General features: G+C 67.1%; 59 protein-coding genes and 1 pseudogene. 52 read left to right on the top strand and 8 right to left on the bottom strand.

From position 1 onward, the window contains the following. Nucleotides 1-212: pseudogene (locus CFP71_RS36625) on the top strand (prolipoprotein diacylglyceryl transferase); the annotation flags it as partial. Nucleotides 213-349: 137 nt separating this feature from the next. On the opposite strand, the gene CFP71_RS36620 reads toward CFP71_RS36625, so the two are convergent. Then, complete coding sequence (locus CFP71_RS36620) at nt 350-1,576, bottom strand: hypothetical protein (protein WP_093938494.1); 1,227 nt, start codon at nt 1,574-1,576, stop codon at nt 350-352. Nucleotides 1,577-2,203: 627 nt separating this feature from the next. Between CFP71_RS36620 and rpoB the strand changes: the two genes are divergently transcribed. The 11 genes from rpoB to CFP71_RS36565 all read left to right on the top strand — a co-directional run bounded on the left by rpoB (nt 2,204) and on the right by CFP71_RS36565 (nt 21,146). Continuing rightward, a complete protein-coding gene (rpoB, locus tag CFP71_RS36615; protein WP_093938493.1) occupies nt 2,204-5,704 on the top strand; it encodes a DNA-directed RNA polymerase subunit beta in 3,501 nt (1,166 codons plus the stop codon). Nucleotides 5,705-5,788: 84 nt separating this feature from the next. Beyond that, nucleotides 5,789-9,700: a DNA-directed RNA polymerase subunit beta' gene (locus tag CFP71_RS36610; RefSeq protein WP_093938492.1), complete on the top strand. Its 3,912-nt coding sequence runs from the start codon at nt 5,789-5,791 to the stop codon at nt 9,698-9,700. Between the two features lie 188 nt (nt 9,701-9,888). Next, nucleotides 9,889-11,652, top strand: a complete 1,764-nt coding sequence (locus CFP71_RS36605; RefSeq protein ID WP_244199971.1) for an SdrD B-like domain-containing protein — start codon at nt 9,889-9,891, stop codon at nt 11,650-11,652. A 168-nt stretch (nt 11,653-11,820) separates the two neighbouring features. Then, nucleotides 11,821-13,587 carry a CARDB domain-containing protein gene (locus tag CFP71_RS36600; RefSeq protein ID WP_244199970.1) on the top strand — a complete coding sequence of 589 codons (1,767 nt, stop codon included), beginning with the start codon at nt 11,821-11,823 and terminating at the stop codon, nt 13,585-13,587. Between the two features lie 292 nt (nt 13,588-13,879). Beyond that, nucleotides 13,880-15,004 (top strand): serine hydrolase domain-containing protein, encoded by a 1,125-nt coding sequence (locus CFP71_RS36595; protein ID WP_244199969.1) that lies wholly within the window; start codon nt 13,880-13,882, stop codon nt 15,002-15,004. Between the two features lie 732 nt (nt 15,005-15,736). Continuing rightward, the gene (locus CFP71_RS36590; RefSeq protein ID WP_093938488.1) at nt 15,737-17,536 is read left to right on the top strand and encodes a hypothetical protein; all 1,800 of its coding nucleotides are present in this window, start codon (nt 15,737-15,739) and stop codon (nt 17,534-17,536) included. Between the two features lie 81 nt (nt 17,537-17,617). Then, a complete protein-coding gene (locus CFP71_RS36585; RefSeq protein ID WP_093938487.1) occupies nt 17,618-19,369 on the top strand; it encodes a hypothetical protein in 1,752 nt (583 codons plus the stop codon). 45 nt (nt 19,370-19,414) lie between these two features. Beyond that, complete coding sequence (locus CFP71_RS36580; protein WP_005166754.1) at nt 19,415-19,648, top strand: hypothetical protein; 234 nt, start codon at nt 19,415-19,417, stop codon at nt 19,646-19,648. Nucleotides 19,649-19,674: 26 nt separating this feature from the next. Further along, nucleotides 19,675-19,908 (top strand): hypothetical protein, encoded by a 234-nt coding sequence (locus CFP71_RS36575; protein WP_093938486.1) that lies wholly within the window; start codon nt 19,675-19,677, stop codon nt 19,906-19,908. Nucleotides 19,909-19,977: 69 nt separating this feature from the next. Then, complete coding sequence (locus CFP71_RS36570; RefSeq protein ID WP_093938485.1) at nt 19,978-20,469, top strand: hypothetical protein; 492 nt, start codon at nt 19,978-19,980, stop codon at nt 20,467-20,469. Nucleotides 20,470-20,645: 176 nt separating this feature from the next. Beyond that, a complete protein-coding gene (locus CFP71_RS36565) occupies nt 20,646-21,146 on the top strand; it encodes a GNAT family N-acetyltransferase (protein WP_093938484.1) in 501 nt (166 codons plus the stop codon). Between the two features lie 4 nt (nt 21,147-21,150). On the opposite strand, the gene CFP71_RS36560 is transcribed toward CFP71_RS36565, so the two are convergent. From CFP71_RS36560 to CFP71_RS36545, 4 genes are read right to left on the bottom strand one after another with little or no spacing between them, the layout of a single operon-like run. Beyond that, entirely contained in the window at nt 21,151-22,581 is a 1,431-nt protein-coding gene (locus CFP71_RS36560; protein ID WP_093938483.1) for a hypothetical protein, read from the bottom strand. Nucleotides 22,582-22,590: 9 nt separating this feature from the next. Then, nucleotides 22,591-23,754, bottom strand: a complete 1,164-nt coding sequence (locus tag CFP71_RS36555) for a hypothetical protein (protein WP_093938482.1) — start codon at nt 23,752-23,754, stop codon at nt 22,591-22,593. 13 nt (nt 23,755-23,767) lie between these two features. After that, complete coding sequence (locus CFP71_RS36550) at nt 23,768-24,106, bottom strand: hypothetical protein (protein ID WP_093938481.1); 339 nt, start codon at nt 24,104-24,106, stop codon at nt 23,768-23,770. After that, a complete protein-coding gene (locus tag CFP71_RS36545; RefSeq protein WP_093938480.1) occupies nt 24,106-24,681 on the bottom strand; it encodes a YbaB/EbfC family nucleoid-associated protein in 576 nt (191 codons plus the stop codon). Before CFP71_RS36545 ends, CFP71_RS36550 begins: the two co-directional genes overlap by 1 nt. Nucleotides 24,682-24,861: 180 nt before the next feature. Here CFP71_RS36545 and CFP71_RS36540 point away from each other — a divergent pair, with 180 nt between their 5' ends. The 40 genes from CFP71_RS36540 to truA all read left to right on the top strand — a co-directional run bounded on the left by CFP71_RS36540 (nt 24,862) and on the right by truA (nt 49,998). Beyond that, entirely contained in the window at nt 24,862-25,008 is a 147-nt protein-coding gene (locus CFP71_RS36540) for a hypothetical protein (protein ID WP_093938479.1), read from the top strand. 368 nt (nt 25,009-25,376) lie between these two features. After that, complete coding sequence (gene rpsL / locus CFP71_RS36535; protein ID WP_003102113.1) at nt 25,377-25,751, top strand: 30S ribosomal protein S12; 375 nt, start codon at nt 25,377-25,379, stop codon at nt 25,749-25,751. Further along, the gene (rpsG, locus tag CFP71_RS36530) at nt 25,751-26,221 is read left to right on the top strand and encodes a 30S ribosomal protein S7 (RefSeq protein ID WP_005166770.1); all 471 of its coding nucleotides are present in this window, start codon (nt 25,751-25,753) and stop codon (nt 26,219-26,221) included. Before rpsL ends, rpsG begins: the two co-directional genes overlap by 1 nt. Nucleotides 26,222-26,296: 75 nt before the next feature. Next, nucleotides 26,297-28,396, top strand: a complete 2,100-nt coding sequence (gene fusA, locus CFP71_RS36525; RefSeq protein WP_093938478.1) for an elongation factor G — start codon at nt 26,297-26,299, stop codon at nt 28,394-28,396. Between the two features lie 123 nt (nt 28,397-28,519). After that, nucleotides 28,520-29,713 (top strand): elongation factor Tu, encoded by a 1,194-nt coding sequence (gene tuf, locus CFP71_RS36520; RefSeq protein WP_093938477.1) that lies wholly within the window; start codon nt 28,520-28,522, stop codon nt 29,711-29,713. 410 nt (nt 29,714-30,123) lie between these two features. Then, nucleotides 30,124-30,429, top strand: a complete 306-nt coding sequence (rpsJ, locus tag CFP71_RS36515) for a 30S ribosomal protein S10 (RefSeq protein ID WP_003102098.1) — start codon at nt 30,124-30,126, stop codon at nt 30,427-30,429. A gap of 34 nt (nt 30,430-30,463) precedes the next feature. Further along, nucleotides 30,464-31,114, top strand: a complete 651-nt coding sequence (rplC, locus tag CFP71_RS36510; RefSeq protein WP_020633317.1) for a 50S ribosomal protein L3 — start codon at nt 30,464-30,466, stop codon at nt 31,112-31,114. Between the two features lie 2 nt (nt 31,115-31,116). Next, nucleotides 31,117-31,803 (top strand): 50S ribosomal protein L4, encoded by a 687-nt coding sequence (gene rplD, locus CFP71_RS36505; RefSeq protein WP_005166776.1) that lies wholly within the window; start codon nt 31,117-31,119, stop codon nt 31,801-31,803. Beyond that, nucleotides 31,800-32,111, top strand: coding sequence for a 50S ribosomal protein L23 (rplW, locus tag CFP71_RS36500; protein WP_005166778.1), 312 nt, complete (start codon nt 31,800-31,802; stop codon nt 32,109-32,111). The genes rplD and rplW overlap by 4 nt, the downstream gene beginning before the upstream one ends. Nucleotides 32,112-32,127: 16 nt before the next feature. Next, a complete protein-coding gene (rplB, locus tag CFP71_RS36495; RefSeq protein WP_005166779.1) occupies nt 32,128-32,961 on the top strand; it encodes a 50S ribosomal protein L2 in 834 nt (277 codons plus the stop codon). An 18-nt stretch (nt 32,962-32,979) separates the two neighbouring features. Next, on the top strand, nt 32,980-33,261 hold the full coding sequence (rpsS, locus tag CFP71_RS36490; protein ID WP_026468892.1) for a 30S ribosomal protein S19: 282 nt from the start codon (nt 32,980-32,982) through the stop codon (nt 33,259-33,261). A gap of 28 nt (nt 33,262-33,289) precedes the next feature. Beyond that, nucleotides 33,290-33,706, top strand: coding sequence for a 50S ribosomal protein L22 (gene rplV / locus CFP71_RS36485; protein ID WP_005166780.1), 417 nt, complete (start codon nt 33,290-33,292; stop codon nt 33,704-33,706). Continuing rightward, on the top strand, nt 33,706-34,557 hold the full coding sequence (rpsC, locus tag CFP71_RS36480) for a 30S ribosomal protein S3 (RefSeq protein WP_005166781.1): 852 nt from the start codon (nt 33,706-33,708) through the stop codon (nt 34,555-34,557). The genes rplV and rpsC overlap by 1 nt, the downstream gene beginning before the upstream one ends. 3 nt (nt 34,558-34,560) lie before the next feature. Then, a complete protein-coding gene (gene rplP / locus CFP71_RS36475) occupies nt 34,561-34,980 on the top strand; it encodes a 50S ribosomal protein L16 (protein WP_004558864.1) in 420 nt (139 codons plus the stop codon). Further along, nucleotides 34,980-35,228: a 50S ribosomal protein L29 gene (rpmC, locus tag CFP71_RS36470; protein WP_005166783.1), complete on the top strand. Its 249-nt coding sequence runs from the start codon at nt 34,980-34,982 to the stop codon at nt 35,226-35,228. Before rplP ends, rpmC begins: the two co-directional genes overlap by 1 nt. Continuing rightward, a complete protein-coding gene (rpsQ, locus tag CFP71_RS36465; protein ID WP_005166784.1) occupies nt 35,225-35,503 on the top strand; it encodes a 30S ribosomal protein S17 in 279 nt (92 codons plus the stop codon). The genes rpmC and rpsQ overlap by 4 nt, the downstream gene beginning before the upstream one ends. Nucleotides 35,504-35,582: 79 nt before the next feature. Beyond that, nucleotides 35,583-35,951 (top strand): 50S ribosomal protein L14, encoded by a 369-nt coding sequence (gene rplN, locus CFP71_RS36460; RefSeq protein WP_005166785.1) that lies wholly within the window; start codon nt 35,583-35,585, stop codon nt 35,949-35,951. Between the two features lie 3 nt (nt 35,952-35,954). After that, complete coding sequence (rplX, locus tag CFP71_RS36455) at nt 35,955-36,269, top strand: 50S ribosomal protein L24 (protein ID WP_005166786.1); 315 nt, start codon at nt 35,955-35,957, stop codon at nt 36,267-36,269. Between the two features lie 2 nt (nt 36,270-36,271). Further along, nucleotides 36,272-36,835: a 50S ribosomal protein L5 gene (rplE, locus tag CFP71_RS36450; protein ID WP_093938476.1), complete on the top strand. Its 564-nt coding sequence runs from the start codon at nt 36,272-36,274 to the stop codon at nt 36,833-36,835. Nucleotides 36,836-36,839: 4 nt separating this feature from the next. Further along, nucleotides 36,840-37,025, top strand: a complete 186-nt coding sequence (locus CFP71_RS36445) for a type Z 30S ribosomal protein S14 (protein ID WP_005166789.1) — start codon at nt 36,840-36,842, stop codon at nt 37,023-37,025. Nucleotides 37,026-37,105: 80 nt separating this feature from the next. After that, entirely contained in the window at nt 37,106-37,504 is a 399-nt protein-coding gene (gene rpsH, locus CFP71_RS36440) for a 30S ribosomal protein S8 (RefSeq protein ID WP_005166791.1), read from the top strand. Nucleotides 37,505-37,520: 16 nt separating this feature from the next. Next, on the top strand, nt 37,521-38,060 hold the full coding sequence (gene rplF, locus CFP71_RS36435) for a 50S ribosomal protein L6 (RefSeq protein ID WP_093938475.1): 540 nt from the start codon (nt 37,521-37,523) through the stop codon (nt 38,058-38,060). Between the two features lie 2 nt (nt 38,061-38,062). After that, nucleotides 38,063-38,461, top strand: coding sequence for a 50S ribosomal protein L18 (rplR, locus tag CFP71_RS36430; RefSeq protein ID WP_076163415.1), 399 nt, complete (start codon nt 38,063-38,065; stop codon nt 38,459-38,461). Between the two features lie 31 nt (nt 38,462-38,492). Then, nucleotides 38,493-39,137 carry a 30S ribosomal protein S5 gene (gene rpsE / locus CFP71_RS36425; protein WP_005166795.1) on the top strand — a complete coding sequence of 215 codons (645 nt, stop codon included), beginning with the start codon at nt 38,493-38,495 and terminating at the stop codon, nt 39,135-39,137. A 1-nt stretch (nt 39,138) separates the two neighbouring features. Then, complete coding sequence (gene rpmD, locus CFP71_RS36420) at nt 39,139-39,324, top strand: 50S ribosomal protein L30 (protein ID WP_005166796.1); 186 nt, start codon at nt 39,139-39,141, stop codon at nt 39,322-39,324. Then, nucleotides 39,321-39,767: a 50S ribosomal protein L15 gene (gene rplO / locus CFP71_RS36415; protein ID WP_005166797.1), complete on the top strand. Its 447-nt coding sequence runs from the start codon at nt 39,321-39,323 to the stop codon at nt 39,765-39,767. Before rpmD ends, rplO begins: the two co-directional genes overlap by 4 nt. Nucleotides 39,768-40,078: 311 nt before the next feature. Further along, the gene (locus tag CFP71_RS36410; RefSeq protein WP_244199968.1) at nt 40,079-40,849 is read left to right on the top strand and encodes a hypothetical protein; all 771 of its coding nucleotides are present in this window, start codon (nt 40,079-40,081) and stop codon (nt 40,847-40,849) included. Between the two features lie 46 nt (nt 40,850-40,895). Beyond that, nucleotides 40,896-41,528 (top strand): LysE family translocator, encoded by a 633-nt coding sequence (locus tag CFP71_RS36405; protein WP_093938474.1) that lies wholly within the window; start codon nt 40,896-40,898, stop codon nt 41,526-41,528. A gap of 309 nt (nt 41,529-41,837) precedes the next feature. Next, a complete protein-coding gene (secY, locus tag CFP71_RS36400) occupies nt 41,838-43,145 on the top strand; it encodes a preprotein translocase subunit SecY (protein ID WP_093938496.1) in 1,308 nt (435 codons plus the stop codon). Continuing rightward, nucleotides 43,142-43,696, top strand: a complete 555-nt coding sequence (locus CFP71_RS36395; protein WP_005166801.1) for an adenylate kinase — start codon at nt 43,142-43,144, stop codon at nt 43,694-43,696. The genes secY and CFP71_RS36395 overlap by 4 nt, the downstream gene beginning before the upstream one ends. Before the next feature lie 44 nt (nt 43,697-43,740). Then, nucleotides 43,741-44,517, top strand: coding sequence for a type I methionyl aminopeptidase (map, locus tag CFP71_RS36390; protein WP_093938473.1), 777 nt, complete (start codon nt 43,741-43,743; stop codon nt 44,515-44,517). 539 nt (nt 44,518-45,056) lie between these two features. Continuing rightward, on the top strand, nt 45,057-45,278 hold the full coding sequence (infA, locus tag CFP71_RS36385; RefSeq protein ID WP_005166804.1) for a translation initiation factor IF-1: 222 nt from the start codon (nt 45,057-45,059) through the stop codon (nt 45,276-45,278). Nucleotides 45,279-45,314: 36 nt separating this feature from the next. Further along, nucleotides 45,315-45,428: a 50S ribosomal protein L36 gene (gene rpmJ, locus CFP71_RS36380; protein WP_004558882.1), complete on the top strand. Its 114-nt coding sequence runs from the start codon at nt 45,315-45,317 to the stop codon at nt 45,426-45,428. Nucleotides 45,429-45,633: 205 nt separating this feature from the next. Beyond that, entirely contained in the window at nt 45,634-46,014 is a 381-nt protein-coding gene (gene rpsM / locus CFP71_RS36375) for a 30S ribosomal protein S13 (protein ID WP_005166805.1), read from the top strand. Continuing rightward, entirely contained in the window at nt 46,011-46,196 is a 186-nt protein-coding gene (locus CFP71_RS36370) for a hypothetical protein (RefSeq protein WP_005166807.1), read from the top strand. The genes rpsM and CFP71_RS36370 overlap by 4 nt, the downstream gene beginning before the upstream one ends. Nucleotides 46,197-46,214: 18 nt before the next feature. Beyond that, the gene (gene rpsK, locus CFP71_RS36365) at nt 46,215-46,622 is read left to right on the top strand and encodes a 30S ribosomal protein S11 (RefSeq protein WP_004558885.1); all 408 of its coding nucleotides are present in this window, start codon (nt 46,215-46,217) and stop codon (nt 46,620-46,622) included. Between the two features lie 23 nt (nt 46,623-46,645). Continuing rightward, nucleotides 46,646-47,251: a 30S ribosomal protein S4 gene (rpsD, locus tag CFP71_RS36360; protein ID WP_005166810.1), complete on the top strand. Its 606-nt coding sequence runs from the start codon at nt 46,646-46,648 to the stop codon at nt 47,249-47,251. 127 nt (nt 47,252-47,378) lie between these two features. Then, entirely contained in the window at nt 47,379-48,452 is a 1,074-nt protein-coding gene (locus CFP71_RS36355; RefSeq protein WP_005166811.1) for a DNA-directed RNA polymerase subunit alpha, read from the top strand. 75 nt (nt 48,453-48,527) lie between these two features. Beyond that, nucleotides 48,528-49,091, top strand: coding sequence for a 50S ribosomal protein L17 (gene rplQ / locus CFP71_RS36350; RefSeq protein ID WP_044855725.1), 564 nt, complete (start codon nt 48,528-48,530; stop codon nt 49,089-49,091). A 73-nt stretch (nt 49,092-49,164) separates the two neighbouring features. After that, a complete protein-coding gene (gene truA, locus CFP71_RS36345) occupies nt 49,165-49,998 on the top strand; it encodes a tRNA pseudouridine(38-40) synthase TruA (protein WP_093938495.1) in 834 nt (277 codons plus the stop codon). On the opposite strand, the gene CFP71_RS36340 is transcribed toward truA, so the two are convergent. The 3 genes from CFP71_RS36340 to eccE all read right to left on the bottom strand — a co-directional run bounded on the left by CFP71_RS36340 (nt 49,968) and on the right by eccE (nt 53,084). Next, nucleotides 49,968-50,927 carry an endonuclease domain-containing protein gene (locus tag CFP71_RS36340; RefSeq protein ID WP_093938472.1) on the bottom strand — a complete coding sequence of 320 codons (960 nt, stop codon included), beginning with the start codon at nt 50,925-50,927 and terminating at the stop codon, nt 49,968-49,970. The two genes, truA and CFP71_RS36340, sit on opposite strands and share 31 nt — an antisense overlap. 256 nt (nt 50,928-51,183) lie before the next feature. Then, nucleotides 51,184-51,906: a hypothetical protein gene (locus tag CFP71_RS36335; protein WP_093938471.1), complete on the bottom strand. Its 723-nt coding sequence runs from the start codon at nt 51,904-51,906 to the stop codon at nt 51,184-51,186. Continuing rightward, nucleotides 51,903-53,084 (bottom strand): type VII secretion protein EccE, encoded by a 1,182-nt coding sequence (gene eccE, locus CFP71_RS36330; protein ID WP_167406395.1) that lies wholly within the window; start codon nt 53,082-53,084, stop codon nt 51,903-51,905. The genes CFP71_RS36335 and eccE overlap by 4 nt, the downstream gene beginning before the upstream one ends. Nucleotides 53,085-53,241 lie beyond the last annotated feature (157 nt).

The raw sequence follows: 53,241 nt of genomic DNA, 5'->3' as shown, positions 1-53,241 counted from the left end.
AAGCGCCGGAAACGCTGTGGAGCAAGGGCGTCCCCCGGGAAGGCGAGCCCGGGGAATCCGGCGAGTCCGCCGATGGCGAGGCGAAGGCCGCGGCCGACGGCGAGACGCCCAAGGAAGAGGCGCACGCGGAAGTCGCGGCGGCTCCGGACACCGTCCGGGACTCGGCCGCGGACAAGGCGACCGAGGACCCGAAGCCCGACGCCGAAAAGTAGCGCTTTCTAGCAGCGCAAGTCCGTGAAGGCCTCCTTGAGGGACCCAGAGTCCCTCAAGGAGGCCTTCACGGCTTCCCGCCCCGCCGACCTGCGTTTAGCGGGCTAAACGCGAAGTGCCGGGGGCCCTGGCCAGGAGCTCAGCGGCCGCTCGAACGGAGCTTGAAGCTCGCGGTCCGTGCCTTCTTGGCCATCGCCCGGTCCGGATGCTTCGCGCCGACCACGTCCAGGAGTTCGCGGGTGGCCGGGTGACCGGAGGACGTCAGCAGATCGACCACGTCGAAGCCGTCCTCCAGGTCGGCGAGCTGATGGACGAACGAGCCGAGCACGTGCATGGCCGCGAAGTGGTCGGTCATGCCGATGGCGACTTCGTCGCGGGTGATCGTTTCGCGCCGGACCGCTCCCTGCTCGGACAGCCACATCGCGGCGACCGCGCCGGGCACGCCGCCCTCGGCGCGGACTTCGGCTGCGGCTTCGACACCGGGCTCGCCGGTGGCCCCGAGCACGACCAGGGCGAACAGCCGCCCCTCGGGACGCTTCGTGGTCCGGAGGAACTCACTCGCTTCCTCGATCGTGGCGGAGGGCGATCGGCGCCGGGCCCAGGCCTTCAGTTCGGCGTCCATGATCGCCGCCGCGCTGCCGACGAGGCCCGAACACAGGCTGTCGAGACTCTCATCCGCGGATTCACCGACGACCGGCGCGTTCACTCCGGCCGCGCGGAGTTCCCGGTTGATCGCCCACACGGCGATCGGGGTGAGCCAGATCATCGCCGGCGACGGGCTGGGATCGCCCGTGACCTTGGTGACCGACGCGAGTTCGGCCGGATCCGCGACGCCCTGATGGAGGGCGCCGAGCCGTTCCAGGAGGTCCAGCGTGACCGCCACCGCGTGACGCGTCGACTCGCTGCGCTCGAGGCCGAGCATCGCCGTCAAGACCTCGGGGAGGAGGTCGACGGGAACCGGGGTCGGACCCGATCCGTAGAGCGTGAAAGCGATCGTCGAGACCAGCCGGGGAAGCATCAGGTCGAAACCAGGAGGCACGTCGTCGTCCTCGACGGCGAAGACATGACCGGTTTCGCCGATCGTCAGATACGCCCGCTCCCAGAGCTCGACAGGGCTGTCGAGGAGGTTCGCGTTCTCCTCGACGGCTACGTGCGCTCCGTCGACGACACGGACCAGCCCGCAAGCCTCGGCCCAGCGGGGGATCAGCGCGTTGTCCGGTTCGTCAGGCTTGCCCAAAGCGGCGACGTAGCGGCGGAGGTCCTTCAGGACGGTGCTCTGCTCCGCGGCGACCCGCAGCTCGGCCTCGGTGGGCAGAACAGCCGCGGGCATCGGCGGCGCGTCGGACTCGGGCCCCTGCTCGTTCATGCCTCCAGTCTCGCAGCGGCGGCCGGATCGACTTTAGCCCCCTAATCGCGATCTGAGGGCCTCCCTGTGCGCCACCCCAGCCGACCCACCGGTCACAGCCGCCACAAGCCCCGAACCACCCCGAACGCCCCCGCCCCGACCCGGTGACTCTCCAGGGCGCCCCGCCGTCCGGATCGCGTTTAGCCCGCTAAACGCAGGTCGGCGCCTCGGTGCCGTCACCTGCGGGTACCGGGCGGTAACCAGGATGATCGTCCTGTGAAGCACCCTGTGCGGACCTACTTCGACGCTGCGCCAACCGGCGGGACCACCGCGCGGCATCTTGACTCAGAGCCCCTGTGGGGTCACGCTTACTGGCAACGGTGAGAACCGGCGGTGCCCTTGCGGGAGGGACGGCCCGGGGAAGCCAGGAGAGGCATACCTGAAGACGTTGCGATGCAGGCTGGGCCCCATCGGGAGCGCCCCCTGGACAGACCGCGACGTTCGGGCTAGACTGCTTCTTTGCGCTGCCCTCTTTCAGGCTGCCCGGAGCCGGTAGTTAGGATAGTGGGCACACGGCACCCTTGACAGTCCGCTTCAGCTGTTGCTGACGCGGCTGCTCACCGCTCATTGTCCCCGGAAGGACGCATCTTGGCAGTCTCTCCCGCGAACCAGGCCACTGCTGCGACCACCTCGGCTGTATCTCGCTCGGAGTCCACGGGAATCCCGGGAGCCCCCAAACGGGTCTCCTTCGCAAAGATTCGCGAGCCGCTCAGCACCCCGAACCTGCTCGACGTGCAGATCAGGTCATTCGAATGGTTCACCGGCGACGAGGCGTGGTTCGAACGCCGCGTCGAAGAAGGTGAAGAAAACCCGGTCGGCGGCCTGGAAGAGGTCCTCAACGAGATCTCGCCGATCGAAGACTTCTCCGGATCCATGTCGCTGTCCTTCTCCGACCCGCGCTTCGACGAGGTCAAGGCCTCCGTCGAGGAGTGCAAGGACAAGGACATGACGTACGCGGCCCCGCTGTTCGTGACCGCCGAGTTCGTGAACAACAACACCGGCGAGATCAAGAGCCAGACGGTCTTCATGGGCGACTTCCCGGTGATGACCGACAAGGGCACCTTCGTCATCAACGGCACCGAGCGTGTCGTCGTGTCCCAGCTGGTCCGTTCGCCTGGTGTGTACTTCGACACCAGCGTCGACAAGACCACGGACAAGGACGTCTTCAACGTCCGCGTCATCCCGAGCCGGGGTGCCTGGCTCGAGTTCGACGTCGACAAGCGCGACACCGTCGGCGTCCGCATCGACCGCAAGCGCCGCCAGCCGGTCACCGTGCTGCTGAAGGCGCTCGGCTGGACCACCGAGGCGATCCGCGAGCGCTTCTCCTTCTCCGAGACGCTGCTCGCCACCCTCGAGAAGGACCACACCGCCGGCACCGACGAGGCGCTGCTCGACATCTACCGCAAGCTGCGCCCGGGCGAACCGCCCACCAAGGAGAGCGCGCAGACGCTGCTGGAGAACCTGTTCTTCAAGCCGAAGCGCTACGACCTGGCCAAGGTCGGCCGGTACAAGCTGAACAAGAAGCTCGGCCTGACCACGCCGTACGACACCGGGACGCTGACCGAAGAGGACATCGTCTCGACGATCGAGTACCTGGTCCGCCTGCACGCGGGCGAGGACAAGGCGACCGTCGGCGACCAGACCATCCCGGTCGAGACCGACGACATCGACCACTTCGGCAACCGTCGTCTCCGCACCGTCGGCGAGCTCATCCAGAACCAGATCCGCGTGGGTCTGTCCCGGATGGAGCGCGTCGTCCGCGAGCGGATGACCACCCAGGACGTCGAGGCGATCACGCCGCAGACCCTGATCAACATCCGTCCCGTCGTGGCGGCGATCAAGGAGTTCTTCGGTACTTCGCAGCTGTCGCAGTTCATGGACCAGAACAACCCGCTGTCGGGGCTGACGCACAAGCGTCGTCTGTCCGCCCTCGGCCCGGGTGGTCTGTCGCGTGAGCGCGCCGGCATGGAGGTCCGTGACGTCCACCCGTCGCACTACGGCCGCATGTGCCCGATCGAGACGCCGGAAGGCCCGAACATCGGCCTGATCGGTTCGCTCTGCTCGTACGCGCGGGTCAACCCGTTCGGTTTCATCGAGACCCCGTACCGCAAGGTCGTCGAGGGTCGCGTCACCGACCAGGTCGACTACCTCACCGCGGACGAGGAAGACCGTTACGTGAAGGCGCAGGCGAACGCGCCGATCTCGGACGACGGCACCTTCGTCGAAGACCGCGTCCTGGTCCGCAAGAAGGGCGGCGAGGTCGAGCTGATCGACCCGCTCGACGTGGACTACATGGACGTCTCGCCGCGACAGATGGTCTCGGTCGCGACGGCGATGATCCCGTTCCTCGAGCACGACGACGCGAACCGCGCGCTCATGGGCGCGAACATGCAGCGTCAGGCCGTTCCGCTGCTGCGCAACTCGGCCCCGCTGGTCGGTACCGGCGTGGAGCTGCGTGCCGCGGTGGACGCCGGTGACGTGCTCGTCGCCGAGCAGGCCGGCGTGGTCGAGGAGCTCTCGGCCGACCTGATCACGATCATGCACGACGACGGCACGCGGAAGAGCTACGGACTGTACAAGTTCCGCCGCTCGAACCACGGCACCTGCTTCAACCACCGCCCGATCGTCAACGAGGGTGACCGGGTCGAGCAGGGTCAGGTCATCGCCGACGGCCCGTCCACCGAGAACGGTGAGATGGCGCTCGGCAAGAACCTGCTCGTCGCGGTCATGCCGTGGGAGGGCCACAACTACGAGGACGCGATCATCCTCTCCGAGCGCCTGGTGCAGGACGACGTGCTCACGTCGATCCACATCGAGGAGCACGAGATCGACGCCCGCGACACCAAGCTGGGCGCCGAGGAGATCACCCGGGACATCCCGAACGTCTCCGAGGAGGTCCTCGCCGACCTCGACGAGCGCGGCATCATCCGCATCGGTGCCGAGGTCCGCGACGGCGACATCCTGGTCGGCAAGGTCACGCCCAAGGGCGAGACCGAGCTGACCCCGGAAGAGCGCCTGCTCCGCGCGATCTTCGGCGAGAAGGCCCGTGAGGTCCGCGACACCTCGCTGAAGGTGCCGCACGGCGAGACCGGCAAGGTCATCGGCATCCGCGTGTTCTCGCGCGAGGACGACGACGAGCTGCCCCCGGGCGTCAACGAACTGGTCCGCGTCTACGTGGCCCAGAAGAGGAAGATCCAGCCGGGCGACAAGCTCGCCGGCCGCCACGGGAACAAGGGTGTCATCGGCAAGATCCTCCCCGCCGAGGACATGCCGTTCATGGAGGACGGCACGCCCGTCGACATCATCCTGAACACCCACGGTGTCCCGCGTCGTATGAACATCGGCCAGGTCCTGGAGCTTCACCTGGGCTGGCTGGCGTCGCAGGGGTGGAAGATCGAGGGCAACCCGGAGTGGGCGAAGAACCTCAACGAGGAGCTCTACGACGTCGACCCCGGCACGAACACCGCCACCCCGGTGTTCGACGGCGCCAAGGAAGAGGAGCTCACCGGGCTGCTCGCGGCGACCAAGCCGAACCGCGACGGCGAGCGCATGGTCAAGCAGAACGGCAAGGCCACGCTGCTCGACGGCCGCTCCGGCGAGCCGTACCCGTACCCGGTCTCGGTCGGCTACATGTACATCCTGAAGCTGCACCACCTTGTCGACGACAAGATCCACGCCCGGTCCACCGGCCCGTACTCGATGATCACGCAGCAGCCGCTGGGTGGTAAGGCGCAGTTCGGTGGCCAGCGGTTCGGCGAGATGGAGTGCTGGGCGATGCAGGCGTACGGCGCCGCATACACCCTGCAGGAGCTCCTGACGATCAAGTCGGACGACGTGGTCGGCCGCGTCAAGGTGTACGAGGCCATCGTCAAGGGGGAGAACATCCCCGAGCCGGGTATCCCCGAGTCGTTCAAGGTGCTCCTGAAGGAGCTCCAGTCGCTCTGCCTCAACGTCGAGGTGCTGTCCAGCGACGGCGCCGCGATCGAGATGCGCGACTCCGACGACGAGGACCTCGAGCGTGCCGCGGCGAACCTCGGCATCAACCTGTCCCGCAACGAGTCGCCCTCGGTGGACGACGTCGTGCACTGACCGCGATGAGGCGGGAGTCCGTCGGGCTCCCGCCTCCACTCGCCAACTCCTCTAGTCGCATCAACCCCAAGGGGATGTAAAGACGTGCTGGACGTCAACTTCTTCGATGAGCTCCGCATCGGCCTCGCCACCGCCGACGACATTCGTCAGTGGTCCTTCGGCGAGGTGAAGAAGCCGGAGACCATCAACTACCGGACGCTCAAGCCCGAGAAGGACGGCCTCTTCTGCGAGAAGATCTTCGGCCCGACCCGGGACTGGGAGTGCTACTGCGGTAAGTACAAGCGGGTCCGCTTCAAGGGCATCATCTGCGAGCGCTGTGGCGTCGAGGTCACCCGCGCCAAGGTGCGCCGTGAGCGGATGGGCCACATCGAGCTGGCCGCCCCCGTCACCCACATCTGGTACTTCAAGGGTGTTCCCTCCCGCCTGGGCTACCTGCTCGACCTGGCGCCGAAGGACCTCGAGAAGATCATCTACTTCGCGGCCTACGTGATCACCGGTGTGAACACCGAGCTGCGGCACAACGACCTGCCGACCCTCGAGAACGAGATCGGCGTCGAGCGCAAGAACCTCGAGACCAAGCGTGACGCGGACATCGAGGCACGGGCGCAGAAGCTGGAAGCCGACCTGGCCGAGCTGGAGGCGGAGGGCGCCAAGTCCGACGTCCGCCGCAAGGTCAAGGAAGGCGGCGAGCGCGAGATGCGTCAGCTGCGTGACCGCGCCGGTCGCGAGCTGGACCGTCTCGAGGAGGTCTGGACGACCTTCACCAAGCTCGACGTGCGTCAGCTGATCGCCGACGAGCTGCTCTACCGCGAGCTCATCGACCGGTACGGCGAGTACTTCACCGGCGGCATGGGCGCGGAGGCCATCCAGAAGCTGGCCACCGAGTTCGACGTCGCGGCCGAGGCCGACAACCTGCGCGACACCATCCGCAACGGCAAGGGGCAGAAGAAGCTCCGCGCGCTGAAGCGGCTCAAGGTCGTCGCGGCCTTCCAGGCCACCGGCAACGACCCGCGCGGCATGGTGCTCGACGCCGTCCCGGTGATCCCGCCGGACCTGCGCCCGATGGTCCAGCTCGACGGTGGCCGGTTCGCCACCTCCGACCTGAACGACCTCTACCGCCGGGTCATCAACCGGAACAACCGGTTGAAGCGGCTGATCGACCTCGGCGCGCCCGAGATCATCGTCAACAACGAGAAGCGGATGCTGCAGGAGGCCGTCGACGCGCTGTTCGACAACGGCCGCCGCGGCCGCCCGGTCACCGGTCCCGGTAACCGCCCGCTGAAGTCGCTGTCCGACCTGCTCAAGGGCAAGCAGGGCCGGTTCCGTCAGAACCTGCTCGGCAAGCGTGTCGACTACTCCGGCCGTTCGGTCATCATCGTCGGCCCGCAGCTGAAGCTGCACCAGTGCGGTCTGCCGAAGGACATGGCGCTCGAGCTGTTCAAGCCGTTCGTCATGAAGCGGCTGGTCGACCTGAACCACGCGCAGAACATCAAGTCCGCCAAGCGGATGGTGGAACGCTCGCGGCCGCAGGTGTGGGACGTGCTCGAAGAGGTCATCACCGGCCACCCGGTGATGCTGAACCGTGCGCCGACCCTGCACCGCCTCGGTATCCAGGCCTTCGAGCCGCAGCTGGTCGAAGGCAAGGCCATCCAGCTGCACCCGCTGGTCTGTGAAGCGTTCAACGCGGACTTCGACGGTGACCAGATGGCCGTGCACCTCCCGCTGTCCGCGGAGGCGCAGGCCGAGGCCCGCATCCTGATGCTGTCGGCGAACAACATCCTTTCGCCGGCGTCGGGCCGCCCGCTCGCCATGCCGCGTCTGGACATGGTGACCGGTCTGTTCCACCTGACCCGCCTGAACGAGAAGGCCGACGGAGCGGGCTTCGCCTACTCCTCGCCGGCCGAGGCGATCATGGCGTTCGACCGCAAGGCGCTGAGCCTGCACGCCCCGATCAAGATCCGCATCACCGACCGTCAGCCCGCCAAGGCCGACGAAGCGGCGCTCGCGGAGAAGGGCTGGGAGCCGGGCAAGGCTTGGCTGGCCGAGACCACCCTGGGCCGCGTGCTGTTCAACGAGCTGCTGCCGGCGGACTACCCGTTCATCAACGAGCCGATGCCGAAGAAGCGTCAGGCCCTGATCGTGAACGACCTCGCCGAGCGCTACTCGATGACCCAGGTCGCGCAGACCCTGGACCGCCTGAAGGACGCCGGTTTCTACTGGGCGACCCGCTCGGGTGTCACGGTCGCGATCTCCGACGTGCTCGTCCCGGCAGGCAAGAAGGCCATTCTGGACGAGTACGAAGGCAAGGCCGACCAGGTCGAGAAGCGGTACCAGCGTGGTCAGCTGTCGCACACCGAGCGCAACAACGAGCTCGTCAAGGTGTGGACGCAGGCCACCGAAGAGGTCCACAAGATCATGGAGACGGCGCTACCGGACGACAACCCGATCGCGATGATCGTGAAGTCGGGCGCGGCGGGCAACATGACGCAGGTCCGGTCGCTGGCCGGTATGCGTGGCCTGGTGTCGAACCCGAAGGGTGAGTACATCCCGCGTCCGATCAAGGCCAACTTCCGTGAAGGCCTGTCGGTGGCGGAGTACTTCATCGCGACGCACGGTGCCCGTAAGGGTCTGGCGGACACGGCGCTCCGTACCGCCGACTCGGGTTACCTGACCCGTCGTCTGGTGGACGTGTCGCAGGACGTCATCGTCCGCGAGATCGACTGTGGCACCACCCGCGGTATCAACATGCCGATCGGGCAGGACGTCGGCGACGGCAAGGTCCTGCGCGACCAGCACGTCGAGACGGCCGTGTACGCGCGGAACCTGGCGACCGACGCGGTCGACGCCAAGGGCAACGTCGTGCTCAACGCCGGCGACGACATCGGCGACCCGGCCCTGGACAAGCTCATCTCGAGCGGGATCTCCAAGGTCAAGGTCCGTTCGGTCCTCACCTGTGAGTCGGCCGTCGGTATCTGCGCCACCTGCTACGGCCGGTCCATGGCGACCGGTCAGCTCGTCGACGTCGGCGAGGCCGTGGGTATCGTCGCGGCCCAGTCGATCGGTGAGCCGGGTACGCAGCTGACGATGCGTACGTTCCACCAGGGTGGTGTCGCCGGTGACGACATCACGACCGGTCTGCCCCGTGTCCAGGAGCTGTTCGAAGCCCGGGTCCCGAAGGGCAAGGCGCCGATCGCCGACGTCGATGGCCGTGTGCGCATCGAGGAGAGCGAGCGGTTCTGGAAGATCACGCTGATCCCGGACGACGGCAGCGAAGAGATCGTCTTCGACAAGCTGTCCAAGCGTCAGCGGCTCGCGAACACCCCGAACGGCCCGCTGGGCGACGGTGACCGTGTCGCCGTCGGTCAGCAGCTGCTCGAAGGCACGCCGGACCCGCACGAGGTCCTGCGGGTCATGGGGCCGCGCGAGGCGCAGATGCACCTGGTGGACGAGGTCCAGAAGGTGTACCGGGCGCAGGGTGTGTCGATCCACGACAAGCACATCGAGGTCATCGTGCGGCAGATGCTGCGCCGCGTGACGATCATCGACTCCGGTGCCACGGACTTCCTCCCGGGCGAGCTGCCCGAGCGGACCAAGTTCGAGGCGAAGAACCGCGCGTCGGTCGCCGAAGGTGGCGAGCCCGCCTCGGGTCGCCCGGTGCTGATGGGGATCACGAAGGCCTCGCTGACCACGGACTCGTGGCTGTCGGCGGCCTCGTTCCAGGAGACCACGCGTGTCCTGACCGACGCGGCCATCAACGGCCGTTCGGACAAGCTCGTGGGCCTCAAGGAGAACGTGATCATCGGTAAGCTGATCCCGGCCGGTACCGGGATCAACAAGTACCGCAACATCCAGGTGCAGCCGACCGAGGAGGCGCGGGTCGCCGCTTACGCGATCCCGTCCTACGACGACGGCTACTACACCCCGGATGTCTTCGGCTCCACCCCTGGTGCCGCGGTGCCGCTGGACGACTACGACTTCGGCCGCGACTTCCGCTGACCGAAGCGATAACGACGAGAAGGGCCCCCGCCGATCCGGCGGGGGCCTTTCCCGTTTCCCTGAATGTTCCGATTCGACCCCGGTAACCGAAATAGGTGTGGGTCCCTCGCGAATCCGGTTAAGGTGATCGGGTTCCACGCGGTTCGGGGGCTGTGCGCATTCCAATGGGTTATCTGGGGAGACTCTGCGTGAGCAAAAGACCTGGCGCGAGATCGATCGCGCGTACCGGGGTTGTCTATTTCGCCGCCATGGCGGCATTGACCGGCGTTTTCGCCACACCGGCCTTAGCGGATCCGGAGCCTTCGGCTCCTGTTTCCACCGCACCGGCGACGTCCGAAGCACCGGAGAGTTCCACGGCTCCCTCGCCCAGCGTTCCGCCTGCGGAAAGCTCGGCTCCCGCGGCGCCGAAACCGCAGGCCGAGCGAGCGAACATCGAGGCGTCGGTCGTCTTCGACAAGCCGTCGTATCGGACCGACGAGGACGTCCGATTCACTTTCAAGATCAAGAATGTCGGCACCGTCGACTCGACCGGAATCTGGGTTTCCCAGTCGTTCAGTGAGCCGACCGATTTGGTGGTCCCCTACGAACCGGGCTGGGGACCGCTCGTGCTCGGCCGGGAGAAAAAGAACCTCAAGCCGGGCGAGAGCTTCGAGCTCCCGGTCACCGGGAAGGTCAAAGACCTCGAGAACGCCTCCGCCGTCGTTCAGGGAATCATCTTCGACGACAGCAGCTTCATGGTCGGTCGGTTCTCCGGTACCACGAAGATCACCAAAGAGACCGGCCGCGTGACGGGTGTCGTCTACGGCGACAAGAACGGCAGCGGCACGCTCGACGACGGGGAAAAGCTGGACGGCGTAACCCTCACGCTGCACTACAACAATGGCCCCACCAAATTCACCGCCACGAGCGACGCGGACGGCCGAATCGAGTTCGGTGACGTCCCCGCGGCCGAGTATCGCTTCGGCGGTGAGGTGATCAAGGGCTGGTTGTTCCCCGCCAAGCTCGTCAAGATCGAGCCCGGTGAGAAGAACTTGCTTCTTCGCGGTTCGCCGCCGTTGAACGGCGCGTTGAAAGCGTCGCTGGCCTTCGCCAAGGACACCTATCAGCCTGGTGAGACCGCGCATGTCACCGTGACGCTGACTAACTCCGGAACGATCCCGCTCACCGGCATCGTGGCCGCGTGCAATCGCGCGGGTGCCGACCACGCCTTCAACGGCAGGTCCGGGTGGGGAGAACTCGACTCCGACACGGACGGCGCCACCATCGCTCCGGGACAGACGCGGACGTTCGATGTGTCGGAGAAGGTGCCGGACGCTTCGCTCAACGTCGGCTACGTCGGGGTGGAGTGTGACTTCGGGTATGGCGAGGTCGACATCGACAACCACGCCACGGCCCATGCCAGGGCGGCGGTGCCGGGTGGTGTCGCCTCCGTCATCGGGGACGTCGTGCACAACGCCGGCCCGGACAAGCCCCGAGAGGGCCTTTCCGGCGTCAAGGTCATACTCGTCTCCAAGGGTGACTGCCCTGTAGCGGGTGAGACGACGACCGATGAGAAAGGACACTTCGAGTTCCGCAAGGTAGCGCCTGGGCCGGACTACAGCTTGTACTTCCTGCCCCCTCAGGGCTGGCGGATCAAGTACGACAATCCGACGTCGATTCTGGTCGTGGGCCCGGAGGACAACGCCGGTCGGACGTTCGTCGAAGCGGAGAAGGGTGAGGCTCCGCTCCCCGCCGTGCCCGCCCAGCCTTCGACCTGTGGCAAGCCCGGAACCACCACTCCGGTACCCGGCGCGCCGGGCGGAGAGCAGGGTTCCGGCGGCGGACAGGGCGGATCGGGGCTGGCCAGCACCGGAGCCGACGTGCTCTGGCTCGGTGCGCTGGCGCTGGCCGCGCTGGGCCTCGGAGGGGCACTGATGTTCGGTGCCCGCCGCCGTCGCAGGCCTGTCGAGTAAGCAGCGACCATGAAAGAGAAAGCCCCCGGTTCCACGCCGGGGGCTTTCTCTTTGCCGATACCACTCGAAATAGGTTCTGGCTTTTCACGAATCCCGATAGGGTGATCCGGTTCTACGCGGTTCGGGGGCTATGCGCATTTCCATCTGGGTAATCAGGGGTGACTCTGCGTGAACAAATCACCAAGCGGTAGATCGAGCTTTCGCACTGGGGCGGTCTATCTCGCGACCTTCGCCGCGGCCGCGGCATTGACGGGCGCGTTCGCCGCGCCCGCCGGAGCGGATCCGGCACCTTCGTCACCGGCATCGAGTGCGCCGGCGACGTCCGAGGCTCCGGCGAGTTCCGCGGCCCCGCCGTCCAGCGCGCCACCGGTCGAGAGTTCGACGCCCGCGGCGCCGAAGCCGCAGGCCGAGCGGCCGCAGCTCGTATCGTCGGTCGTCTTCGACAAGAGCGAATTCCGGACCGACGAGAACGTCACCTTCACCTTCAAGGTCAAGAACACCGGCACCACCGCCGCGAACGGCCTGAAGGTCTTCCAGTTCATCAGCGATCCGTCCGACCTGTCGGTCTCGTTCGATCCCGGGTGGGGAGAACTGGAACGCACCAAGTCAGGCAAGAAGCTCGAGGCCGGAGAGACCTACGAGGTCAAGGTCTCCGGGCAGATTCAAGACCTCACCTCGGGCAAAGCGGTCGTCCGCGGCTACGTGCAGGACGAGACCGGTGCCGGCAGCGGGGAATTCCAGGAGTCCGTCGCCATCGTCAAGGTCTCCGGGCACGCGGCGGGCGTCGTGTTCGGCGACAAGAACGGCAACGGCCGCGCCGACGACGGCGAACAGCTGTCCGGCATCGCCCTCACCCTGAAGTACGCCAACGGATCCGCCAAGTTCGAGGCCACGAGCGACACGGCCGGGAAGATCGACTTCGGCGACGTCCCGGCAGCCAGGTACTACCTCGGCGGCGAGGAAATCAAGGGCTGGCATTTCCCGTTCGAGTTCGTGCGGATCGGGCCGGATTCGAAGGACCTGCTCGTCCGAGGAGCGCCGCCGCTGAACGGGGCGCTGAAAGCGTCGATGGCCTTCACCCAGGACAGCTACAAGCCTGGCGATCTCGCCCACGTCGCCGTGACCCTGACCAACTCGGGTCCGCTCCCGCTCACGGGCATCGTCTCCGGTTGTGACCGCTTCGGAGCCGACTACGCGCTGAAAGGCGGGGCTGGTTGGGGCGAACTCGGCTACCTGGCGAACGGGGTGACGATCGCGCCCGGCGAGACGCGCGCGATCGACGTGTCCGAGAAGGTGCCGGATGCCACCGCCAACCGCGGCCTGGTCACGGTGAGCTGCGACTTCGGCTATCGCGATGTCGACCTCGACGGTCACGCGTACGCCCATGGTCAGGCGGCCGTGCCGGGTGCTCTCGCCACCGTCGCCGGTGACGTGGTCCAGCCGGCCGGTCAGGGTGAGCCGAAGGGCGTCAGCGGGGTCAAGGTCGTGCTCGTCTCCGATGGGGACTGTCCCGTCATCGGCGAGCGGACGACCGACGCCGAAGGACGTTTCGAGTTCCGCAAGGTGGCGCCGGGGCCGGAGTACCGGCTGTATCTGCTGACGCCTCAGGGATGGCGGATCAAGGACGAGAACCCGAGGCCGATCCATGTCGTCGGGCCGGAGGACAAGCCCTGGCCGGTACGGTTCGAGGCCGAGCCCGGCGAGGCGCCCGCGCCCACCGTGCCCACGCAGCCCGCGAACTGCGGTGAGCCGGGAACTCCGGCTCCGACGACCGGCGCTCCCGCCGGGCAGGGCAGCGGTGGCGGCCAAGGTGGCTCGGGGCTGGCCAGCACCGGTGCCGACGTGATCTGGCTCGGCGCGCTCGCGCTCGCCGCGCTGGGCCTCGGCGGGGCACTGATCTTCGGCGCCCGCCGCCGTCGCCAACCGTCCGAATAACAACCACCCCACCTCAAGAAAGCCCCCGGTCCTTCCCGGACCGGGGGCTTTTTCCCTGCCCGTCACCTCTCCCCGCCGACCTGCGTTTAGCCCGCTAATCGCGATCCGGCGCCGACCTGCGTTTAGCCCGCTAATCGCGATCTGGCGCGGACCTGCGTTTAGCGGGCTAAACGCGATCTGGGGCCGGCGGCGGGGGAGGCCGACGATCGGTGCGGTATCCGCCTGGATGCGCGACGGATGGCGGGCGATCCCGAGGTCGGCGGTCGAAAAGATGGTCGATATGGAATCACTGGTGACAGAAGAGAACTCGGCCATGAAGAGCCTGCGGTCCGCCTTGGACGGTGTCCACGGGGCGGGGGTGCCGGGTGTGTTCGCCGAGGTGCGCGCGGGTGAGCTGGTCTGGCGCGGGGCCGCCGGGGTCGCCGACCTCGAAACCGGTCGCCCCGTCGAGATCGGTATGCGGCAGCGCGTCGGCAGCATCACCAAGACCTTCGTCTCGGCCGCGGTTCTGCGGCAGGTCGAGGCGGGGCGGCTCGATCTCGACGCGCCGATCGGCGACCACCTGCCGCGGCTTGTCCCCGGTGAACGGGGCCGGGCGATCACGATCCGCATGTTGCTCAACCACACCAGCGGCCTCGCCGAGTACCTGCCTTACGCGTTCCCGTCGCTCAAGGAGCTCGCTCCCGGGAGCCTCGACGACAACCGGTTCCGGCGGTCCCGCCCCACCGAGCTGATCGCGATGGGCGTCGACGCGCCCGCCACCGGGGAGCCGGGAAGCACTCCCGGGATCTACTCCAACACGAACTACCTGCTCTTGGGCGAGCTCCTGGAACACCTGACCGGCACACCAGCGGAAGAGCACATCTCCCGTACCATCATCGAGCCCGCGGGCCTCGCGAACACCGGTTTTCCCGCCGGCCCGCCAATCGTCGGAGCGCACTCGCGGATGTACGAAGCGCTGTTCGGCGCGATCGATCCGCCGCGCGACTACAGCGTCTACAACATGTCCTGGGTGATGACCGGCGCCGGCCTGGTCTCGACCGTCGAGGACCTGAACCGCTTCTACCGCAAGCTGCTCGACGGGGAGATCATCAGCCCGTCGGCGCTGGCGGAGATGCAGCGTCTGGTCCCGGTCATCGCGCAGGACGGGCGGCTGATCGACTACGGGCTCGGTCTGTACAAGACCGAAATCCCGGGTCACGGCGTCTTCTGGGGGCACGACGGGACGGTTTGGGGCGCCCTGACGATGGCCTGGGCCAGTGCCGACAGCGGACGGCAGTTCTCCGCCGCGATGAACCTCGTGCGCTGGCGCAAGCCGGACGCCGAAGGAACCTCCCACCCCATCGACGACGCCCTGGCGACCCTCAAGCGCCAGGCCCTCTGCGACCCCGCCTCCGACCTGCGTTTAGCCCCCTAATCGCGATCCGGCGCCGACTTGCGTTTAGCCCGCTAATCGCGATCTGGGGCGGGGAAGCGCAGGTCGGCGCGGGGAGGCGCAGGGTGAGGACCAGCGCGACGAGCGCAGGTGGAAGCCGTCTCCGACGGCTCCCCACGACCCAGGTCGGCACCAGAGTTCCCGGGATTGAGTAACGAACTCGTAACGCTGCCGTGAGCGCGGGGAGCAGGTTACTGGTCCGTTGTGACGTGCGGTAGTGCCGCCAGGTGGCCTAATTCCCAGTACTCGGAAAATCGCCACCCGTTCGGCCTAATGGCGCATCCGCATCGTGGGAAATTCACCCTGTCGTGTCATGTCCCATTCTTTGATCACGAGATTGACACTCCGACGGCTTCGCACGAGTATTTCGCCCATGCAATCCCCAGTCGCCTTGGTGTGGCGCCGGCACGTTGACTTGCGGCAGCAAGCAAGCGCGCTGTGTATGGATTCCTGACCTATTCCGGGCTGGTCGCGTTCCGCTGAATCCGCGTATTCGAATCGGATGCGCCGATTCTCCGTGCGCTGACACTTTCCGCTGTGCCGCAACGGTTTCCTGTGCGAACCGGCGGCTGATGGCTTTCCCTTTAATTCGTGCCGGTGACACCTGTGCGAATCGGGGAGAGGTGTGCCGATTGTCTGGCGCTTCGGTAGCGAAAACAGGGAGAAAGAATGCTATCCAACTCGCCCAAGTGGCGAAAAGTGGCGATAGGCGCCATGGCGGTGGCGCTCGCCGTGGGCACGGTGACCTATACCGGTTCCGCGACGAGTGCCTACGCCGACGTCCAGGTCGTCAAGGACGCGAAGAAGGCGGCCGACGGCAAGGAGTACTGGGTCCAGAACCACCTGGTGTCCAAGGACGTCGCGGCGTCCCGGAGCGCCGACGGCAAGCGCAAGAAGTGGCTGCTGGTCTGGGCCGGTGACGAGAACATCGCCGACACCCTGGTCAAGGACGTCAAGAACCTGCCGGGTTCGCTCGGCGGGGGCCTGAACAAGATCAAGAACGCGTTGCCCGGTCCGGACTTCCTCGCCGTGATCGACGCGACGCAGGGTTCGCCGACCTACGGCAAGGTCGTCAACACCGCCACCGTCGGGCCGCTCGTCGAGAACGAGCCGCACCACATGCAGTACGTCTGGCACAAGGGCGACACGATCTACGCCGGCGCGCTGTTCGCCGCCGCGACGTACGCCTTCGACGTTTCCGCGTTGCCGCAACTGAAACTCAAGGGCGTCAGCCTGCCGACCCAGACCCTCGGCGGTTCCGTGCCGGACGCGTACTGGGTCCTCAAGGACGGCACCGCGTACGGCACGTACATGGGCGGCCCGGTCGTGCCCGGCCCGCACACCTACGCCAACGGTTCCACCGTGGTGGGCAACGGTTTCGCCGGCAGTCCCGGCGAAGTCGTCCGCTTCGACCAGAACGCACAGGTGCTCTCCGAGTCCCCGGCGGCCACACCGCAGGGCGACAACAAGAAGCTGTGCGACAACCTCCCGCAACTGGACAAGCCGACCTGTGCCAACCCGCACGGCATCCAGGCGCGCGAGGACCTCAACACCCTGGTCACCAGCGACTACGCCGAGCCTCGCAACATCATTCTCGACCCGGTGAAGCAGCCGTCGCCGTATCTGCGGCGGCCGACCGTCCGCACGTGGGACATCTCCGACCGCAACAAGCCGAAGCTCAAGGCGGTCTCGTACCTGCCGGACGGCCCGCGCGCCGATCCCGCGGACCCGCTGCACGCCGAAAGCCGCGCGGTCATGGAGACCACGGTGACCAACCTGCCGGGCCACAAGGGCGCGTTCGCCCAGACCATGCAGGGCGGCGCGGTGTTCTACACGCCGGACATCACCGCCAAGGAGCCGCACTGGATCCAGGTGTTCGACGACGGCGCCGCGAACAAGGCGATCCACCCGAACAACGACTCCAACGGTGGCGGCTCGAACGGCGGCTGGATCCAGACCAGCCCCGACGACAAGTACCTCTACCGCGCGATCACCGGCCGGTCCAAGGGCGCGCTCGGCCCGGACGACCCCGGCACCACCGGTGGCGTGTACGTCCTCGACATCCAGAAGCTGCTTGCCGCGGGTGACAAGGTCGAGAACATCGACGGCCGGATCGACACGAAGGAAAAGTCCCAGCAGGGCGGTGGCGGCGACCTGCCGACCGTCGTCGGCGCGGCACCGATCAACCCGGGCACCCCGGGTGGTGGCCCGCACTGGGGCGCGTACGACAACTTCGTGCTCGATGGCGACGGCTACTACCGCGAGACCGACAAGCCGCAGCACCTCGCGGTGTCGAACTACTTCGTCGCACGGTCCGGTTTGGACGGTGACCACAAGGTCAACCTGCTGAACCTCGGTGAGGACGGGAAGATCGCGGTCGACCAGAACTTCCGGGACGAGTTCACCGGACAGGTCGGGATCAACTTCAACCGGAAGACCTGGCCGCACGGGTCCTTCGGCAACGCCAAGCCGCACTCCGAACTGTTCGTCGTGGCTGACGCGGATCTCAAGTAACCCTGCTCGGCGCGGAAGGTCGTGGGTGGCGGGCACACTCCGCCACCCACGACCCCGCCGATCTACCCGGAGAAGGTCCCCATGGATCACCACGTCATACCGGCGAGCTCGGGTTCGGCCGGAGTCGGCATCGCCCTGGTCCTGCTTCGGCTAGGCCTCCTTCTGGCGACCGCTTTCCTGGCCGGCACGGGAATCCTTCGTCCGCTGGTGGGCGAGCTGCCCCGGCGTCTGCGACTCACCATCGCCGTCCTCGGCGGGGTTTCCGCCGCGCTCGCCGCGGTTTCCGCCTTCGCGACCGACGTCAACGTCATCGCGCTGATCGTGCATCTCGTGCTCGCGCTGGCCATTCCCGTCCTGATCCGGTGGCCGTCGGCCGGTCGCTGGGCGTCCCTCGCGCTCGCCGCTCTCGTCGTGCTCGAAACCTCACTCGGGCGGACGGGCGTCGAGTTCGCCATCGACACCGTCTACGTCGCGGCCGCGGCTTTGTGGTTCGGCGTCACCGTTCTTTCCGTCTGGGTGCCCGCGGAGCGATGGCGCCAGACGAACTTCCGGCTCGGCCCGCTTTCCCTGACCCTGGGCGGACTTCTGGTCGTCGCGGGCGCGGTTCAGCTGCTCTCTTCCGGCCTGGGATTCGACCGCAGGATCTACGGCTCACTCTTCGGCGTGACGTTGCTGGTGATCGCCGCGCTGCCTGTCATCGCCACCGTTGTCGCCGGATTCTTCTTCGCGGGCAAGGATTCCACGCGTGCTTATCGGCTCGGCGCGGCCGCGGTGACCGTCGGTTTCGTTGCCTGGAGCGCCCTCGCCGCCATCCCCAAGCCGCCCGAACCGCCGATTCCCGGCGTCGCGCTGCTCTCCGAGGCCTCCATCGGTGACCAGCGGTTCCCGGTACTGGTGAGCCCGCAGCGGCCCGGCAAGAACCTCGTCCACTTCCCCGCGAGCGCGGGCGACGAACTTTCCGCCGGAATCGAAGGCGGCCTGATCGGCAAGGCCATCGTGCGACCCGGTGCCGAGGGCACCTGGGCCGAGGTCGACCTGCCGAACGGCCGGAGCGATCTGATCATCAGCCGCGGCGAGGAGAAGACGTCGATCGAGGTCGACGCGGGTGACGGGCAAGGCCACGCCATCGCGGACACGGACGCGCCCGAGTGCGCTTCGGCCGCGCTGGGCGGCCTGATCGCCGACCGCCGCGAAGTCCTCACTTCCTGCCCCGCGGACGCGCTTTCGGGTGAGGACAGCGGTTCCCTCGTCAAACTCGTCGAGTTCCTCGCCACACGCAAGCCTTCCGCGCTCACGCTCGTCGAGGACGACTCGCCGCGCGGTGTCGCCGCCGCGAAGCTGGTCCGGGAGACCGCGGCACGGTCCGGCCTTCCGGTGCAGGCCGAGGCTGGCCCGAACACCGCTCTGGTCGTCGTGTCCGGCTGGGCGGGCGGCTACACGGCGATGACCCGCGCGGCCGAGTCCCAGCGGCTCAAACCGACCCACCAGTACGGCCTGTACCTGGCGCCCTGGCTGCTCAACGGGCCGATCGTCAACTCCGTCGCCAGCTCCTCGGTGCCGCTGAGGTTCGACCCGCGCGAGCAGGCCGCGGTGAGTTTCGCCGTCGCCGCCGGTAACGCCTTCGGTGGCGAAAGCCCCACGCTCGGCGGTTTCCGGAACTGGCTGGGCGCCCCGCTGAACGGAGATGTCCAGATCTTCGCGGCGGCCCAGGTCAACGCGATGCCGATGTACCCCGGCGAACCGCACGCCGTCGGGATGATCGCCGACCGGAACTACGCGGGCCAATGGATCCCCGACGGCACGATCGTGCCGGTCAGCTCGGTACTGCGGTGAAGGATTCCGCTCGATTCCAGCAGCGGTGAAGAAAAGGGAGAAGAGATGAAGCGAATCGCGGCCCGTGTGCTGCTGCCGCTCGCCGTCGCGGGCGCGCTGTCCGGACTCGCCGGCGGCGTCGCCTCGGCCGACCCGCTGCCGGGTCTGCCCACCGGTGGCGGCAACCCCGCGGTCTGGTTGATCCCGGGTGTCGACCTCGGCAGTCTGCTCGGCCCGACCGTTCCCGTGCCCACCGACCTGCTCGCCCCGATCTACGGGATCATCACGCCGATTTCGTAAAACCGTTACCAGCAAAGGAGAATCTCATGAAGAAGACCTTCGTCCGCGCGGTCACCGGCGCGGCGCTCGCCGGTCTCGTCGTGCTCGGCTCGGCCGCCCCGGCGCTCGCGGCGCAGGAAGCCTCGAACGACGTCGTGGTCGTCGACGAACCCGACACGAGCGACCTCAACAACATCTGGACGTTCGCGCCGCTCGGTGTGCCGGTGCTCGGTCTCGTCCAGTCGCTCAACGGCGTCCCCGGCAAGCTGCTGCCGTCCTGATCCCCGTGGCGGCGCGGCACCGGCTTGATCCCGGGGCCGCGCCGCCGGCACCGCCAGAGAGGAGAATTGATGGCCGACAGACAACTGATCGGGCGTATCGCCATCGCGGGGATCGTGGTGGCCGCGCTCGCGACCTGTGTGGTGGTGCTCAACGGCGGTGAGGAACCGCAAGCGGAGGGTGTGGCCGTCGTCGGCGAGCCGACCGAGGCCGCGCCGTCGCGGGAGCCGGATCGCACGATCACGCGGACGCTGAGCCAGGCGCAGCCGCGGCCGGTGTCGAACGACTGGCAGATCGCCTACGAGCTCGTCGGGACGGGGACCGCGACCGTCGTCTACGACTCGAACGGGCTGGGGCTCGTGCACCAGGAACTTCAGGTGACGCTGCCGTGGCGCAAGGAGCTCACGTGGAAGAACACCGGCACCCCGCCGACCGTCCAGGTGATGGGGCAGGGCGAGGGCGCCGTCGAATGCCGGGTGGCCGTGGGCGGTGCCGTCGTCACGTCCGAGAAGTCCGTCCCGGGCGAGGTCGCGACCTGCGCCGGTCGCCTGGCCCCCTCCTGACCCACCCCGCCGACCTGCGTTTAGCCCGCTAATCGCGATCTGGGCGCCTGGCGACCGGCGTCGACTTTCGCGGGCTAAACGCGATCCGGTGCGGCGGGAGGCCGACTTGCGTTTAGCCCCCTAATCGCGATCCGGTGGTCGGGAAAACAGGTGGCACGGGTGGGCAGAATGGGGCCATGACCTGGAGCTTCGAAGTCACCCCCGTCGATCACCCGGACGCCGCCCAGCTGCTGCGCGAGTACCTGGATGAAATCGCGTCTCGCTTCTACGGGCGCCAGATCACCGACGAGGAGCTCGACGCCGCCCTCGAGGAGCACCACAGCAAGGACCTGACCCCGCCGACCGGCGCCTTCCTCCTCGCCTGGCGCGACGGGGTGCTCGCCGGGTGTGCCGGCCTGAGGGTCGCCGCCCCCGACATCACCGAACTCACCCACGTCTTCCTCCGCAAGGCCGAGCGCGGCAAGGGCGGCGCGGCGCTGCTCGTGGCCGCCGCCGAGGACGTCGCCCGCGGCCTCGGGGCCACGTTGATCCGCCTCGACACCCGTGACGACCTCGTCGAGGCCAGGGCCCTGTACGCGCGCCTCGGCTACGAAACGGTCGAGCCCTTCAACGACGAGCCCTTCGCGCACCACTACTTCGCGAAGTCCCTGGCCCCGGCCCTGCCGGATCGCGTTTAGCCCGCTAAACGCGACGCGGGCGCGGGCGGTAGGTGGCCTTGGCCAGGAGGGCACCGGCCAGGACGGGGGTCAAGCCGATCAGCAGCAGGATGACGCCCGTGTCCTTGCCCTCGATCAGCGGATGCCACCACAGCGGCGTCACGGAGACGTCGACGACGTCGCCCCGCTCCGGGAAGTTCCCGAACGACATCCACCGCAGGTCCTTGACCTCGTGCGTCTCGCCGTCGAGTTCGTACGTGCCGTCCACCAGGTTGCCGTTGCCGCAACTGGTGCAGTTCGACGTGCCCGCCTCCGCCCGCAGGGTCGCGGTCACGGTGAGCCGCGCCTCGGGGGCGAGCCCGGTCAACGCGGTCAGCGAGTTCACCGCGAGCGCCAGCCCGGGCAGCACCAGCGCGAGCGCGACGACGGTCCGCGCCACCAGAGACAGCGAAGACAGCGGCTGACGGCCTGTCGCTTCCCGGCGCGCGTTGAGCGGGACGCGGAGCCCGGCGAGCGGCCCCCGCCGTCCACCGAGCCATCCGGCGTCGCTGGTGTCCGAAGCCTTCGAGGCGGAACGGAAGTCCGCGTCCTCCCAGTCCACTGTGGACGCCAGGACGGCCAGACGCCGGGAATCGGCGAACATCATCTCTTCGGTCAGCGTCCCGGCTTCGCAGGTCCAGAGTGATCCACCGTGGAAAGCCACCTCGCGGACCCGGAACCACGGGTCGCTTGTCAGCAGTTCACGGACGCCGGGGGAGAGCAGAGCCGCGGCGAACTCCGGATCCGACGTCGTCACGGCGAACCGGCGGTCGAACTCCGTGCCGGTCTCGAACCGTTGAAGCAACGCGTCCGGCTTCGGCGCCCCGACGGTGTTCCGCGTGATCCGCGAGTCCTCCAGCGGCGTGAACCGCTCCGGTTCGAAAGCACCGACGACCGGGGTGATGACGACCGACGGCACGACAGGCGTCCGCAGCTGGATCAGGGCGTACGTCCCACCGATCAGGTCAGCCGTCCTGGCCAGGTCCGGGAAGTCCGTCGAGCCGTTGAGCCGGTACTCGACCCCGAGCAGCCGATGCCCGTTGTGCCCGAACTCGACCGCCGTGTCGACGGAGTCGGGCGACGCCCCCGTGACAGCGATCCCCCGCACGGGAAGCGCACCGAACGAAGGCTCACCGGACCCGCCGAGCCTGCCGGTCCACGTCTTCTGCCGATACCCCCGCCACGCCGCCAGAGCCGCGATGACCAGCGGGAACGCGAACCACAGCCAGCCGGGAACCGAAGACCCCGCCGAGAGCCAGTACAGCGACGTCTCGGAGACGAGGATCCCGCAGAGGGCATAACTGACGGCGGCCGCTGTCGGCCGCCGTCCGTCGAACCGCCCGCCGAGCAGCAGCAGTGCCAGGGCCAGGGTGTAACCACCGGCGATGAGCCACGGCCCGGCCAGCTGATCGTCCATCGGGCGACCCTACTGGTCCATGTCGAGGTTCTCGCGGGTCTCCTTCTCGCTGTGGTGCCCGCCGGTGTCGCCGTACTCCTGCCCGGTGATGGTGGTCCGCGAGTTGTCGATGGTCTTGTTCACGAAGTCGAAACCGGCCTTGCCCTGGTACGCCGATCCCTTGGACAGGTCGGCGGGATTGACCCCGACCACCTGCTTGATCGCCTGGTTCGGCACGCTCTTGAAGACGTCCTTCGCAGCGTCGCCGAACGTGCCCAGCTGCGTCCCGGAGCCCTTCGCGAACGCGCCGACGATCGACTTCTCCTGCCCGGGCGTCATCCCGATCTTGCCGGCCTTCGTCAGCTTCGAACCCTGTTTCACCAGGTCATCGGTCCACTTGAGCATGAAGCCCATGAACTTGTCGAGCAGCTTGCCGAGCTTGCCGAGGTGCTTGGTGATCTTGCTCATCGCGCTCGCCGCCTTGGCGATCGTCGCGGTCATCGCGCCCGCCACCGACGAGCCGAGGCTCACGACGGACGCGGCCAGCGCGGGCAGCCAGATGTAGATAGCCCAGGTGACCAGCTCGGAAATGATCGATTTGACGACCTCTTCGATGACGGTCATCACCATCGACCACATCTGCAGCGTCTCGGCCACCGTCCCGGCGCTGTTGCCGATGCCCTTGATGCCGACGGCGAAGTCGCCGAGCGCGTTCCGGGCGGCGTCGCCCGCGTCGCCCACCCAGTCTTTCAGCGACTCGTCGCCGGTCTTGACGAAGTCGTCGGCCAGCGTGACGAAGCCCTTCGCGATGTTGCCGAAGTTGCCAGCCGCGGTCTTGAGCGCCGGACCGTCACCCGTGACGAAATGCAGCGCGTCCTGCAGCGGCTGGATCAGCTCGATCAGGATGTTCAGGCCGTTGCTGACCAGCCAGCCGACCGGGTCGAGCACGAAGCTCGCCAGATCCGCGCCCGCGCCCGCGATGAAACCGGCGCCGTCCTGCACCAGCTGCCCACCGGCGGCCACCAGGTCGCCGGGGCCCTGCGCGGCGCTGAACTTGTCGTAGGCGTTGGCGACCGTGGTGACGCCCTTGCCCGCGATCGGCACCTTCTTCGCCGCGTCGAGCGCGTTCTTGCCGAAGCTGTCGTCACCCGTGATCTTGACGCCGCCGGCGATACTCGCCTTCTCGTCGGTCATGCCGTCCCCCAGCTCACTTCGGTCCGTCGATCTTGGCTTCGTACTTCCCCAGGGTGATCGTCGCGTCGTTTTCGAAGCCGTTGTAGATCGACGCCGCCTGGGTCATCTTCCCGGAGAAGGAGTCCACCCCGGTCTTCATCAGTTCGAGCAGTTCGCGCAGGTCGGCGAGCTTGCCGGTGTAGGTCTGCTTCACCGCGAGCCCGATCAGGCCCCACGACTTGTCCGTCACGTCGGCCTGGTCGACGAGGCCGCCGAACTTGCCCGCCTCGTCCTTGTAATAGCCGAGCTTGTTCGCGTAGTCGGTCAAGGCCTGCGTCTTGACCGAGTGCCCGCCGGCGCCTGGTCCGGTCATCAGTGGTCCTCCTCGTCGAACAGGTTCTTGAGGAACTGGTCACCGGCCGAATCCCTGCCCGCCGCCGGACGCTGGGGAGTCGGTTCGTCCGACCGCCGGAGCACCGTGTCCTCGCTGAAGTCGTCCTCGTTGCGAGGGCGGCGAGTGGTGCCCTGTGGTGGCTCCTCCGACATCTGAGACCGCAGTTCTTCCTTCGTGGTTCCCATCGCTTCCGCTTGGGCTTCGAGCACCTGTTCTTCGACGTTCGTGTGGAAGGTCCCGCCGAACTGCGCGTCGACGATCCCCGCCTGCTTCCGCGCCGCGTCGGCCACCGCGGTGTGCAATGTGGACAGAATGGCGGCGGCGAGCTGTTGTGGTTGCTGCCGAAGGGCTTCCGGGGACAGGCGGATGTCCTTCACGGAGCCTCCGGGGCCCGCGACGACGGTGACGAACCGGTCCGGCGACGACGCCACCGACTCCAGTTCCGCCAGTTCCCCCTGCATTTCGCCGACCTTCGCGAACTGCGTCTCGGCCTGTTTGATCTTGGACTGGAATTTCTCGAATTCCGCGACGAGTTGTTCGAACTCGGCCGACATGGAGCCTCCCCGTGCTTGCGGTGCGTCGTCCGGCCATCACTGTGACCGGTGTCATCGTGACCCATTCACCTGTTTGACGCGATGGTGTGCTTTCCGGATCCATCCGGCTCACCCGACGGGGGAATAGGTAGCGTGGTCGGCCGAGCAGGGCGGTAACAGTACGAACGAGGGGAGGGCGTCGTGGACGCCGAGCAGCAGGAAAGCACCGAAGAACCCCGGCGGGGGAGTCACGCGGCGCCGGAGGGGGCGCCCGTTCACCCGTTGATCGACCTCAACCGGGATCCGCACCCGGGCCGGGCGGACCACGCCAAGCCCGACGAGGACTGAACGGCGGGAGCCCGGCGTCTCCGGTGAAGGCCGGAGGTGGAATGAACCGGCCCGAAACGCCGTTCCATCAGGGTGGCCGCGGCGTGACGCCCGGCACGATATAGTTATCGACCCCCCGACTTGGTCGGCCGGGAAGTGGCCGGGTATCTTTGGAGACCGTGCCCGGCAGGCGTCGGGCCGTCCCGTGTGCCGTGCGGCATGAACGGGGTGCTCAGGCATCCGGTTCCAAGGCTTCGCCCACACGGGATCCGACGGAAAATCCCTACGGGAAGTTACCGGTCGCAAGACCGTGACGCGGGCCGACACGCCCGACCGCGGGGGCCGGAGACAACACGTAGTAGCAAGATCGCGAACAGAAAGCTGGTCCATTGCCCACGATCCAGCAGCTGGTCCGTAAGGGCCGCCAGGACAAGGCTGCCAAGCAGAAGACCGCGGCCCTCAAGGGGAGCCCGCAGCGGCGTGGCGTGTGCACTCGCGTGTACACCACAACCCCCAAGAAGCCGAACTCGGCGCTTCGCAAGGTCGCTCGTGTGAAGCTGACCAGCGGCATCGAGGTCACCGCCTACATTCCCGGTGAAGGCCACAACCTGCAGGAGCACTCGATGGTGCTCGTGCGCGGTGGTCGTGTGAAGGACCTGCCGGGTGTCCGTTACAAGATCATCCGCGGTTCGCTCGACACCCAGGGTGTCAAGAACCGTAAGCAGGCGCGCAGCCGGTACGGCGCGAAGAAGGAGAAGAGCTAATGCCCCGCAAGGGTCCGGCCCCGAAGCGGCCGCTGATCTCTGACCCCGTCTACGCATCCCCGCTGGTCACCCAGCTGGTGAACAAGGTGCTGAAGGACGGCAAGCGGTCCCTGGCCGAGCGCATCGTTTACGGCGCCCTCGAAGGCGCTCGCGAGAAGACCGGCACCGACCCGGTCGTCACGCTGAAGCGCGCCCTCGACAACGTGAAGCCCACCATCGAGGTGAAGAGCCGCCGCGTCGGTGGTGCCACCTACCAGGTGCCGATCGAGGTCAAGCCGGGACGCTCCACCACCCTCGCGCTGCGCTGGCTCGTCTCCTTCTCCGCGGCCCGCCGCGAGAAGACCATGATCGAGCGTCTGCAGAACGAACTCCTCGACGCGAGCAACGGCCTCGGCGCCAGCGTGAAGCGGCGCGAGGACACGCACAAGATGGCCGAGTCCAACAAGGCCTTCGCGCACTACCGCTGGTAATCAGTCCGGTGGCGCCGCCCGTCCTTCGGGTCAAAGCCTTGCCGGGCCCCAATTTTGAGACAGGGGAACACTCTCGTGGCACGTGAAGTGCTGACCGACCTGAACCAGGTCCGCAACATCGGCATCATGGCCCACATCGACGCCGGTAAGACCACCACCACCGAGCGGATCCTGTTCTACACCGGGGTCAACTACAAGATCGGTGAAGTCCACGATGGCGCCGCCACCATGGACTGGATGGAGGAGGAGCAGAAGCGGGGTATCACCATCACCTCGGCTGCCACCACCACGTTCTGGGCCGACCACCAGATCAACATCATCGACACGCCGGGCCACGTCGACTTCACCGTCGAGGTGGAGCGTTCGCTGCGCGTGCTCGATGGTGCCGTCGCCGTCTTCGACGGCAAGGAAGGTGTCGAGCCGCAGTCCGAGCAGGTCTGGCGTCAGGCGGACAAGTACGAGGTTCCTCGTATCTGCTTCGTCAACAAGATGGACAAGCTCGGCGCGGACTTCTACTTCACCGTCCGCACCATCGAGGAGCGCCTCGGCGCCCGTCCGCTGGTCATCCAGCTGCCGATCGGCGCCGAGAACGAGTTCGAAGGCGTTGTCGACCTGGTCCGCATGAAGGCGCTGACCTGGCGCGGCGAGGTCCAGAAGGGCGAGGACTACGCCGTCGAGGAGATCCCGGCCGAGCTCGCCGACAAGGCGGCCGAGTACCGGGAGAAGCTGGTCGAGGCCATCGCCGAGACCGACGACTCCTTGATGGAGAAGTTCCTTGAGGGCGAAGAGCTGACGGAGGCCGAGATCAAGGCCGGTATCCGCAAGCTCACCGTCGCCCGCGAGGCGTACCCGGTGCTCACCGGTTCCGCGTTCAAGAACAAGGGCGTCCAGCCCATGCTCGACGCGGTCATCGACTACCTTCCGTCGCCGCTGGACGTCCCGGCCGTCGAGGGCACGCTGCCCGACGGTGAGACCCCGGTCTCCCGGAAGCCGTCCGTCGATGAGCCGTTCTCCGCTCTGGCGTTCAAGATCGCCGCGCACCCGTTCTTCGGCAAGCTGACCTACATCCGGGTGTACTCGGGCAAGGTCGCCTCCGGCGCGCAGCTGATCAACGCCACCAAGGAGCGCAAGGAGCGCATCGGGAAGCTCTTCCAGATGCACTCCAACAAGGAGAACCCGGTCGACGAGGCCCAGGCCGGCCACATCTACGCGGTCATCGGCCTGAAGGACACCACCACCGGTGACACCCTCGCCGACCCGCAGAGCCCGGTCGTCCTCGAGTCGATGACGTTCCCGGCGCCGGTCATCCGCGTCGCGATCGAGCCGAAGACCAAGGCCGACCAGGAGAAGCTGTCCCTGGCGATCCAGAAGCTGGCCGAAGAGGACCCGACGTTCCAGGTCAACCTGGACGAGGACACCGGCCAGACGATCATCGCGGGCATGGGCGAGCTGCACCTCGAGGTGCTGGTCAACCGCATGAAGTCCGACTACAAGGTCGAGGCGAACATCGGTAAGCCGCAGGTCGCCTACCGCGAGACGGTGCGCAAGACGGTCGAGAAGCTCGACTACGTGCACAAGAAGCAGACCGGTGGTTCCGGTCAGTTCGCGAAGGTCATCGTCAAGCTCGAGCCGCTCGAGTCCACCGACGGTGCCCTCTACGAGTTCGACAACAAGGTCACCGGTGGCCGCGTGCCGCGGGAGTACATCCCGTCGGTCGACGCGGGCGCGCAGGACGCCATGCAGTACGGCGTGCTGGCCGGCTACCCGCTCGTCGGGTTGAAGTTCACCTTGTTGGACGGCGCGTACCACGAGGTCGACTCTTCGGAAATGGCCTTCAAGATCGCCGGTTCCATGGCGATGAAGGAAGCCGCGAAGAAGGCCGGTCCGGTCATCCTCGAGCCGCTGATGGCCGTCGAGGTCACCACGCCCGAGGACTACATGGGCGATGTGATCGGCGACCTCAACTCCCGCCGTGGCCAGATCCAGGCCATGGAGGAGCGCGCCGGTACCCGTGTCGTCAAGGCACTGGTCCCGCTGTCGGAGATGTTCGGCTACGTCGGCGACCTGCGTTCGCGTACGCAGGGACGTGCCAACTACTCCATGGTGTTCGACTCCTACGCCGAGGTTCCCGCGAACGTCGCGAAGGAAATCATCGCGAAGGCGACGGGGGAGTAGTTCCCGTCCGCTCGCGGGCATAAGGAACACTCCTGAACGTCCGCGGTATCCGTAAGAAACGAATCTCCGTCCGACAGCCACGTTGGCCGGTGAGTAAGCAAAACAGTCCAGGAGGACATTCCAGTGGCGAAGGCGAAATTCGAGCGGACCAAGCCGCACGTCAACATCGGGACCATCGGTCACGTCGACCACGGTAAGACCACTCTGACCGCGGCGATCACCAAGGTTCTGCACGACAAGTACCCCGAGCTGAACACCGCTTCGGCGTTCGACCAGATCGACAACGCGCCGGAAGAGAAGCAGCGCGGCATCACGATCAACATCTCGCACGTCGAGTACCAGACCGAGAAGCGTCACTACGCCCACGTGGACGCCCCCGGTCACGCGGACTACATCAAGAACATGATCACCGGTGCGGCGCAGATGGACGGCGCGATCCTCGTGGTCGCGGCGACCGACGGCCCGATGCCGCAGACCCGTGAGCACGTGCTGCTCGCGAAGCAGGTCGGCGTGCCCTACATCGTGGTCGCGCTGAACAAGGCCGACATGGTCGACGACGAGGAGATCCTGGAGCTCGTCGAGCTCGAGGTCCGCGAGCTGCTGTCCTCCCAGGACTTCCCGGGTGACGACGCTCCGGTCATCAAGGTCTCCGGCCTGAAGGCCCTCGAGGGCGACGCCAAGTGGGGCGAGAGCGTTCTCGAGCTCATGGCGGCCGTCGACGAGAACGTGCCGGACCCGGTGCGCGAGCTCGACAAGCCGTTCCTGATGCCGATCGAAGACGTCTTCACGATCACCGGCCGTGGCACGGTCGTGACCGGCCGTATCGAGCGTGGCCGCGTCAACGTGAACGAAGAGGTCGAGATCGTCGGCATCAAGGAGAAGTCGACCAAGACCACCGTCACCGGTGTCGAGATGTTCCGCAAGCTGCTCGACCAGGGTGAGGCCGGCGACAACGTCGGTCTGCTGGTCCGCGGCATCAAGCGCGAGGACGTCGAGCGCGGCCAGGTCGTCGTGAAGCCGGGCACCACCACCCCGCACACGGAGTTCGAGGGCTCGGTCTACATCCTGTCGAAGGACGAGGGTGGCCGTCACACCCCGTTCTTCAACAACTACCGCCCGCAGTTCTACTTCCGTACCACGGACGTGACCGGCGTCGTCACCCTCAAGGAGGGTGTCGAGATGGTCATGCCGGGCGACAACACGGACATCAGCGTCGTGCTGATCCAGCCGGTCGCCATGGACGAGGGCCTGCGTTTCGCCATCCGTGAGGGTGGACGGACCGTCGGCGCCGGCCAGGTCACCAAGATCAACAAGTGATTTAGACGCCCCGCCCGGGGTCAATACACCCCCGGGTTAGGGGCGTCAAATCACGTGTGCGACACTATTCAGGTTGCTCGTCCTGGGGCGGCCGAACCCGTACTTCTTCGGAAATCGGGTTCCGGCCGCCCTGGTATGAGTGGCCACGGTCCGCGGAGCACTTCCTTCGGGTGAGGCTAGCGGGCAAGGGCGTTTGAGACGGCGATCCAAGCTTCACAGCCGGCTCGATGCCTCCTCACGTTGAGGAAGACCAGGCAAGACGAAGATCCCGCGGGATCCGTCTGTGCGTCGGGCACGACACGCCCGACCGCGTGGACCGGGGACAGGGCCGTTGAACTGGGAAAACCTCAGCCAGGCTGAGGTTTGAAAAGACAAAAGCGGCACGAGACGACAAGGAACGAGCAGCCACCATGGCGGGACAGAAGATCCGCATCCGGCTCAAGGCCTACGACCACGAGGCGATCGACACCTCGGCACGCAAGATCGTCGAGACGGTCACGCGTACCGGCGCCCGTGTTGTCGGGCCGGTGCCGCTGCCCACCGAGAAGAACGTTTACTGCGTCATCCGCTCGCCGCACAAGTACAAGGACTCGCGCGAGCACTTCGAGATGCGCACGCACAAGCGTCTGATCGACATCCTCGACCCGACGCCGAAGACGGTCGACGCGCTCATGCGCATCGACCTGCCGGCGAGCGTCGACGTCAACATCCAGTAGCAGCGGCTGGCGAGCGGCGGAGAGTAAGAGACTCATGTCTGACAGGCAAGTGAAGGGCATCCTGGGCACCAAGCTCGGCATGACCCAGGTCTTCGACGAGAACAACCGGGTCGTCCCGGTGACCGTCGTGCAGGCCGGGCCGAACGTGGTCACCCAGGTTCGGACCCAGGAGAACGACGGCTACAAGGCCGTGCAGCTGGCTTTCGGCGCGGTCGACCCGCGCCGGGTGAACAAGCCGCGCACCGGCCACTTCGACAAGGCGAGCGTGACCCCGCGTCGTTTCCTTGCGGAGCTGCGTACCACCGACGCCGAGACCTACGAGGTCGGCCAGGAGATCACCGCCGAGGTGTTCGAGGCCGGCATCGAGGTCGACGTGACCGGTACCAGCAAGGGCAAGGGCTACGCCGGTGTCATGAAGCGTCACGGCTTCAAGGGCCAGGGCGCGAGCCACGGTGCCCAGGCCGTGCACCGCAAGCCCGGCTCGATCGGTGGCTGTGCCACCCCGGGCCGCGTCTTCAAGGGCCTGCGCATGGCGGGCCGGATGGGCAACGACCGGGTCACCACGCAGAACCTGACCGTGCACGCGGTGCGTGCCGAGGACGGCCTGCTGCTGATCAAGGGCGCCGTGCCCGGTCCCAAGGGCGGCCTGCTGTTCGTTCGCAGCGCCGCGAAGGGTGGTAACTGAACATGACCAGCGTCGAGCTGAAGACCCCGGCCGGTAAAGCCGACGGCACGGTCGAGCTCCCCTCGGAGATCTTCGACGTGCAGGCCAACGTGCCCCTCATGCACCAGGTCGTGGTGGGCCAGCTGGCCGCCGCGCGCCAGGGCACGCATGACACCAAGACCCGCGGTGAAGTCCGCGGTGGTGGCAAGAAGCCGTACCGCCAGAAGGGCACCGGCCGCGCCCGCCAGGGTTCGACCCGTGCGCCGCAGTTCACCGGTGGTGGCGTCGTCCACGGCCCCACGCCGCGTGACTACACCCAGCGGACCCCGAAGAAGATGAAGGCCGCCGCTCTGCGTGGCGCCCTCTCCGACCGGGCCCGTGCCGGACAGCTGCACGTCGTCACCGAACTGGTGACCGGCGAGAAGCCGTCCACCAAGTCCGCCAAGGCCGCCATCGCCGCGCTGACCCAGGCCAAGCGCGTTCTCGTGGTCCTGCACCGCGACGACGAGCTCAGCTGGAACTCGCTGCGGAACCTGGCCGAGGTCCACATCATCACGCCCGACCAGCTCAACACCTACGACGTGTTGGTCAACGACGACGTGGTGTTCACCAAGGCCGCTTACGACGTGTTCGTCGCCGGCCCCGTCCGGGGCAAGGGCGCGAAGGCCAGCGCGCGGTCGAGCGAGGTTGAAGGGAGTGACGAGCAGTGAGTGCGATCGCCATCCCCGATCCCCGCGACATCTTGCTCGCGCCGGTGATCTCCGAGAAGTCCTACGGGCTGCTCGAGGACCACAAGTACACGTTCATCGTCCGCCCGGACGCCAACAAGACCCAGATCAAGATCGCGGTCGAGAAGGTGTTCGGCGTCAAGGTGGTCAGCGTCAACACGGCCAACCGCCAGGGCAAGCGTAAGCGGACTCGCGCCGGCTTCGGCAAGCGCAAGGACACCAAGCGCGCCATCGTGACTCTTTCGGCTGAGAGCAAGCCGATCGAGATCTTCGGCGGACCCACCGCGTAAAGGACTGAGCTGACACATGGGCATCCGCAAGTACAAGCCGACGACCCCGGGTCGTCGCGGTTCCAGCGTCTCCGACTTCGCCGAGATCACTCGGTCCACCCCGGAGAAGTCGCTGCTGCGTCCGCTGAGCAAGTCCGGCGGCCGTAACTCCAGCGGCAAGATCACCACCCGGCACAAGGGCGGTGGCCACAAGCGCGCGTACCGGCTGATCGACTTCCGCCGGAACGACAAGGACGGCGTTCCCGCCAAGGTCGCGCACATCGAGTACGACCCCAACCGGTCCGCTCGGATCGCGCTGCTGCACTACGCCGACGGCGAGAAGCGCTACATCATCGCCCCGGAGAAGCTCAAGCAGGGTGACACGGTCGAGAACGGCCCCCGCGCCGACATCAAGCCGGGTAACAACCTGCCGCTGCGCAACATCCCGGTCGGCACCGTGATCCACGCGATCGAGCTCCGCCCCGGTGGCGGCGCGAAGATGGCGCGGTCCGCCGGTGCCAAGGTGCAGCTGGTGGCGAAGGACGGGCCTTACGCCCAGCTTCGTCTCCCGTCGGGCGAGATCCGCAACGTCGACGTGCGCAACCGCGCCACCATCGGCGAGGTCGGCAACTCCGAGCACTCGAACATCAACTGGGGCAAGGCGGGCCGTAACCGCTGGCGCGGCAAGCGCCCCACTGTCCGTGGTGTCGTCATGAACCCGGTCGACCACCCGCACGGTGGTGGTGAGGGTAAGACCTCCGGTGGTCGCCACCCGGTGAACCCGAACGGCAAGCCCGAAGGCCGCACCCGCCGCCGCAAGGCTTCCGACGCCATGATCGTCCGCCGCCGGCGTACCGGCAAGAAGCGCTGAGCAGGGAGGTAGAAGAACATGCCACGTAGCCTCAAAAAGGGCCCCTTCGTGGACGACCACCTGCTCAAGAAGGTGGACGTTCTCAACGAGTCGGGCAAGAAGACCGTCATCAAGACGTGGTCGCGTCGTTCCACGATCATCCCGGATTTCCTGGGTCACACGATCGCGGTGCACGACGGCCGCAAGCACGTCCCGGTGTTCGTCACCGAGGCGATGGTGGGTCACAAGTTGGGCGAATTCGCCCCGACTCGGACCTTCAAGGGCCACATCAAGGACGACCGCAAGTCGCGCCGCCGCTGAGCGGGCACGAGAGAACAAGGAACTAGCGATGAACGCCCAGAACGACGTGGCCGAGGCTTTGCCGACGGCTTACGCGCGGGCTCGCTTCGTCCGGGACTCGCCTACCAAGGTGCGCCGGGTGATCGAGCTGATCAAGGGACGTAGCGCCGCCGACGCCTTGGCCGTGCTCCAGTTCGCCCCGCAGGCGGCAAGCGAGCCGGTCGCGAAGGTGCTCGCCAGCGCCGTGGCCAACGCCGAAAACAACCTCGATCTCGACCCGGACACCCTCTGGGTCAAGAACGCCTACGCCGACGAGGGCCCGACCCTCAAGCGCATCCGTCCGCGGGCCCAGGGCCGCGCGTACCGGATCCGCAAGCGGACCAGCCACATCACCGTCGAGGTGGAGTCGCGTCCCAAGGCCGAGGCCAAGAAGGCACAGGGCAAGAAGAAGGCAGGTGGCCGGTAGTGGGCCAGAAGATCAACCCGCACGGCTTCCGCCTGGGTATCACCACGGACTGGAAGTCGCGTTGGTACGCCGACAAGCAGTACGCGGAGTACGTGGCCGAGGACGTCAAGATCCGGAAGCTGCTGTCCACGGGCATGGAGCGCGCCGGGATCTCCAAGGTCGAGATCGAGCGCACCCGTGACCGGGTCCGCGTCGACATCCACACCGCCCGGCCGGGCATCGTCATCGGCCGTCGCGGCGCGGAAGCCGACCGCATCCGCGGCGCGCTGGAGAAGCTGACCGCCAAGCAGGTCCAGCTGAACATCCTCGAGGTCAAGAACCCCGAGGCCGACGCCCAGCTCGTCGCCCAGGGTGTCGCGGAGCAGCTGAGCAACCGTGTGGCGTTCCGCCGCGCGATGCGCAAGGCGATCCAGACCTCCATGCGTTCGCCGCAGGTCAAGGGCATCCGCGTGCAGTGCGGCGGTCGTCTCGGCGGTGCCGAGATGTCCCGCTCCGAGCACTACCGCGATGGCCGCGTCCCGCTGCACACGCTGCGCGCCGACATCGACTACGGCTTCTTCGAGGCCAAGACGACGTTCGGTCGCATCGGCGTGAAGGTGTGGATCTACAAGGGCGAGCTCGTGGGTGGCCTCAAGGCCAAGGAGGCGCGTGACGCCGCCGCGGCCGCCGAGCGCGCCCCGCGCCGTGACCGTGGTGACCGTCCGTCCCGACCGCGCCGTTCCGGCTCGTCGGGCACGACGCCGACCTCGACCGAAGCCGGTCGGGCCGCTGCCGCCGCCAAGAGCGACGACACCGCCCCCGCGGCCACCGAGGCCCCGGCTGCTGAGACTGCAGAAAAGACGGAGGGCTGACACGTGCTCATCCCGCGCAGGGTCAAGCACCGGAAGCAGCACTCCCCGAAGCGCCACGGTGCCGCCAAGGGCGGTACGAAGGTGAGCTTCGGCGAGTACGGCATCCAGGCGCTTGAGCACAGCTACGTGACCAACAGGCAGATCGAGTCCGCTCGTATCGCCATGACGCGTCACATCAAGCGTGGCGGCAAGGTGTGGACGACGATCTACCCGGACCGCCCGCTGACCAAGAAGCCGGCGGAAACCCGCATGGGTTCCGGTAAGGGTTCGCCCGAGTGGTGGATCGCCAACGTGAAGCCGGGCCGCGTGATGTTCGAGATCTCGTTCCCGAACGAGGAGACCGCCCGTGAGGCGCTCCGTCGCGCGATCCACAAGCTGCCCATGAAGTGCCGCATCGTGACCCGTGAAGGTGGTGAGTTCTGATGGCGAAGGCAGGTGCCGCTCTGGCATCGGAGCTTCGTGAGCTCACCGCGGAAGAGCTCGTCCTGCGTCTGAAGGAATACAAGGAGGAGCTTTTCAACCTCCGCTTCCAGATGGCGACCGGACAGCTCGACAACAACCGCCGTCTGCGTACCGTCCGCACGGACATCGCGCGGATCTACACGGTCATGCGCGAGCGTGAACTCGGCCTGTCCGTTTCCCCTGACGCCGAGAGTGAAGGTGCCGCATGAGCGAGCAGCCCACCGAGGCGGCCGGCCGCAACGACCGTAAGGTCCGTGAGGGCTATGTCGTCTCGGACAAGATGAACAAGACGATCGTGGTCGAGCTCGAAGACCGCAAGAAGCACCGTCGTTACGCCAAGGTTCTCCGCAGCACCAGCAAGGTCAAGGTGCACGACGAGAACAACGAGGCGGGCGTGGGCGACCGGGTCACCCTGATGGAGACCCGCCCGCTGTCGGCGACCAAGCGCTGGCGTCTGGTGCAGATCGTGGAGAAGGCCAAGTAAGTAGGGCTCTTTTTGAGTCCCTTAGTTCCGCAAGGCTCGCAGGACACCGCGAGAACCAGCGCGACATACAGGAGTAGACGTGATCCAGCAGGAGTCGCGGCTTCGGGTTGCCGACAACACGGGCGCGAAGGAGATCCTTTGCATCCGCGTTCTCGGTGGCTCGGGGCGGCGCTACGCGGGCATCGGCGACATCATCGTCGCCACCGTGAAGGACGCCATGCCGGCTGCCGGCGTGAAGAAGGGTGACGTCGTCAAGGCGGTCATCGTTCGCACGCGCAAGGAGCGCCGTCGTCCGGACGGTTCTTACATCCGCTTCGACGAGAACGCTGCTGTGCTCATCAAGAACGACAATGAGCCCCGCGGCACCCGCATCTTCGGGCCGGTCGGTCGCGAACTGCGCGACCGGAAGTTCATGAAGATCATCTCGCTCGCGCCGGAGGTGTTGTAGAGCATGAAGGTGAAGAAGGGCGACACGGTCGTCGTCATCGCCGGCAAGGACAAGGGTGCCAAGGGCAAGGTCATCCAGGCCTACCCCGAGCGCGAGCGCGTGCTGGTCGAGGGCGTGAACCGGATCAAGAAGCACACGCGGATCTCCCAGACCCAGCGCGGCGCGCAGTCCGGCGGCATCGTCACGCAGGAAGCGCCCATCCACGTTTCGAACGTGATGGTCGTCGACTCGGACGGCAAGCCGACCCGGGTGGGCTACCGCATCGGCGAGGACGGCAAGAAGGTCCGGGTCTCGCGCCGGAACGGTAAGGACATCTGATCATGACCACCGCAGAGAACATCGCCCCGCGCCTCAAGGTGCGGTACCGCGAGGAGATCAAGGGACAGCTCCAGCAGGAGTTCTCCTTCGAGAACGTCCACCAGATCCCGGGCGTCGTCAAGGTCGTCGTGAACATGGGTGTCGGTGACGCCGCCCGTGACAGCAAGCTGATCGAAGGCGCCATCCGCGACCTGGCCGCGATCACCGGGCAGAAGCCCGAGGTTCGCAAGGCTCGCAAGTCCATCGCGCAGTTCAAGCTGCGTGAGGGCCAGCCGATCGGCGCGCGCGTCACGCTGCGCGGCGACCGGATGTGGGAGTTCCTCGACCGGCTGCTGACCATCGCGCTGCCGCGTATCCGTGACTTCCGCGGGCTTTCGCCGAAGCAGTTCGACGGCAACGGCAACTACACGTTCGGTCTCAACGAGCAGTCCATGTTCCACGAGATCGACCCGGACGCCATCGACCGCCCGCGCGGTATGGACGTCACTGTCGTCACCACCGCCAACACCGACGACGAGGGCCGCGCGCTGCTTCGCAAGCTCGGCTTCCCGTTCAAGGAGAACTGAGTCGATGGCCAAGAAAGCACTGGTCCACAAGGCCGCGAAGACGCCGAAGTTCAAGGTTCGCGGTTACACGCGCTGCCAGCGGTGCGGTCGCCCGCACTCGGTGTTCCGCAAGTTCGGGCTCTGCCGGATCTGCCTTCGCGAGATGGCACACGCGGGCGAGCTGCCCGGCGTCCGCAAGTCCAGCTGGTAAGAGTCTTTTTTAACTCCCACTTCGCCACAGGCCCTGCAGAGATTGCAGGGAACCAGGGCGAGAAAGGTTGACAGGTCACCATGACGATGACCGACCCCATCGCAGACTTCTTGACCCGTCTGCGTAACGCGAACTCGGCTTACCACGACGAGGTCGTGCTTCCCCACTCGAAGATCAAGGCGAACATCGCCGAGATCCTCAAGCGCGAGGGCTACATCTCGGGCTACCGCGACGAGCCGGGCGAGAAGCACAAGAACCTCATCGTGGAGCTGAAGTACGGCCCCAACCGTGAGCGCAGCATCGCCGGCCTTCGCCGCGTGTCCAAGCCCGGTCTGCGGGTCTACGCAAAATCGACCGAACTGCCGTCGGTTCTCGGTGGCCTCGGCGTCGCGATCATCTCGACGTCGTCCGGCCTCCAGACCGATCGTCAGGCCAAGCGCAACAGCGTGGGCGGCGAAGTCCTCGCCTACGTCTGGTAAGGAAGGGGGCACAGACATGTCACGCATTGGAAAGCTGCCGGTCGCCGTCCCCTCCGGGGTCGAGGTGACCATCGACGGTCAGCAGATCAAGGTCAAGGGGCCCAAGGGCACCCTTGAGCACACCATCGCCGAGCCGATCACCGTCGAGAAGGCCGAAGACGGCACTCTCGCGGTGAAGCGTCCCGACGAGGAGCGCAACAGCCGTGCCCTGCACGGTCTCACCCGGACGCTGGTCAACAACCTCGTCGTCGGTGTGACCGAGGGCTACGAGAAGAAGCTCGAGATCCACGGTGTCGGTTACCGCGTGCAGGCCAAGGGTTCGGACCTCGAGTTCGCCCTCGGCTACAGCCACCCGGTGAAGATCGAGGCCCCGGAAGGCATCACCTTCAAGGTCGAGACCCCCACCCGGTTCTCGGTCTCGGGTATCGACAAGCAGAAGGTCGGCCAGATCGCCGCGGTCATCCGCAAGCTGCGCCGCCCGGACCCGTACAAGGGCAAGGGCCTGCGCTACGAGGGTGAGAAGATCCGCCGCAAGGTCGGAAAGACGGGTAAGTGATCATGAGCGACACGACTACGAAGCGCAAGCCGGTCGGCAAGGACATCTCGACCCGCCGCCGCGTCGCGAAGGCCCGTCGGCACTTCCGCCTTCGCAAGAAGATCAACGGCACGGACCAGCGTCCGCGCCTGGTCGTCAAGCGTTCGTCGCGGCACATCGCCGTGCAGCTGATCGACGACCTCGCCGGCAAGACCCTGGCGTCGGCGTCCACCCTCGAGGCGGACGTTCGCGCGCTGGACGGCGACAAGAAGGCCAAGGCCGCCAAGGTCGGGGAGCTCGTCGCCGCCCGTGCCAAGAACGCCGGTGTCTCGACCGTGGTGTTCGACCGTGGCGGCAACGCCTACCACGGCCGCATCGCCGCGCTCGCCGACGCCGCGCGTGAGGCGGGGTTGGAGTTCTGATGCAGATGCTCGTGAATGGAAGGAAAGCCTGATGCCGGGACGTACACGGCAATTCGGCGGCGGCCAGGGCGGACCCGGCGGGCAGGGCGGCAACGACCGCAATGACCGTCGCGACCGCCGGGACCGGCGCGACAGCGGCCGTGGCGGGGCCGGCCAGGAAAAGACCCCGCACCTCGAGAAGGTCGTGACGATCAACCGCGTCGCCAAGGTCGTCAAGGGTGGTCGTCGCTTCAGCTTCACCGCCCTGGTGGTCGTCGGTGACGGCGACGGTCAGGTCGGCGTCGGCTACGGCAAGGCCAAGGAAGTTCCCGCGGCCATCGCCAAGGGCGTCGAGGAAGCGAAGAAGAACTTCTTCCGCGTTCCCCGCGTCGGTGGCACCATTCCCCACCCGATCCAGGGTGAGGAAGCCGCCGGTGTCGTGCTGCTCCGTCCGGCCTCGGCCGGTACCGGTGTCATCGCCGGTGGCCCGGTGCGCGCGGTGCTGGAGTGCGCGGGCGTCCACGACGTGCTGTCGAAGTCGCTCGGCTCCGACAACGCGATCAACATCGTGCACGCGACCGTGGCGGCCCTGAAGGGTCTGCAGCGTCCCGAAGAGGTCGCGGCCCGCCGCGGTCTCCCGCTCGAGGACGTCGCGCCGGCTCGGATGCTGCGTCAGCGCGCGGGCCAGGGGGTCTGACATGACTCAGCTCAAGGTGACCCAGGTCAAGAGCAAGATCGGCACGAAGCACGCTCACCGCGAGTCGCTGCGCACCCTCGGGCTGCGCAAGATCCGCCAGAGCGTCGTGCGTGAAGACACCCCCCAGGTTCGCGGCCTCATCCACACGGTCCGCCACCTGGTGGAGGTCGAGGAGGTCAAGGCATGACTGCCATCAAGATCCACCACCTTCGTCCGGCTCCGGGCGCGAAGCGCGACAAGATCCGCGTCGGCCGTGGTGAGGGCTCGAAGGGCAAGACCGCCGGTCGCGGTACCAAGGGCACCAAGGCCCGGAAGAACGTGCCCGCCGGTTTCGAGGGTGGGCAGATGCCCATCCACATGCGGCTCCCGAAGCTTCGCGGCTTCAAGAACCGCTTCCGCACCGAGTACCAGCCCGTGAACCTGGGCGACATCGCCCGCGTGTTCCCGGACGGTGGCAAGGTCGGCAACGAGGAGCTCGTCGCGAAGGGCCTTGTTCGCAAGAACAAGCTCGTGAAGGTGCTCGGCAACGGTGACCTGAACGGCGTCAAGCTGGACGTCACCGCCGACGCTTTCTCCGGCTCCGCCAAGGAGAAGCTCTCCGCCGCCGGTGGCTCCGCCACCACGCTCTGAGCTCTCCCGCTTCACCCGGCTCCCTCCGCTTCGCTGCGGGAGCCTCAGCTTCACCGAAAGGCCCGCCCGGCTCCGCCCGGCGGGCCTTTCGCTTGCTCCGCTCCGCTCCGCCCGACTTGCGTTTAGCCCCCTAATCGCGATCTGGGGTCTGGAGAGCGCTCCCGGCGTCGAGATCGCGTTTAGGGGGCTAAACGCGCTCCGCCGGTCGCCAGGGTGCCTGCGGGCCGGATCGCGATTAGGGGGCTAAACGCAGGTCGGCCACCGGCGCCGCGAGCGTGGCGCATGGGCACCTGAGCTGGGAGGATCAAGAGGTGGCGATACCTCCCGGGCAGGATTCGCAGCCCTTCCAGCAGCAGTCGGATGCCCCGCCGATGGTCGTATCCGTTTCGGGTCCCATGGATCCCCCGGGAGAATCACGCCGGTCCGGTCGCCTTGAGCCTCGCAGGCTCGTCGCGGCGGGGCTGTCCGTCCTGGCTCTCGTGCTGACCCTCGTCGGCTGCTTCTTCCCGCTCTTCAGGACCGATCATCGGTTCGCCTTCGACACCAGCGAACAGAACATGCTCGTGTTCGTGCAGAGCGCGTGGGACACGATCGTGGAACAGCCCCGCCAACCTGCCTTCAAGACGTCGACGTCACCTGTCGGTATCCCGCTCTTGATCGCAGCGACGCTCCTGCTGTCGGCCGCGATCGTCAGCACGCGGCTGGCGGGGCGTCATCGCCCAGGAGCTTCGGACAGGTGGGTCACCACCATCGCGGCGGTGTTTCTCGCCGGGGTCGTCAGCTGCGTCGCCACGCTAGGGGCCGGAAGCCAACTAGGAGATGACGTCAAGGCGACCCTGACTCTCGAAGCGGGTATGTGGGCGCTTCTAGCCGCGGTCGTCGCCGCTGTCGCTGCGGCCGTCATGAGCCATCGCGTCGAGGAGGACGAGTCGCCGATGAGCGCAGACCCGGGTCTCGCGGACATGCCCACTCCGAAGGACGGCGTCTCCATCACGGTGCTTCCGCCGGAGCCGCAGCCCGGGCCGCCGGACTATTCGGCCTTCGCGCCCCCTCCGGATCCCGGCGCGAAGGAGCGCGATTAGCCCGCTAAACGCGCTCTCTCGTATCGGGGCGCGGAGGAGGTGGCCGATGACTTGGGCGATGGTCTTTTTCGGAGCGGCGGTGCTCGTGGCTTTTACGCCAGGGGCGAACAACCTGCTCGGCCTGCATCACGGCATGACACAGGGCGTGTGGAAAGGGCTCGCCGGCCTGTTAGGCCGATTGGCGGCATTCACGGTCCTGATCGCGGCAGTCGCGGCGGGGCTCGGGCAACTCCTCGCGGCCTCGGAGCTTGCACTCACGGTGATCAAATGGGCGGGTGTCACCTACCTGGTCTGGATCGGCGGGCGGCTGCTTTGGTCGACGTTCCGCGCCGAACGAACCGCACTGGTCCAGATGTCGCGAAACGCCGAATCCCTACCGGCGCCGCGGATCGCCAGGAAGGAGTTCGTCGTCGCGATCACGAACCCGAAGGCGATCCTCATCTTCACGGCCTTCGTGCCGCAGTTCATCGACGCAGCTCACGGCTCATTTCCCACTCAGATCGCGATTCTCGGGGCCATCTACCTGCTCGCCGAGTTCGTCGCGGGCGCGACCTACGTCGGAGTCGGCGCACTCGTGAGGTCGCTCCGGTTGTCTCGTCGAGCGACTCGCAACGTCGACCGCGGCACCGGTGTCGTACTCCTCGGCATGGCGGGCACCCTCGCCGCTTCGAACTCCTGATCACGGTGCGTTTAGCGGGCTAATCGCGATCTGATGGGGTCCGGAAAGCAGGGAACGACAGGGCGATCTGTCAAGGTTCCGGAGCGAGATACACAAGTCGATCAACCTCACGGACCAACCTTCGTCCGGAAAACCCACACGCACTGCGGACACGCCCTGTGAAGCTGTTAGAGTCGGCCGCACGCTTCGGGACGAGTGTGCCCCGAAGCGTTCCTGGCTTGTGCCAGAAAGCTGTGTGTTCCCGCCGGCCCCAGGTCGGCCAAGCCGATCGTCGGTAAGACAGCCGACGACGCCGAGGAGGTCTCCCGCGTGCTCAGCGCCTTCCGCTCGGCTCTCGCGACGCCGGATCTACGTAAGAAGATCCTGTTCACGCTAGCCATCGTCGCGGTCTACCGAATCGGTGCCACCATCCCGGCCCCGGGCATCTCGTACTCCGCCGTCCAGAAATGTACGGAGACTGGGTCGCAGGAGGGCGTCTATCAGCTGCTGAACCTGTTCAGCGGCGGTGCGCTGCTGCAGCTGTCACTGTTCTCGACCGGCATCATGCCGTACATCACGGCGAGCATCATCGTCCAGCTCCTCACCGTGGTCATCCCGCGGTTCGAGGAGCTGAAGAAGGAAGGCCAGTCCGGTCAGGGCAAGCTGACGCAGTACACCCGGTACCTGACGATCGCCCTCGCGGTCCTGCAGGCCACCGGTGTGGTGGCGCTCGCCGACCGCAAGCAGCTCTTCCCGCAGTGCGACACCGCGATCATCCCGGACAACAGCGTCTACACGCTGGCCATCATCGTCATCACGATGACCGCCGGTACCGCCGTCATGATGTGGCTGGGTGAGCTGATCACCGAGCGCGGCGTCGGCAACGGCATGTCCGTCCTCATCTTCCTGAACATCGCGGCCCGCATCCCGATCGAGGGTGGCAACATCCTCAGCAGCGCGGGTGGCGTCGTCTTCGCCTTGATCTGCGTGTTCGGCCTGGTGATCATCGCCAGCGTCATCTTCGTCGAGCAGGGCCAGCGCCGGATCCCGGTGCAGTACGCCAAGCGCATGATCGGCCGCCGCATGTACGGCGGGACCTCGACCTACCTGCCGATCAAGGTGAACCAGGCCGGTGTCATCCCGGTCATCTTCGCCTCGTCGCTGCTCTACCTGCCGGACCTGATCAGCCGCCTCGTCGGCGACGCCAACAGCAACTCCGGCTGGCAGGTCTTCATTCAGAACTACATCGTCAACCAGTCCAGCTGGGCGCACGTCCTGCTGTACTTCGCGTTGATCATCTTCTTCACGTACTTCTACATCACGATCACGTTCAACGTGGACGAGCGTGCGGAAGAGATGAAGAAGTTCGGTGGCTTCATCCCGGGTATCCGTCCGGGACGCCCCACCGCGGAGTACCTCAGCTACGTCCTCGGCCGGATCACCCTGCCGGGCTCGCTGTACCTGGGCATCATCGCGATCCTTCCGAACTTCTTCCTGTCCGTCACCGGCAGCGGGAACAACCAGAACTTCCCGTTCGGTGGCACGGCTGTGCTGATCATGGTCGGTGTCGGTCTCGACACCGTGAAGCAGATCGAAAGCCAGCTGATGCAACGTAACTACGAAGGGTTCTTGAAGTGACGCGCCTGGTTCTCGTTGGCCCTCCTGGCGCGGGCAAAGGTACTCAGGCGGTAGCACTGTCGGAGAAGCTCCGGATCCCGCACATCTCGACCGGCGACCTGTTCCGCGCCCACGTGGGCGAGCAGACGCCGCTGGGCCAGGAAGCCAAGCGCTACCTGGACTCCGGCGAACTCGTGCCCGACTCGGTCACGAACGAGATGGTGCGTGAGCGCCTCGCCGAACCCGACGCCAAGGTCGGCTTCCTGCTGGACGGGTTCCCCCGGAACACCAAGCAGGCCGACGTCCTCGGTGAGATCCTCGGCGAGGTCGACACCGAGCTGAACGCGGTCATCCAGCTCCAGGTCTCGGAAGACGTCGTCGTCGAGCGGCTGCTGTCCCGCGGCCGCTCGGACGACACCGAAGAGGTCATCCGTCGTCGCCAGCAGATCTACGTGTCCGAGACGGCTCCGCTGCTCGAGTACTACGCGGACATCCTGGTCACGGTCGACGGCGTCGGCTCGGTCGACGAGATCTCCGCCCGCGTGCTGGAAGCGCTGCGCGACCGCACGTGAACCTCGGAGGACTGCGTGTACTGCAACGGCTTCGTCGTGGGCGCATGATCGAAATCAAGACGCCGGGTGAGCTCCAGGCGATGCGGGCCGCGGGCCTGGTCGTCTGGCGCACCCTCACCGCGGTGCGCGAGATCGCCAAGCCGGGTGTCACCACGGCCGACCTCGACGAACTCGCCGAGCAGACGATCCGCGACGCCGGCGCGGTGCCCTCGTTCAAGGGATACCACGGCTTCCCGGCGTCGATCTGCGCTTCGGTGAACGAGCAGATCGTCCACGGCATCCCGTCGAAGACGCAGGTCCTGAACGACGGCGACATCATCTCCGTCGACTGCGGCGCGATCCTCGACGGCTGGCACGGCGATTCCGCGGTCACCCTCGCGATCGGCGAGGTGTCGAAGGCCGATCTCGCGCTTTCCGCGGCCACCGAGGCCGCCATGTGGGCGGGGATCGCCGCGGTGTCGTCCGGTGGGCGGCTCACGGACATCTCGTACGCCGTGCAGACCGCGGCCGAGAAGGCCGGCCAGGACGACGGCGTCGAATACGGGATGATCGTCGAATACGGCGGCCACGGGATCGGGCGCCAGATGCACATGGACCCGTTCCTGCCGAACCTCGGGAAGCCCGGCAAGGGCCCGCGGCTCAAGACCGGGATGGCGCTCGCGATCGAGCCCATGCTGACCGGTGGCGGTGGCGAGACCGTCGAGCTCGAGGACGGGTGGACCGTCGTGACCGCGGACGGCTCGCGCGCCGCGCACTGGGAGCACACAGTCGCCATCACCGATGACGGCCCGTGGGTCCTGACCGCCCCCGAAGACTCCTGACCCTCTCGCCTCCCCCGGATCGCGTTTAGCCCGCTAAACGCAAGTGCGCCCGGACCTGCGTTTAGCCCCCTAATCGCGATCGCCGGAGCGCGTTTAGCCCGCTAAAGGCGAACGCGCCGGGGAGCGCGATTAGCCCGCTAAACGCAAGTCCGTCGGCCGGTCGGTGCAGTGCCCGGGCCCGCCGATGAGACCCCCGCCCGCTGCCCCCATTGGGCGCACCCCGCCCGCCGAGTGCACCAGGGCCCCCGCCCGGCAGAGCGCGTTTAGCCCGCTAAACGCAGGTCGGCGGAGGCGTACGATGGTGGAGGTCGCTTCCAGCGGGCTAAGGGGTCACCTAACACAGTCACCCCCCGTTTGGGGCTCACGACACGGGTTGCGTACACTGTCAAGTCGGTGTACTCATCGCGCCCGGATCCTGCGCGCTCGTGAATTCTCGCGAACGGACATTGGACCCGGGGAGGAGTGTGCCGAAGCACCACCCAGCCAAGCACTCAAGCTTTGACTGATCACACAGTGTAGCGACAGGAAATGCGGAGGACATGGGCAAGAAAGACGGGGCCATCGAGGTCGAAGGCCGCGTAGTCGAGCCGCTCCCCAACGCGATGTTCCGCGTCGAGTTGGAGAACGGCCACAAGGTCCTTGCACACATCAGCGGCAAGATGCGGCAGCACTACATCCGCATCCTGCCCGAGGACAGGGTTGTCGTGGAGCTCTCGCCCTACGACTTGTCTCGTGGTCGCATCGTCTACCGCTACAAGTGATCACGACGAGTTAGCACAAGCAGGAGAGCAGGAGACGTGAAGGTTCAGCCGAGCGTCAAGAAGATCTGCGACAAGTGCAAGGTGATCCGCCGTCACGGCCGGATCATGGTGATCTGCGAGAACCTGCGGCACAAGCAGCGGCAGGGCTGATCACTCGCACTCGTACAGAGTGGATTGACGGCTACACAATCTCCCCGCACCTGCCGGGCCGTGCGAACGGCCCGGTTCACCCCCGGACTTCAGGCCGGGGCCGGGACACCCGAAGCGCAAGCCAAGGGCACGACAGGCGAGTCGGTCCCGGGACCGGACGGGGAGCAGACCTGGAGATGAATTCTATGAAGGAGCATCAACGCCAATGGCACGACTCGCTGGCGTAGACCTCCCCCGCGAAAAGCGGTTGGAGATCGCGCTGACCTACATCTACGGCATCGGCCGTACCCGCTCGAAGCAGCTCATCGCGGCTGCCGAGCTCAACGCGGACACTCGCGTCAAGGATCTGAGCGATGACGACCTCGCCAAGCTGCGGGTCTACATCGAGGAGAACTTCAAGGTCGAGGGTGACCTTCGCCGTGAGGTGAACGCCGACATCCGTCGGAAGATCGAGATCGGGTGCTACGAGGGCCTTCGCTGGCGTCGCGGACTTCCCGTCCGTGGTCAGCGCACCAAGACCAACGCACGCACCCGCAAGGGTCCGAAGAAGACGGTCGCCGGCAAGAAGAAGGCTGGCAAGAAGTGAGCGTCCAGGGCAAGAAGGTCGTGCGCATGGGCGGCGTTCACCGCCGCGGCTCGGCTTGTGTCTCGCCCAAGGCGCTCTACGCCCGCCCGATGGCGCTCCGCAACCTGTACACCGACGCCGGTTCGATCATCCGGCGCGGACAGGCCGAAGCGGTCGCCGCTCACCAAGAGAACGCGCGCTAACAGGAGAACCCTCAGAACATGCCACCGAAGTCTCGTACTGCGGCGGGGGCCAAGAAGGTCCGCCGTAAGGAAAAGAAGAATGTCGCGCACGGTCACGCGCACATCAAGAGCACCTTCAACAACACCATCGTCTCGATCACGGACCCGACCGGTGCCGTGATCGCGTGGGCGTCGAGTGGTCACGTGGGCTTCAAGGGCTCGCGTAAGTCCACCCCGTTCGCCGCGCAGATGGCCGCCGAGAACGCCGCCCGCAAGGCTGCCGAACACGGCATGAAGAAGGTCGACGTTTTCGTGAAGGGCCCGGGTTCGGGCCGCGAGACGGCGATCCGCTCGCTGCAGGCGGCCGGCCTCGAGGTCGGCACCATCCAGGACGTGACCCCGCAGCCTCACAACGGCTGCCGCCCGCCCAAGCGGCGCCGGGTCTGAGGAACGGGGAGGAGTAAGAAGAAATGGCTCGTTACACCGGCCCCGCGACGCGTATTTCGCGTCGCCTCAAGGTTGACCTCATCGGCGGCGACCAGGCTTTCGAGCGTCGCCCCTACCCGCCGGGCCAGCACGGCCGCGGGCGCATCAAGGAGTCCGAGTACCTCCTGCAGTCGCAGGAGAAGCAGAAGGCTCGCTACACCTACGGCGTTCTCGAGCGTCAGTTCGTCCGGTACTACAAGGAAGCCGTCCGGCGTCCGGGCAAGACCGGTGAGAACCTGCTGCAGATCCTCGAGTCCCGTCTGGACAACGTGATCTACCGCGCCGGCATCGCCCGCACCCGCCGTCAGGCGCGTCAGCTGGTGAGCCACGGCCACTTCGTGGTCAATGGCGTCAAGGTCAACGTCCCGTCCTACCAGGTCACGAAGTGGGACATCATCGACGTGCGGCCGAAGTCGTTCGCGATGCTGCCCTTCGTCGCTGCCAAGGAGTCGTTCGGCGAGCGTCCCGTTCCCGCGTGGCTCCAGGTTGTTCCGTCCAACCTCCGTGTGCTGGTCCACCAGCTCCCGGAGCGCGCTCAGATCGATGTTCCGGTCCAGGAACAGCTGATCGTCGAGCTCTACTCGAAGTGATCCATCACCGGGCCGGGGTCTCCCCGGCCCGGTGTGGGTTCGCGCGGCGGCGCTCAGAATGCGCCGTCGCGTCGCCATCCCTTTCGGTGTCATATGGCGGGCGCCGTTTGGAAAGGAATTAGGAAAGATGCTGATTTCCCAGCGACCGGCTCTCGGCGAAGAGACGGTCAACGAGACCCGCTCCCGGTTCACCATCGAACCGCTGGAGCCCGGCTTCGGCTACACGCTCGGCAACTCGCTGCGGCGCACGCTGCTGTCGTCCATTCCGGGCGCGGCCGTGACGAGCATCCGCATCGACGGCGTGCTGCACGAGTTCACCACCGTCCCCGGGGTGAAGGAAGACGTCACCGACATCATCCTGAACCTCAAGGAGCTCGTGGTGTCCTCGGAAGAGGACGAGCCGGTCACCATGTACCTGCGTAAGCAGGGCCCCGGTGAGGTCACCGCTGCCGACATCGTGCCCCCGGCCGGTGTCACCGTGCACAACCCGGATCTGCACATCGCGTCGCTGAACGGCAAGGGCAAGCTCGAGATCGAGCTCGTCGTCGAGCGCGGCCGCGGTTACGTTCCGGCCCTGCAGAACAAGCAGGCGGGCGCGGAGATCGGCCGGATCCCGGTCGACTCCATCTACTCCCCGGTGCTGAAGGTGACCTACAAGGTCGAGGCGACCCGTGTCGAGCAGCGCACCGACTTCGACAAGCTGATCCTGGACGTGGAGACGAAGCCGTCGATCACGCCGAGGGACGCTGTCGCGTCGGCCGGTAAGACGCTGGTGGAACTGTTCGGTCTCGCGCGCGAGCTGAACGTCGACGCCGAAGGCATCGAGATCGGCCCGTCGCCGCAGGAGGCGGACACCATCGCCGCCTACGCGATGCCGATCGAGGACCTGGACCTCACCGTCCGGTCGTACAACTGCCTCAAGCGCGAGGGCATCCACACCGTCGGCGAACTGGTCTCGCGCAGCGAGGCCGACCTGCTGGACATCCGCAACTTCGGTGCGAAGTCGATCGACGAGGTCAAGCTCAAGCTCGTCGGTCTCGGCCTCGCGCTGAAGGACAGCCCGCCCGGGTTCGACCCGACCGCGGCCGCGGCCAGCTACGACGGTGAAGGCTGGTCCGAGGGCGTCGACAGCATCACGGACGGAATTTCGGACAACGGCCACGACGATGGCCAGGACTACGCAGAGACGGAGCAGCTGTAAGGCCAGCTACGGCTCCCTCACCGGTAGGGGTGGGGGAGCCCCGGCCTCCAGCTGTGAGCTGAACGAGGAGAACCGATGCCCACCCCCACAAAGGGACCCCGTCTCGGCGGGTCGCCCGCGCACGAGCGGCTGATCCTGGCCAACCTGGCCACCCAGCTGTTCGAGCACGGCAAGATCACGACGACCGAGGCGAAGGCCCGGCGGGTGCGCCCGCTGGCCGAGAAGCTGATCACGAAGGCGAAGCGGGGCGACCTGCACAACCGTCGTCAGATCCAGCGCATCGTGCGCGACAAGGACGTCGTGCACAAGCTGATCGCCGAGATCGGTCCGTTCTTCGCGGAGCGTCCGGGTGGCTACACCCGGATCACCAAGACGATGGCGCGCAAGGGCGACAACGCCCCCATGGCCGTCATCGAGCTGGTGGCCGAGAAGACCGTCACCGCCGAGGCCGAGGCCGCGCGCAAGACGAAGTTCGCCAAGGACGAGCCGAAGGCTGCCGCCCCGGCCGCCGAGGAGACCACCGACGCCCCTGAGGCTGCCGACACGGCCGCCACCGAGGCTCCGGAGACCACCGAGGCTCCCGCCGCCGACGAGGCCGCTGAGGCCCCCGCCGCGGACGCGGACAGCAAGAAGGACTGACGTCCTGACGGCACCGAACACCCCGGACGAGCCCGCCACTCCCACTGCGGAGGGCGGGCTCGTTCGTCTGCGCCTGGATGTTTCCTACGACGGCACCGATTTCTCCGGCTGGGCGCGGCAGCCCGGACGGCGCACGGTGCAGGGGGTCCTCGAAGAGGCGCTCGCGAAGCAGCCTCCGGGAGCCTCTGTCCCGAAGTCCGTCGTCGTCGCTGGCCGCACCGATGCCGGTGTGCACGCCGCCGGCCAGGTGGTCCACGTCGACGCGTCGCCTTTAGCGGGCAAAACGCGATCCGGCCGTCTGGAACTGGACGAGCAGGGCATCCCTGACCTGGGGCGGATGCGCCATCGCTGGAATCGGTACCTGCCGGGCGATGTACGGGTGCTGGACGCACGGGTGGCAGCGCCCGGGTTCGACGCGCGGTTCTCGGCCGTGCGGCGTCACTATCGCTACCGCGTTTCGGACGCGCCGTGGGGTGTGGATCCGTTGAGGCGCCACGACACCCTGGCCTGGGGGCGGCCGCTCTCGATCGACGCGATGAACGAGGCGTCGGAGTCTCTCTTGGGACTTCAGGACTTCGCGGCCTTCTGTAAGCAGCGCGAAGGCGGGACGACTATCCGCGAGCTTCAGAAGCTCGTCTGGAGGCGGACCGGACCGCACGCTGTCGAGGTCGACGTCTCCGCTGACGCGTTCTGCCACTCGATGGTGCGCAGCCTCGTGGGGGCCCTGCTCTTGGTCGGTGACGGCCGTCGATCCTCGGATTGGCCCGGTGGCGTTCTGGAGAGCCGGACACGGGACAGCGCTGTCGCTCCCGCACACGGCCTGACGCTGATGGCAGTCGAGTACCCGCCGGACACCGAACTCGCGGCACGTGTCGATCAAACGCGCGCCATGCGCACCCCCTCCTGACCCGGCCGCGGCACAGTTAGCGGGCTAAACGCGCCGCGTCGGGCACGCCAGACGGCCTCGACGATGCCTTTGAAGTCGTTCGCTAGATCCTCCGCGGTGACGATGACGAAGCGCCAGCCCTCGGCTTCCGCGCGTCTTCGGCGTTTGCGATCGTGGGCGCGTTGTTCTGCTGTGTTGTGCCATCGGCCGTCGTATTCGATGGCGACCTTGTACTCCTTGTCTCCAAGGTCGATACGGGCGATGAAGCCGCCTGAGCGGGAGAAGATCTCGACCTGAGGTGTCGCCGCGATTCCGCCGGCGGCCAGCACGATGCGGACTTCCGATTCCGGCGGCGATTCCGCGCGTGGATCGGACAGCCGTAAGGCGTGTCTGGCCAAGCGGATTCCTCGATTGCGGCGCCCGTAGAACTCGCTGTTGAGATGCAGATCGGTCAGTCTCTCGGCTCGCATGAACTGGTCCAGATCCGGGACGCCGATGCGGAGCCGTCGCACCCATCCTGATTTGCGAGGAGAAAGCCGGAGCAGCAGATCCAGCGCGATCCGGGTCTTACGCGCGATACGAATGCCATTCCACGGCTTCGATTCCTCGGGTTTTATCTCGGTGCGCCGAACCTTGATGCCGACTATCGGGCCGAAGCGTTGTTTCTCCGGTACGACCATCTCGACCGGATCATTGGGCCTGGCCAGCTCGACGCCTTGGACGGTCGCGGCCGAGCGCCCGGTCAATACGGCTTCCGGAGGCGCGAGCAGCGCCGCGCCACGACAACGCAGCTCGTGTGTGACCTCCACGTCAGCGCGCGTGTAGACGTCCTGGAACAGCCTTCGGACGCTGGAACCACGCAGCTGGCTGGCCGTGATGAGGCCTGCCTTGCGCGCGACCGAGCCGCGGAAGACGTCGGGGAGATGGGATGAATCGAGAGGCTTGGTCATGCCGACACAGTGATCGACAAGACCGACATCACCAGGCGATCACCGGCCTCTCAGGGCCTACTTATCCACAACCCCCGGCCTATCCACAGCCCGCGCGATTGCCCCTTGACACCCAAACCCCAGCCCCGCTCCCCGCGCCAGGTCGACTTTAGCCCCCTAATCGCGACGCGGGGCCGGACGCAAAACGGGGGCACTGTCCGATGTGGACAATGCCCCCGCAGAGCACGATTAGCCCGCTAAAGTCGACGCGGCCGGGTTAGTCGCCGCGGCGTACCGGGCCCAGGAGCTGTTGCTCTTTCGCCGTGGTGACCAGGCGAAGCGGGCGCCAGAGGTTCCGGCCCAAAGCGACGACCTGGTCGTCCTTCAACGTCGTGAGCTGCTTCATCATCTGCGGCGGGAGCCGCCAGATCCGCGCGGCAAGTTCGGCCTGCCCCGGCGGGAGCCGCTGCATCAGCACTAGGTCGGCCGCGTTCGCGGTCGCCCCGGCCTGCGGGTGCAGGTACGGCAGCACGTAGACCGTCGTCTGCCACGGCGAACGCGGCGGGAACAGGTCCTGCGGCGTCGGGCCGCCGTCGGTCACCACCAGCAGCGGCGCGTCCTCGGACGGGCGCGGGAGATCCACCGGCGACAGCCGCCGGATCTGCACCAGTGGCGAAGGCCTGCCGTTGGGCTGATTTCCCGCTGCCTGCGGGAGAACCTGCCACGCGGCCGGGCGACCGGTCGCCACGACGACCCACGCCCCGACAGCCATCGCCCGCAGCGCGACCTGGCGAGCCAGGTACAGGCCACCCACCAGCACGATCCGGGTCGGCGTCGAGCGCAGCGCGGAGATCGTCAGCGGCTCACCCTTGAGCCCGGAGCCGAGGACGATCCCGCCCCGGTCGCCGGACGGGCTGATCGCGTCGAGCATCGCCGGGTCGACGGTGAATTCCGGGGCGACACCGGCGCTCTGGCCGGCGTCGCGCATACGGGTGCTCATGCGGTGCCTCCGATCGGCAAGGTCGCGGAGAACCCGGAGATCTGCATGCCCCGCAACGGCGTCAGCGCCACCCCCAGCTTGTCCGAGACGCTTTGCAGCCGCTGGTCGGCGGCGTCCAGTTCACGCGGGTTCCGCGCGCTCAGGCGAACGATTCCCCGCAGGCCGATCTTGCCCTCGTCCGCGGACGGGGAGATCGACATCGCCACCGTCGCCGACAGCGCGCGGACACTGGTCAGCGCGTTCAGGCTGCCGCTGATCTTGCCCTTCGGCCAGCTGGTGATCGCGTAGCTCGCGTGCCCGATGCCCGCCGCGGTGACGCCGGTCCAGCGCTCCTGCAGACCGACTTTCGCGGGCGAACCGGCGACCGCGGTGAGTTCCGCGGCCGAAATGCTGGACCGCAGCAGCTCGTCCGGATCGAGCGGCCGGGTCGGCACGCCCTGCGACTCCAAGGCGTTGCGGACCCGCGACAACGCGCCGATCAGCGCTCGATGCGCACCGACGACGCCGCCGCCACGTTCGCGGATGGCGGCCGGGCACCGGCGCGGGTCGAGCCGGATGGCGACCCAGGTCGTCCGGCGCGCGGCCGCGGGGAGCGGGCCGAGCACCTCCATGTACGAGCTGAGCGCCGGTGAGTCCGACGGAAGCGCGGCGCTGCCCGGGTAGCAGTGCCAGATCATCTGGATCGAGTCGAGGACCACACCGCGGTCCTCGAGGCACGGGGCGAGCGCGGACAGCGGCAGGCTCGGCGCGCCACCGGCCTGGGTGATCAGCGCGGGCGCGGGCTCGACGAGCAGGACCGCGGTCCACGTCCCGTCATTCCACGCGAGGCCGACCTGCTGGCGTTCGTGGTCCACACCGTGCGCGACGACGAGATCGGGAACGGCGAGCCGGAGCAGGTTCACCCGGGCGTCGTCGGGGCCGGTGACGGCGTCCTCTTCGGCGGCGAGCGTTTCGATGCTGCTCGGCGGAAGCGGATTCGCCACGCGATCATGCGAACGGAACGTGTACCGCAGCGTGAGGCCGGCCCATTGGGTGAACCAGCGGCCGCCCCAGCGCAGGAACGCGACGATGATCGCGAAGCCGAGTACGCCGATCGCGATCCACTTCAGCTTCATGTCGATCGCGAGCAGGACGAGGCCGATCGCGAGCCCGAGTTCGAGCACGACCAGGTTCGCCACGGGCAGCGGGCCGAGGTTGATCCCGCCGGTCCGGCGCCGCGTGGGCGCCGCGATCCGTGCCGCCGGAGCGGGCGGAGGGCCGGACTGCGGACCGGGGCCACCGGACGGAGGACCGCCGGGGCCGCCTGGCCCACCGGGGCCTCCTGGCCCACCAGGT

The organism is Amycolatopsis thailandensis, assembly GCF_002234405.1.
Lineage (GTDB): Bacteria > Actinomycetota > Actinomycetes > Mycobacteriales > Pseudonocardiaceae > Amycolatopsis > Amycolatopsis thailandensis.
The sequence above is the reverse complement of the archived record's forward strand: the minus strand, read 5'-3'. Positions and strand labels throughout refer to the sequence as shown.

Coding starts and splice junctions, on each gene's coding strand:
- CFP71_RS36620 (WP_093938494.1), bottom strand. CDS start 1,576: ATGAACGAGCAGGGGCCCGAGTCCGACGCGCCGCCGATGCCCGCGGCT.
- CFP71_RS36590 (WP_093938488.1), top strand. CDS start 15,737: ATGGCGGTGGCGCTCGCCGTGGGCACGGTGACCTATACCGGTTCCGCG.
- CFP71_RS36585 (WP_093938487.1), top strand. CDS start 17,618: ATGGATCACCACGTCATACCGGCGAGCTCGGGTTCGGCCGGAGTCGGC.
- CFP71_RS36580 (WP_005166754.1), top strand. CDS start 19,415: ATGAAGCGAATCGCGGCCCGTGTGCTGCTGCCGCTCGCCGTCGCGGGC.
- CFP71_RS36575 (WP_093938486.1), top strand. CDS start 19,675: ATGAAGAAGACCTTCGTCCGCGCGGTCACCGGCGCGGCGCTCGCCGGT.
- CFP71_RS36570 (WP_093938485.1), top strand. CDS start 19,978: ATGGCCGACAGACAACTGATCGGGCGTATCGCCATCGCGGGGATCGTG.
- CFP71_RS36565 (WP_093938484.1), top strand. CDS start 20,646: ATGACCTGGAGCTTCGAAGTCACCCCCGTCGATCACCCGGACGCCGCC.
- CFP71_RS36560 (WP_093938483.1), bottom strand. CDS start 22,581: ATGGACGATCAGCTGGCCGGGCCGTGGCTCATCGCCGGTGGTTACACC.
- CFP71_RS36555 (WP_093938482.1), bottom strand. CDS start 23,754: ATGACCGACGAGAAGGCGAGTATCGCCGGCGGCGTCAAGATCACGGGT.
- CFP71_RS36550 (WP_093938481.1), bottom strand. CDS start 24,106: ATGACCGGACCAGGCGCCGGCGGGCACTCGGTCAAGACGCAGGCCTTG.
- CFP71_RS36545 (WP_093938480.1), bottom strand. CDS start 24,681: ATGTCGGCCGAGTTCGAACAACTCGTCGCGGAATTCGAGAAATTCCAG.
- rpsG (WP_005166770.1), top strand. CDS start 25,751: ATGCCCCGCAAGGGTCCGGCCCCGAAGCGGCCGCTGATCTCTGACCCC.
- rpsJ (WP_003102098.1), top strand. CDS start 30,124: ATGGCGGGACAGAAGATCCGCATCCGGCTCAAGGCCTACGACCACGAG.
- rplC (WP_020633317.1), top strand. CDS start 30,464: ATGTCTGACAGGCAAGTGAAGGGCATCCTGGGCACCAAGCTCGGCATG.
- rplD (WP_005166776.1), top strand. CDS start 31,117: ATGACCAGCGTCGAGCTGAAGACCCCGGCCGGTAAAGCCGACGGCACG.
- rplB (WP_005166779.1), top strand. CDS start 32,128: ATGGGCATCCGCAAGTACAAGCCGACGACCCCGGGTCGTCGCGGTTCC.
- rpsS (WP_026468892.1), top strand. CDS start 32,980: ATGCCACGTAGCCTCAAAAAGGGCCCCTTCGTGGACGACCACCTGCTC.
- rplV (WP_005166780.1), top strand. CDS start 33,290: ATGAACGCCCAGAACGACGTGGCCGAGGCTTTGCCGACGGCTTACGCG.
- rpmC (WP_005166783.1), top strand. CDS start 34,980: ATGGCGAAGGCAGGTGCCGCTCTGGCATCGGAGCTTCGTGAGCTCACC.
- rpsQ (WP_005166784.1), top strand. CDS start 35,225: ATGAGCGAGCAGCCCACCGAGGCGGCCGGCCGCAACGACCGTAAGGTC.
- rplX (WP_005166786.1), top strand. CDS start 35,955: ATGAAGGTGAAGAAGGGCGACACGGTCGTCGTCATCGCCGGCAAGGAC.
- rplE (WP_093938476.1), top strand. CDS start 36,272: ATGACCACCGCAGAGAACATCGCCCCGCGCCTCAAGGTGCGGTACCGC.
- CFP71_RS36445 (WP_005166789.1), top strand. CDS start 36,840: ATGGCCAAGAAAGCACTGGTCCACAAGGCCGCGAAGACGCCGAAGTTC.
- rpsH (WP_005166791.1), top strand. CDS start 37,106: ATGACGATGACCGACCCCATCGCAGACTTCTTGACCCGTCTGCGTAAC.
- rplF (WP_093938475.1), top strand. CDS start 37,521: ATGTCACGCATTGGAAAGCTGCCGGTCGCCGTCCCCTCCGGGGTCGAG.
- rplR (WP_076163415.1), top strand. CDS start 38,063: ATGAGCGACACGACTACGAAGCGCAAGCCGGTCGGCAAGGACATCTCG.
- rpsE (WP_005166795.1), top strand. CDS start 38,493: ATGCCGGGACGTACACGGCAATTCGGCGGCGGCCAGGGCGGACCCGGC.
- rpmD (WP_005166796.1), top strand. CDS start 39,139: ATGACTCAGCTCAAGGTGACCCAGGTCAAGAGCAAGATCGGCACGAAG.
- rplO (WP_005166797.1), top strand. CDS start 39,321: ATGACTGCCATCAAGATCCACCACCTTCGTCCGGCTCCGGGCGCGAAG.
- CFP71_RS36405 (WP_093938474.1), top strand. CDS start 40,896: ATGACTTGGGCGATGGTCTTTTTCGGAGCGGCGGTGCTCGTGGCTTTT.
- map (WP_093938473.1), top strand. CDS start 43,741: ATGATCGAAATCAAGACGCCGGGTGAGCTCCAGGCGATGCGGGCCGCG.
- infA (WP_005166804.1), top strand. CDS start 45,057: ATGGGCAAGAAAGACGGGGCCATCGAGGTCGAAGGCCGCGTAGTCGAG.
- rpsM (WP_005166805.1), top strand. CDS start 45,634: ATGGCACGACTCGCTGGCGTAGACCTCCCCCGCGAAAAGCGGTTGGAG.
- rpsK (WP_004558885.1), top strand. CDS start 46,215: ATGCCACCGAAGTCTCGTACTGCGGCGGGGGCCAAGAAGGTCCGCCGT.
- rpsD (WP_005166810.1), top strand. CDS start 46,646: ATGGCTCGTTACACCGGCCCCGCGACGCGTATTTCGCGTCGCCTCAAG.
- CFP71_RS36355 (WP_005166811.1), top strand. CDS start 47,379: ATGCTGATTTCCCAGCGACCGGCTCTCGGCGAAGAGACGGTCAACGAG.
- rplQ (WP_044855725.1), top strand. CDS start 48,528: ATGCCCACCCCCACAAAGGGACCCCGTCTCGGCGGGTCGCCCGCGCAC.
- CFP71_RS36340 (WP_093938472.1), bottom strand. CDS start 50,927: ATGACCAAGCCTCTCGATTCATCCCATCTCCCCGACGTCTTCCGCGGC.
- CFP71_RS36335 (WP_093938471.1), bottom strand. CDS start 51,906: ATGAGCACCCGTATGCGCGACGCCGGCCAGAGCGCCGGTGTCGCCCCG.